Genomic DNA, 56,095 nt, shown 5'->3' with positions numbered 1-56,095 from the left:
CTGTACGTCGCACTCGTGGGCACGAGGAGACGGGCCCGCGGGCGCGGCCTCGCGACCGCCCTCCTCACCGAGGTGCTGACGGCCGCGCGGGAGGCCGGCTACCGGCAGGCGGATCTCGGCGTCGACTCGGCCAGCCCCACCGGCGCGCTCGGGCTGTACGAGCGCGTGGGGTTCTCGTCGGTGCGCACCAACGTCGTCTACGAGCGCCGGCGGTAGGGCGCGTGGCTGCCATGGGTCCTGGCGGTCCCCAGCACGGGGAGGGCCGGCCGCTCGCGCTTGTGACCGGCGTCGGCCGCGAGGTGGGGATCGGGGCCGGGATCGCCCGCGAGCTCGCGCGGCAGGGCTGGGACCTCGCGCTCTCCTTCTGGCGCCCTTACGACGAGCGGATGCCGTGGGGCGTCCAGGAGCACGACGCCGCGCGGCTGGCAGTGCAGCTCCGCGCGCTCGGGGCTGCTGTCGCCACGATCGAGGCGGATCTGGCCGATCCGGCCGTCCCCGCACAACTCCTCGCCGAGGCCGGCGCGCAGCGGCCGGTCCGGGCACTTGTGCTCAGCCACGCGGAGTCGGTGGACTCCGGCCTCCTCGACACCCACCACGTATCCTTTGACCGGCATATTGCGGTCAACGCCCGCGCCTCGTGGCTCCTCCTGAAGGCCTTCGCCGAGCAGTTCCCGCCGGAATGGCGTGGGCTGGGCCGCATCGTAGCGCTGACTTCGGACCATACCGTCGGCAATATGCCGTACGGGGCAAGCAAGGGTGCCCTCGACCGGATCGTCCGGGCGGCAGCGCGCGAGTTAGGGCCGCAGGGGATCTCGGCGAATGTGCTCAATCCCGGTCCCGTGGACACGGGGTGGATGGACGAGGACACTCGGACGGTCCTCACCGCCCGCCAGCCGTCGGGACGGCTCGGGACGCCCGAGGATATCGCGGCCGTGGTGGCCTTCCTCCTGAGCGGTCCGGGCGGATGGATCAACGGGCAGCTGATCCATGCCGATGGCGGGTTCTCCGCGCCCTAAGGGACCCGCGGTCTGAATAGCATTCCTCTACAAGAAATTCATCTCACGGAATGCTTTATCGCACGGAATTCTTTACTGGTGTGCCGGCTTGGAGACCGTGCTCTCCGGCGAAGCCGCGTCTGCTCGGGCCCCTTCCTCCGCGGGCGGCCGGTTGCGCAGGAACGCCGCCAGGACGATTGCAGCGGCCCCTGCCCCGGCCGCCACGAGGAAGGCCGCGCGGAACCCCGCCATCGCTGCCTCTGCCGGAGGAAGCGTAGAGGCAGCGCCGTGTGCCGTTCCCGCCATGACCGCCACGAGCAGCGCCGTCCCCGCTGCCCCGGCAACCTGCTGCAGGGTGCTCAGGATGGCCGATCCGTGGCTGTACAGGTGGGGCGGGAGGGGATTCAGGCCCGAGGTGAACGTGGGGGTGAAGAGGAGCGCGAGGCCCAGGGAGAGCACGATGTGCAGGCCCATCGCGAGCCACACCGAGCTGCCCGCGGTGAGTAACGCCAGCCCGACGAGCACGGCGGTGATCAGCGAGGTTCCGGTGAGGGTCAGGGGCAGCGGACCGACCCGGTCGAACCATCTGCCCACGGTGGGCGCGAGCAGGCCCATCACGAGTCCGCCGGGGAGCAGGAGCAGCCCGGTGCCGAGGGTGTCGAGCCCGCGGAGCTGCTGAAGGTACAGCGGCAGGAGGATCACCACGCCGAACAGTGCCATCATGCCGACCATGAGCAGGGCGGTCGCGATGGTGTACATCGGGTAGGAGAACGCGCGCAGGTCGAGCAGGGGCGAGCCGGAACGCTGCAGCGCGAGCTGCCGCACCACGAACGCCGCCAGCGCGGCCACGCCCACCGTGAGGGGGAGCACCGGGCCGAGACCGCCCGACCCCGCGCCGCCGAGCTGGCTCAGCCCGTAGACGACGCCGCCGAAGGCCGGGACCGAGAGCAGGACCGAGAGGGCATCGAGAGCCGGCCGCCCGCCGTCGGCCGCCCCGCGCAGCTTCGCCGCGCCGAACAGCAGTGCCGCCACGGCAATCGGCAGGACCGTGAGGAACATGAACCGCCAGGAGAGATACTGGAGGATGATCCCCGACAGGGTGGGCCCCACCGCCGGGGCGACCGAGATGACGATGCTCACTGTGCCCATGACCTGGCCTCGGCGGGAGACGGGGATGAGCTTCAGGACGCTCGTCATGAGCAGCGGCATCATGATCGCCGTGCCGGAGGCCTGGACCACGCGGGCCAGGAGCAGGATCGCGAAGCCGGGGGAGAGCGCGGCGAGGAGCGTCCCCGCGCTGAAGAGGCTCATGGCGAGGACGAACACCGAGCGGATCGAGAGCCGCTGCAGGAGATAGCCGGTAGTGGGGATGACCACGGACATGGTGAGCATGAACGCTGTGGAGAGCCACTGGACCGTCGGCGCGTCCACGTGCAGCTCGCCCATGAGGCGCGGGAGGGCCACGTTCATGATCGTCTCGTTGAGGATCACGACGAACGCGGCGACGACGAGCACCGTCACAACGAGTCGGCTCTCGGGCGGGATCTGATGGGCCTCCCGGGGCGCGGCGGGGTTTCCGGCGGCCTGCGGCGAGGGGTGCTCGGATGCGGAAGGCAAGGGGGCTCCTGGGACGGGTGGTTCAGGAAAGCGGATGTCTGGAGTGCAACCGTGACCGGCGTTCGGTGATTCCCGGGGTGCGGTGATTCCCGGAGTGCTGGTCACGGCGGCAGGAACGGCGGCTCCCATCATCCCAGAAGCTCCGCCGACCCACACCCCGGCCTCGTCAGGCGCCGCGGATGCTCCGCGCGCGGTAGCCCGCGAATCCGACGACGAGCAGGGCCGCCGTGATGGCAAGGATCCACCAGACCGGCGCCCAGTCGGCGTCCGCCCCCGTGATCCGCGGAGTCACGTGGAAGGGGCTCGTGTCCAGCAGCCAGTCCGGGGCCTTGAGCAGCGGGCCGAAGATCGTCAGGACGAGCCAATACACCACCAGGAGCCACGCGATCCAGCGCTGCGTGGGAAGCATGCCCACGAACGCGAGCCCGACGGCGGCCGCGAGCCACAGGGCCGGGATGCCGACGAGGGCCTGGCGCACCACGTCACCCGCGGAGACCTGCGCTCCGGTGGAGGCCGCCGTGACGCCGAGCACCGTGCCGCCCACCGCCATCGTCAGGGCCGGGGCGACGAGCGCGGCCGCAGCCGCAGGGGCGAAGTAGCCCTGGCGCGAGATGCCCGCGGAGAGCACCCACTCCGCATGCCCTTCGTCCTCCTCCGCGGCGAAGCGCGCCGCGATCTGGACGCCGAAGGCGCCGGCGCCCAGGGCGAGCATGAGCAGGAGCAGGGAGACGAACGTCATGGTGAGGTCCGCCTCGGTGGTGGACCGCACGGCCAGCATCTGCCGGATGAACGTGTTGTGCTCGTAGAAGTCGCGCATCGTGCCGGTCACGAGGCCGAAGACCACGCCGAGGAAGGCGAACGCGGCGATCCAGGTGAGGGCCGGTGCACGGTTGAGCACTGCGGTGTGCCGCCAGATCCCGGCTCGCCACCGGGCGGGGCCGGCACGCTCGCCGATGAGGCCGCCGCCGTAGTCGCGGAGCCGGGAGAGCAGGCACGCCGCTGCCGCGGTGGCCAGCCCCGCGGCGCACAGCAGGACGAGGGGGGAGAGGCTGCGCTCCGCCGCGGGGCGGACGAGCTCTGCCCACCCCATGGGATTGGTCCAGAGCATCCAGTCCCCACCCGTGACGGTGTCCGCGACGCCGCGCAGGACGTAGCTGACCACGAGCACCCCGGTCGCGAGAGTGTTGGCCGTGCGGGCGTAGGAGCCGATCTGGGACGTCACGGCCGCGACTCCGCCGAACGCGATCCCCATGCCCCCGATCTCGGCGCCGAGTGCGAAGCCTTCGGCGGCCTGCGCGCCCGCGGCGGTGAGCGTCGCGCCGATCACGAGGGCCACCGCCGCTGAGGCCGCCCACGCGAGGAGGACGGCGGCGGCCAGCCGTGCGTACGGCCCCACCGCACCGGAATCGATGAGCTCGGCCTGCCCCGAGTCCTCCGCGGCCCGCGCGTGCCGCGTGACCGCGAAGGCGGCCATGAGCGCTGCGAAGAACATCCCGAAGATCTGGAACCGCCATGTGGTGAACCCGAAGGCGTTGTCGAGGTGGTGGGCCGGGCCCACCAGGAGCATGAACGCCGGGTTGGTGCTGAGGGTCTGCTCGAGGGCGAGGGCCTCCTGCGGCGTTGCGAACACGGTCGAGTAGCTGCTGTAGGCCGCGTACGGGAACAACGAGATGATGAGGATCCAGGGTGCGAGCTTGAACCTGTCCACCCGCAGGGCCAGCAGGAACAGGCGTCCCGTGCCCTCGAACCCGGTCACGGCCCCTCCTGGGGCGAGCCCCGGCGGTGGCGGGCATGCGTGCGGGGGCGCGCGACGTCGTCGTCCGCTGCATCCCCGCCAGGGTGCTCCTGGGGCGCGGCGCGGTCGTCGTAGTGCTGGAGGAAGAGGTCCTCGAGGCTGGGCGGCGTCACGGTCAGAGCGCGCACGCGGTGGGCTGCGAGGGCGTTCATCGCGGCTGCGAGGCCCTCCGCGTCGACGCTGAACTGGACCCGGTGGTCCTCGATCCGCAGGTCTGCCACGCCGGGGATTCCGGTCAGGGCGGCGCCGTCCTCGAGCGTCGCGGAGACGTTGGTGCGGGCGTGGAGGCGCATCTGCTCGAGCGTCCCGGTCTCGACGATCCTGCCCTGGCGGATGATGCTGATCCTGTCCGCGAGGGCCTCGACCTCGGCCAGGATGTGGCTCGAGAGCAGCACGCTGCGGCCTTCGGCCTTCTCGCGCCGGATCTCCTCGCGGAACAGCGCCTCCATGAGCGGGTCCAGGCCCGCCGTGGGCTCGTCGAGGATGAGCAGCTCGGCGCGGGAGGCGAGTGACGCGACGATCGCGACCTTCTGGCGGTTGCCCTTCGAATAGGCGCGGCCGCGCTTGGTCGGATCGAGCTCGAACGTGTCGATCAGCTCCGCCCGGCGGCCCTCGTCGAGTCCGCCGCGGAGCCGCCCCATGAGGTCGATCGCCTGGCCGCCGCTCAGGTTCGGCCACAGGCTCACGTCCCCGGGCACGTAGGCCACGCGACGGTGCAACGCGACGACGTCGCGCCACGGGTTCCCGCCCAGCAGCTCGACGTGCCCGGCGTCGGCCCGCAGGAGGCCGAGGAGGATGCGCAGGGTCGTGGACTTGCCGGCACCGTTCGGCCCCAGGAACCCGAGGACCTCGCCGTCACGGACCTCGAGGTCGAGCCCGTCGAGGGCGCGGACGCGGCCGAAGGTCTTCACGAGGCCAGTGATGCTCACCGGGGTGCCCATGGTGAGATCGTAGGCCGGGGCGCCGTCGCCCGGGAGGGGAGCACGCGCCGTCGTGCGGTGTGCGCTCAGGCGAGGTCGTAGACCACGATCGTGGTGCCGGGCTCGAGCCGAGCGCCGGTGGAGCGGTAGGCGCCGAGCGCGGCCTCGTTGTCGTGGTCCGTTCCCGTCCACATCCCGTAGCAGCCCAGCTCCCTCGCGATCTCGGCGAGGGCGTTGATGAGGTGGCTGGCGACGCCCCGGCGGCGCCAGTCCTCGGCGACGGCGAGCTCGTAGAGGAACATCTCGGTGCCCTTGTCCGGGTGGGTCGTCTCGACGCCGCTCACGAACCCGACCGCGCGCCCCTGCGGGTCCTCGGCGAGGAGAAGGTGGTGGCCGGGCTTGGCGAGGAACTCCCGGGCCCCGGCCTCGGTCACGGAGCGGTCGAACAGGTCCGAGGCGGCAACGAGGCGGTCCGCATCTGCGGGCCCGAGACGGCGGAGTGTGATGTTCGGCGCGCTGTCGGCATCCACGGGCCGAGCCTACGCCGATCGCCGCGCGAGGTGAACGCGAGGCGAACCGACCACCAACGGGGTCTTGCTAGACTCGCAGAGCTGAGCCACCCCACAGGCTCGCCACCCCACCATGACAGTCCGGAACGGACGCGGAGTCCTCTGCGTGTCCGGAACCGGCGTGCGCCCGAAAAGAGGAGACCCCCACCCTCATGACCGCCTTGGCCGAGCCCGACTACTACGACGACTCCGACTACCGCTCCGAGCTCGATGCGAAGTACGAGGAGGGCTTCGGCTACAGCCCGCAGGTTGACGACGACGAGGACGACGACTTCGACGACCTCTTCGCCGGGCTCTTCGACGACGAGGACGACGACTTCGACGCGGTCAAGCCCAAGGCGGCGCCGAAGAAGGCGGCTGCGAAGGCACGCGTCGGAACCGGGAAGGCCCCCGTGGCGTCCACCGTGAAGCGGCTGCCCACGGCATCCGAGGTCGTGGTGAAGCACGTGGCTCCCCGGATGCCCGTCGGGGCTGTTCCTGAAACGGCGCCCGCTGCCTCTCCCGCGGAGCTGCCCCAGACGCACGACGCCGCACCGGCGCCTAGCGCTGAGCTCGCGCCGGAGCCGGTGGTCGCCACCGAGGGTGGCCCTGGTGCTGGGGCCGGTGAGGACGGCGACCGGGAGGACCGCGTGGCCGAGGCGCGGGCCGCCGTCGAGCGGACTCGGGCCGCTGCCGCGGAGGCGGGGGAGCGGGCGAAGCGCGCGGTGTCCGAGGCTGTGGCGAAGGCCGCGGCTGCCAAGGCGGCCGCAGCCGAGGCGTCCGCCGCCGAGCAGGCCGCACAGGAGGCGCTGGCAGCGTCCGCCGAGGCCGAGGAGGCCGCTCGGCGCGCTGCGGCCGGGCTCGAGATTGCGGCGGCGGAGGCCGCGGCAACGGTGCCTGTTGAAGTGGTTTCGGTCGCGTCGGAGGCCCCCGCGGCGCTCGAGGCTCCGGCGCCGCAGGCGATCTCGGCCGATCCGAACTTCGCCCCGCACATCGCCCCCGTGAACCAGCACGTCGAGTTCCTGCGCAAGCTGCGCCCGGGCTTCGAGGTGCCCTACGTGGACCCGATGCACTCGGTGGAGGAGGCCAGGATCGTGAGCCTCTTCTCCAACACCGGCGAGGCGAGCCCGCGAGGCTACGTCTGGGCCGGTGACGATGCGGCCGCGACCCGCCTCCTCGGCCTGCAGTACCAGCTGGGCCTGCGCCCCGAGTGGACCATGCCGTGGAACGCATATCCCTGGTTCACCCCGGGTGAGGCCAATGGCAAGCTCACCCCCGAGCAGCTGCACGCGGGCCTCAAGCCGCTGCTGACGTTCCTCAAGACCGTGCCGCGCGTCTCCGCGATCGTGGCCCACGGCACCGAGGCGAACCGCCTCGCGCAGATGCTCCTCAAGACGGACAACCCGCTCATCTGGCGCCGCGGCCTCAAGGTCTACAAGGCGCGCTCGCTGCACGGCCGCGCGTTCGCCGGCTCCAAGGAGCGCCAGACCGAGTGGCTCATCGACATGGGCCGCGCCTATGCCGACGCCATGGCCCGGGCGGGCCTCAAGAGCGGGCGGTAGCGGAAAGCACCCCAACGCACGGAGGCGGACGACGGCGGCCGAGTGGCCGGCGTCGTCCGCCTCGCTGCGTCTGGGCTACGTCAGGGTCTACTTGCTGCGCGGCTTGCGGAGGTGCGCCACGGGATCGGCGTCGAGGGCGACGGCCCTCTTGGCCTTCTTGGCCGCACGCTGCTCCTTGAGGCTCTTGGACGGCTTCTTGTGGTTCTCGGGCTGGTGAGGCTGCTTGTCAGGCATGTCTGAGCTCCTTTGGTCATCCCCCCGGTGCACATGACGATACGCCGGTAAGATGCTGGGCACCATGCCCCCTTCCAACGGACCTGCTTCGGCTCCCTCGGCTGTCCGCATCGACTCCTGGCTCTGGGCGGTGCGCGCTTTCAAGACCCGCTCCGCCGCGACGGCCGCATGCCGTGCCGGGCATATACGGCTGAACGGCGAGCCGGTCAAGGCTTCACAGACCGTCGTGCCCGGGGACAGGATCCGCGTCCGGCAGTCCGGGTTCGAGCGGATCCTCGAGGTCCACGTGCTCATCGTCAAGCGCGTCGGTGCCGAGGTGGCGTCCAAGTGCTACACCGACCACACGCCCGAGCGGCCCCCCGCGCCGTTCCTCGGCCTGCCGCAGCGGGACCGAGGCGCCGGGCGGCCCACGAAGAAGGACCGGCGGGAGATGGAGCGGCTGCGCGGGGAGGGGCGGGGCGCGTGATCGGGACGATCGTTTCTGAGACACATCGAGGGGTCCCGGGCTTCCGCGGTGTGAATCGGAGCGCTATGTGGTGCGTTCTTCGCAGCGACAAGTGGCCGAAGGGTGCGCCCGGTTGAGGATCCTTTACCGGACGGGAAGCAGCTGCCTTCGCCCGCCAGATCACCGATACTGCGCGCCGGGGATGAGCGGATCAGGCGAGCGCCGCCAGGACTGCCGCCCCTTCCGCGAGCAGAGGCTCGCGGTCCGCAGCCTGGGGAACCACGCGCTGGACGTCGTCGAGCAGCGTCTCGACGTAGCGCCGGACGACGGCGCGGTGGGCCTCGCCGCCGAACCCACCGACGTCGCGGCACACCCGCAGAAGGGCACGGACCACGCGCGGCTCGTTCGCCCCGTACCGGCGCACCTGGCCCAACGCAAGCTCCACGAGGTAGTCGAAGTCGCGCGCGGGAACGTACAGACGCACCCTCCCCTGTCCGTCCTCCACAGCTCGGGGCCCGTGCTGCCGGACGGCGGAAGCAGCCAGGATGGAGGCCAGATGGTCCACCGCCTGGTTCGCCGTGTAGGGGTCGTTCACGGCGGGGGAGAGCGCCTTGGACGCGACATCGGCGAGCTGGCGGATGCCGAAGGCGACATCCTGTTCCAGGGTGCGCTCGTACCCGACCCTGACGGTCTGGAGGATCACCCGGCGCAGCTCCGCCAGAGACCGCGGAGCAAGTGGAGGCCGCCCGCCGTCGTCCGTGTTCCACACCCAGGCGAGCGGCGTCCCCGCTACGACGTGCCGCCCCACGATCGGCACGATCAGTGCGCTCATGCCCAGAGCTTCCAGCGCCTCAACGAAGGGCCTTACGTGGATCGCCTGGACGTACCCGGACCTCGTGGCTGGCAGGGCGATCGCCCCGTCGGGCGGCGACGGCAGGCGCACCTGCGGGTCTCCCTCGACGAAGGAGTGCTCAAGCACTCTCAGCGTCGCCTTCTCGACGCCCTTCATCACCTGGTCGATCTGGATGGAGTGTGCGAGATGGTGCACGAAGAAGACCAGCATGACCATGCTCACGAACAGGAGGAGCAACGCGCCGCTGACGGCGAGCCGAGGATAGGTCTCGGTGCGCTGGCCGCTGGCGATGCCGACCGTGTACAGCCCCGCCGTGCTGTAGGCGAAGGTCGCGACGAAGATGCTCAGGGTCAGCTGATTGGGGATGTCCCGCAGGAAGTTCCTCAACAGCCGCGGGCTGAACTGCGTCGACGCGAGCTGGAGGGCCACCACCGTCAGGCCGAGGACCAGCGCGATGACGGTGACCATCGTGCTGGCGATGCTGACGAGGAGGTTGCGCGCGTCGTCGGCGGTGCCCTCGAACAGGAGGAAGGCGAGCGGCGACGCAGGATCGACGAGGACGGAGGACAGCCCAGCACCGACGATGAGCGCGAGGACGACCGCCGCCGTCGGCATCGCCCAGAGCGCACTGGCCAAGTATTCCCGCACCGCCTCGCGCCTCACAGACGCCACTGTCGGACCGCCACGCGGCATCGGTCAAGACAAGAAGCAGCCGATGCGTCAGAGGCGCCCAGTCAGGAGGCGCCCAGTCAGGAGGCGCCCAGTCAGGAGGCGCGGGCCCGGCGTTCGCTCAGGAGTTCTTTGCTGCGCAGCAGTCGGAGTGCTGTCACCAGGAGCAAGCCGCCGAGGACGTTGAAAAGGGCCGTGTAGGCGAACCACCCCAGCCAGGCACCGTAGCCGAACGACGCTCCTGCGTGGAGGGCGCCGAAGATCAGCAGGGAATCGAGCACCGAGTGGAACAGCGGCAGTCCCGAGAGCAGGAAGCCACCCGCAACGGCGGCGACGATCTTGGCCGGAACCGATTCGGTGCCCTGCTGCATGCGCGTCATCAGCGTGATCGTGCTGCCCCCCAGGATGGCCAGGCAGAAGGACTGGAGCGTGGGAGGGGCCTCGGCGAAGTGCCGGGCGGACTCGATGACCGTGGGAGCCCAATCGGGAAAGGCCTGCATGACCAACCACATGAAGCACCACCCGCCGACGAGGTTCGCCAGGAGTGTGCCCAGCCAGAGCCTGAGGAGCTGCCCGAACCGTGCCTGGCGCGCGGCCACCGCAGCGATCGGCACCAGGAATCCCTCGGTGAACAGCTCGCTCTTGGCCAGCAGGAGGGCGATGAACCCGCTCCCGAAGGCCAGCCCGGCCAGCAGCCTGTTTCCGGTCGAGTGCTCGACGGCGAGGTAGGCCATGACCCCGAGCCCGACTTCGAGGCCCCCGAAGAAGCCGGTGATGAGCACGGTGCGCCACGTTCGGTGCAGGCGCTGCGCTCCTTCGGTCACGATCCGGTCGAAGGACTCCTCGATCTCCTCCTCGACGGGACCCTCGTTGCTGCCCAGCTCCCGCCGCCGGTCCTCATCGCTCATGCAGTGTCCTCCCGTCGGGGCGCTGTGCGCATGGCTGCATTCGATGCCTGGCTGTGTTCCATGGTCCACCCGTTACCCCAACCAGCCGGTCAGCCTCGCCCGGCGGCGGCAAGCGACTACCTGCCGAGGAGGATCGAGACCGTCGTGGCCGCGGCCATGGCGAGCAGAGCCGCGGTCACCGTCGCCATGGTCCACGCAGGCGGAGCTTCACTGGCGGCGCGCAGGCTGCGGGTGCGGTGGAGGACGCAGTATGCGATGACGACGGTGGCCGCTGCAGCGACGCCAGCGGCCACGCCCAGGGTGAGGGCATTGCCCTCGATCCTGCCCTCATGCCTCGACAGCGATCGGCTCCACGAACGCCAGATCAGCAGGTCTGAGACGAGGAGGGCGAGCAGTGTCCTGCCCCAGGACAGGGAGGTGCGTTCGGGCTGCAGCCCGGGGTCGCGGGCCCGGTCGGCGCCGGATGGGGTCGGCGTCATCGGGCCAGGAGGATGAGGACCGCGAAGACGAGGGCGGCGAGGGCCACGACGGTTGTCATTGCCACGAGCAGCCACGCGTGCGGGAGCTCGCGCTGGTGGCGCATGGCCTGCTCCTGCAGCGACCAGCGGCGATAGGCCTCGAGGGCCAGGAGGGCGCCAATCGCGGCGAGCACCAGGCAGAGGACGACGCGGACCGGGGCGGGCGCGATGTCAGGGGTGAGCTGGTCAATGGCAATGGAGCCGGCAAGGATCGCCATCGACGTCCGGATCCACGCGAGGAACGTGCGCTCGTTGGCCATCGAGAACCGGTAGTCGGGCATCTCGCCCTCGCGCCGCCATTGCGGCTCCCTGAGCTTCACAGGCTGCGGCCCTGCCTCGGACCCTGTCCATCTGCCGAAATCGTTTCGCCCGGGTGCGCCTCGTCGTCGTGATTCATGCTCGTGCCTTCGCCTTTGGTCGGGTCTGTTTCAGGCTACTTCACCGGGAGCGAGAACCGGCCGGGCGGAGCGCTGGTCGCTCCGCCCGGCCGCCCGCCGATGCACCGGCCTCACTGTCAGTCGATGACGCGGCCCTTGTCCTCGGTCGCTCCGCCCGGCCGCCCGGCGAGGGCGAGGATGCCTGCCCAGAAGAGCGCAATGAGCCAGATCCCGCCGCCGGCGAGGCTGCGAATGCAGTGGCCTCGCGGAGGGGATCGACCCCTCAGGCGGGTCCCGGAACGTGAGCAGAATCTCCACAGATTTTGTCAACAAAACTCGGAAGGAACTATTCTCGCCGTGACACGCCGCACGCCCCTGCGCCTGACGCGGTGCCGAGACCGTGCCCTCCAGAAAGAAGCCCAGCAGTGAACCAATCCAACGCCGTGGGGCGCCTCAACAGGCTCCCCATCTCGCGTTTCCACAAGATCACCTTGGTCGCGGTGTCCTTCGCGTACTTCTTCGAGTTCGCCGACGTCAACACCTTCGCGACGACCGCCCCGAAGCTCATCAAGCTGTGGGGCATGACGGTGAACCAGATCGCGTACGTCACATCGCTGTCCTTCGTCGGGATGTTCATCGGCTCCATCGTCGCGAGCTGGATTGCTGACCGGTGGGGGCGCAAGAACGCCCTGACCCTCACCACCGTCTGGTTCGGCGTCTTCTCCCTGGCGTCCGTGTTCTCGTGGGACCTCGTCTCGCTCGGGGCTTTCCGGGTGCTCACCTCCGCCGGCCTCTCGGCGATGACCGTAGTCGCCGTGATCTACGTCAGCGAGATCTTCCCGGCGGCGGTCCGCGGGAAGTACCAGGCGTACGCGATCGTGATCGGGATCTGCGGCACGCCGGCCACGAACCTCATTGCCAGCCTCGTTGTTCCGCTCTCCGATTGGTCGTGGCGGCTCGTGTACCTGTGGGGTGCGCTGGGCCTCCTCTTCGTCTTCTTCATCCGACACCTGAAGGAGTCTCCGCGCTGGTACGAGAGCAAGGGCCAGCCCGAGCGGGCCGACGAGGTGCTGCGTGAGATCGAGGCGCTGGTATCTGCCGAGAAGGGCCCGCTTCCCGAACCAGTCGCCGTGGTCCAGACCTCGACACCGGGCAAGGCCAGCCTCAGGATGCTCCTGCAGAAGAAGTACCTCTTCCCGACGCTGCTGCTCTCCCTCATGTGGGTCACGCAGACCATCGGCTTCTTCGGCTACTCGAGCTGGGCCCCATCGCTACTGACCAAGCAGGGCTTCACGGTGGAGAGCTCCGTCTTCTACGTCGCGCTGACCACGGTCGGCGCGCCGCTCGGGTCCTTCCTGGCCGCCCTCGTAGCCGATCGGTTTGAGCGCAAGTGGTCGCTGGTTGTCTTCGGGACGGCCATTGCGGTCAGCGGCCTGCTCTACGGCCTGACCTTCAACCCGATCATGATTGTGGCGTTCGGGTTCCTCGTGAACATGTTCGAACGCGGCTACACGGCAGTGGCCTATGCGTATTCACCGGAGCTCTTCGACACGCAGGCCCGGTCCTTGGGCACCGGCATCTCCTACGGGCTGGGCCGCCTGTCGAACGCCGTGGGACCGCTGATCATCGCTGCCCTCTACAACGGCACCGGATACCAGAGCGTCTTCATCTTCATCGCTGCCACCTGGATGGTGGGTGCCATCGCGCTGGCACTCTTCGGCCCGAAGACCAGGGGGAAGGCCCTCCTCGGCGCGACGCCTTCGGAGCCCGCAGCGCGGACCTAACGGCGCGTCGACTGCCGCCACCGCGCCGGGGCGCGGCAGGCCACCATCTCGCTCGGTAGGGCACCGGCAAGATCGAGCCCGCACGGTAGTCCGCTGATCAACGAGGCAGGGGCGCAGGGAGTACACCCAGCGCCCCTGTCGCGTTGGCGTTGCTCGGCTGCGGCTACGGGCCGCCCATGAGATTGCATGTGTAGGTGGCTCGGTTCGCCGCGATGACGATCCAGGTCACAGTGCCGCTTGGTGCGTCCGGCCCAGCCGCGTAAATGTCAGCTCCCCCGGCGGTTCTTCCCCGTTTCGCCAATCCCTCGAGGGAACGGGTGATTGGTGTCGGGTTGGACCCGCATTGGTAATCACGATGGGAGAACTGCACTTTTGACGGCACCGCCTTCGGCCAAAGCGCCCAGTCAGAGGTCATCTGATGGACGTTCCAAGCCTGAATCCCCACAACAGCGAGCGCGACGACGATGACGGCGGCTAGCACCGCGCCTGCAACCCGCTTCCCCCGCTTCATGCCGCAACTATCGCACGATCGCTCGTCTGGCCATTCGACCTGGGCTGCGGGATCACTCGCTTCCCCGGGTGGCGGCGGTTACGGATCGGGGAAAGCGCCGGGGCCGATGACAGTTCCCTGAATAGCTGTCCTCGTGTTCATTCGCGAAGCGACCCCGGATGATCTGCCAGCGGTTGAAGCCCTGTGCGACGCGAGCGATCGCCCGCGATGGACCGCGGCGATGCTCGTCTCATCGAAGGACAGCGTTGTCCTTGCCGCGGTCTCGGACGACCAAGTCGTCGGCATAGCCAAGACCCACTTCTACGAGGAACCCGTCGGAGCCGCACCGGCGGGCCACTATCTGGGCGGCATTACTGGTGCGCCGGAGAGCCGAAGGCTCGGAATCGGGTCTGCGCTCACACGAGCAAGGCTTGAGTGGATCTGGACCCAGTCGTCCACTGCCTACTACTTCGCGAACGAGCACAACATCGCCTCGATCCAGATGCACGAGGCCTTGGGGTTCCAGCCCAAGGGCCGAGCCAAGGAAATCCGCGGGGTGAGGGAAGACAACGGACGAGCAGAGCTGATCCTCTTCGAAGCGTCCACCGCCCCCGACCTCAAGGGGCCGGACATCACGGCTGCGGACGGGGAGACGGTCGTCCGCCTCTGAGTGATCTCGATCACCGGCGTTTCGACTTGATGTGGTCCTACCAAATGGTAGCTTCCCGTGTGTCGGCCAACGGAGCCCAGACGGCGGGACGTGCCGACGCGACCCCTGAGGAAGACGATGTCGAGCACACCGAAGACCGGCCCCCGCGGCGCCACCGCGGCCGAGGCCCCGCGGAAGACCCTGATCCAGCGCTTCACCGACCTCTGCGTCCGCTACGTGGAGCGGTTCATGCCGGATCCGTTCCTCTTCGCGGTGATCCTCACTCTGGTCGTGGTCGTCATGATCGTGCTGTGGGTTCCCCATGCCTCACCGCAGGGAATCCTCGAGGGCTGGTACCAGGGCGTGTGGGGCACCAACAACATCTTCACCTTTGCTCTGCAGATGGTGCTGATCCTCGTGAGCGGCTACACGCTCGCTGAGGCGCCAGCCGTGAAGAAGGGCCTGAACTGGCTTGCCTCAAAGCCACGGAACCAGATCGAGGGCGCCCTGATGTGCTTCGGCGCCGCCGCGGTGGCGAACATCCTCAACTGGGGCCTCGGCCTCGTGGTGGGCGCGCTGCTCGGCCGCCGGATCTTCGCCCGGCTCTCCAACGCGAACTTCGGGTACATGATCGCCGCGGGCTACATGGGCTACATGCTCTGGACCAACGGCTTCTCCAGCTCGATCGCCCTCGCCAATACCGACCCGACGAGCAAGCTCAACGTCATCTACACCGCGACCCACCAGCTTGTGCCGCTCGAACTCACCATCCTCCAGCCGTACAGCTGGGTCACGGTGATCGTGCTCATCGTGGCGCTGGCGCTGCTGGTGTGGAAGATGGCACCGCACGAGGCCGACGCTGTGGACCGGGAGGCGCTTCTCGGCGCCGACGTCCTCGAGGCGGGAGCGTCGTCGGCGGGGACGCTGCAGGCCGGACCGACGGCAGGGGCACGCCGCTCCTTCGCCGAGCGGCTCGAGGGGCTCTGGATCCTCAACGTCCTGCTCTTCCTGGCCGGTGCCGCCTACTTCGTCATCAGCGGCTTCAACCTGAACATCTCCTCGATGGTGATGCTCTTCACGATCCTCGCGGCCCTCCTGCATGGCACGCCGATCCGGTTCATCCGCGCCTTCACCGACGCGGCCAAGACGTGCGGCCCGCTGCTGCTGCAGTACCCGCTCTACGGCGGCATCGTGGGACTGCTCGCCTACGCCCCGGACGCGCACACCAAGCCCCTGCAGGCCGTCATCTCCGCATCCATCGTGGCGGGCGCCACGAGTGCCACGCTCCCATTCCTGAACTTCCTGGGATCCATCATCATCTCCCTCTTCGTGCCCTCGGGTGGCGGCCACTGGGGTGTCCAGGGCCCGATCGCGGTCGAAGCAGCGCGCCAGCTGGGCGAGAGCTCACCGGCGTATCTGGGCAAGGTCTCCATGTCCGTCGCCGCGGGAGAGGCGGTGGCGAACATGATCCAGCCGTTCTGGCTGCTGCCGGTGCTCGCCATCGCCAAGCTGAGCGTCCGGAAGGTCATGGGGTACACCGTGGCAGCGTTCCTCGTGGGCTTCGTGATCTTCAGCATCACGATGCTGATCATGCCCCATGTCTGAGCGGCCGCGCCGTCGGACCCTGGCCCGTGGGTCCGTGGCCGAGGCTGCGGAGGCGTGCCTTGCGGCGATCAGGGAGCGGGAGCCTGGGCTCAGGGCCTTCGCACACCTGGACGACGACGCGGTTCGCCGGGCGGCACGGCAGCTGGACGCGGCCCCGGCGGAGGGCCTCCCACTCCGCGGGGTGCCGATCGGCGTCAAGGACCTCATCGACACCGCGGACGCCCCCACCGAGTACGGCTCTCCCGTCTACCGGGGGCACCGCCCGTCGTCGGACGCCGCCGTGGTGCGCGCGCTGCGCGCGGCGGGCGCGCTGCTGGTCGGCAAGACCGTCACCACGGAGTTCGCCCTCTTCCAGGCGGGCCCCACCCGCAACCCGCTCGACCCTCTCAGGACCCCAGGCGGCTCCTCGAGCGGCTCCGCGGCGGCTGTCGCCGCCGGCCTGCTTCCCGTGGCCCTCGGCACCCAGACCGCCGGGTCGATCACCCGACCGGCCTCCTTCTGCGGAATCGTCGGGTTCAAGCCGACGTTCGGCACCCTCGACCGGGAGGGCGTGCTCCCCGTCAGCGGGACGCTGGACACGGTGGGGCTGCTCGCACGGGACGTGGAACATGCCGTCGAGGTGTTCCGCGTGCTGCGCGGCGATCCCCGGCGCGAGCCGGAGGCCCCGCCACCACCCCTGCAGAACCCCAGGCTGGGCTTTGTCCGCCCGCCCGAGTGGCTGCAGGCCGAGCAGTACACGCGCGACGGCATCGAGCGGCTCAAGCAGCGCCTCCGGTACCGCGGGATCGATGCCGTCGACGTCGAGCTTCCCGAGAGCTTCGCCGGTCTGGCCGCCGCCCAGAACACCGTGATGGAATACGAGGCCGCCAGGAACCTCGGCCCGCGGTGCGAGGGGCACGGGGAACTCGTCAGTGCGCGGCTGGTAGCGCTCCTGCGGCGCGGCGCCTCGATCCCCGAGCCCGACTACCGCGACGCGCTGGACCTCGCCTCCGGCTGCCGGCGCGAGCTCGATGGGCTCTTCTCGGGGGTTGACGCGCTGGCAGTGCCGGCGGTCCTGGGGGAAGCGCCGCCAGCCACAGAGGGTACCGGAGACCCGATCTTCTGCAGGGCATGGACGCTGCTGGGGTGCCCCACCGTGTCTCTGCCGCTGCTGACCGGGCCGTCGGGGCTCCCGGTCGGGGTCCAGCTGGTCGGTCGGCTCCACGACGACGATCGCCTGCTGGCGGTCGCCGCCCACCTCATGCAAGGGGCGCGGCCCGCCACGCTGATGCGCGAGTGAGCCCTCCGTCTGGAAGACTCGAAGCATGACGTTGACTCCGCGCATGATCGCCGGCACGAACGTGGGACCCGTCGGCTTCGGCTGGATGAACCTCAGCCACGCCTACGGGCCGCTCCCCTCCCGCGAGGACGCCGCGAGGCTCCTCCTCCACGCCCTCGATGCTGGGGTCATGCACTTCGACACCGCCACAATCTACGGCGCCACCGCCAACGAGACGCTGCTCGGTGAAACCCTCTCGGGCCGCAGGGAGGAATTGTTCCTGGCGTCGAAGGGCGGCATGGTGTCCGAGGACGGCCAACGCGTGATCGACGGCCGGCCGCAGTCGCTCCGCGCCCACGTGGACGCCTCCCTGGAGCGTCTGCGCACCGACCACATCGACCTCTACTACCTCCACCGCTGGGACCGCAGCGTGCCCATCGAGGAGTCTGTCGGGGCACTCGGCGCCATGGTCCGCGAGGGCAAGATCGGCGCCGTCGGCCTCTCCGAGATCGGGACGGAGACGCTGCGCCGGGCGCACGCCGAGTACCCCATCGCCGCGCTCCAGAACGAGTACTCGCCGTGGACCCGCAACCCCGAGCTGGGCACGCTCGAGGCGTGCTTGGAGCTCGGCATCGCGTTCGTGGCCTTCAGCCCCGTGGGCCGCGGCGCGTTCGGCGGCGTCCTCCGGGACCCGTCCACGCTCCCGGAGTGGGACTTCCGGCACACGGTTCCCCGCTTCGACCCGGACCACTGGCCCGCCAACCTCGCGCTGCTTGACCGCTTCGCGGCCCTCGCACACCATGTCGGCTGCACCCCTGCGCAGCTCGCGATCTCCTGGGTGCTCTCGCGGGGCGAGCACGTGATCGCCCTTCCCGGCACCCGCAGTCCAGCGCATCTGGACGAGGACCTCGCCGCCGGATGGCTCGAGCTGCCGCCGAGCGTCTTCCGGCAGGTCGACGAGCTCGTCAACGAGCGGACCGTGTCCGGGGGCCGCTACTCGCCGGCCGGGCAGGCCGATGTGGACACGGAGCAGTTCGGCGTCTGAGCGTTCCTGACGATCCAGGGAAGTTCTCCACATAGGGTCCTTCGCCGGATGTGGGCGCCCGACGGCGGTGCCTAGGCTGGCGTTGTCGGCTCACCTCGGGCCGCGCTCGGTGAGGGGACGGTGGGGGGCGCCATGAAACTGCTCTCGAGACTGCTGGTGGCGGTGGCCCTCGGCGCAGCAATTCTCATGTCGATGCTCGCTGGCCTCGACGCGCCCGCAGCGCTCGCGGACCCGCCCACATCCGTGGTGGTCGAGGACACCGCGGGTGCACTGTATCGGCCGCAGCTGGATCCTGCGCTCGCGAGGATCTCGTTCTACGAGCCCACCAAGGTCGCGGTCTTCACCCGCGCGGGAAAGCCCGGTGACAACCTCAACGAGGCCGTGCTGCAGTTCGCCCGGGCCAGCCATCCCGAATGGATCAGTGCAGACGGCCAGAAGTGGGCCGACGGGCTGTTCATCTTCGCGCTCGATACGACCGGCCGCCAGGTCGGGACCTACTTCGGTGAGGACCGCAAGGTGGGCCTCGACGAGCAGAAGGCCATCCAGGACGACACGAAGGACCTGTTCCGTGCCGCGCAGTGGACGGACGGGACAATCGCCGGGGTTAAATCGGCGGCCTCCCGGATCGGCCGCCCGTGGTATCTCTCGCCCGGTGCGCTCATCGGCGCCGGCGCCGCGGGAGTCCTGGCCCTCGGGGCTGCCGGCACGTGGATCGGGGTCCGGGCTTGGCGGCGCAGGAAGTTCGCCGAGGCCATGGAGGCGGGCGACTCCTCGTACGCGTCCGTGACGCTCAAGCTCGAGGAGACGGAGCTCAACGCCTCCACCATCCCTGAGTCCTCCTCCTACGGCGGCCTGATCCTCGAGCGCTGGCACAGCTTCAGGGCGCAGCACCGAGAGGCCACCCGGCTCAGGGACCGGCTTACGGCCATGGGCCCCAGGGAGCGGTCCCGCCGCGCGAGCCTCAAGGACGCGAGGCACTACGAGGAGATTGCCCAGACCCTCGACGGGCTCGACGACGCGATTGCCGACGCCAACTCGATCCTCAACCTCGGCTCGCGCTGGCACGCTGCATGGAGCCGGCAGACGGGTGAGCTCACTGAGCAGCTCGACGGCATCGATGACATGCTGGCGGCCGAGCGGACCGAGGGGAGGCCGGAGACGGCCCAGGCGCTGCGGGCTGGAGCCGCCATGGCCCGTGACCGGCTTGAGCGCCTCGGCGCCGCACTTCAGGACGGGACCGTTACACCCGAGGAGGCGCTGGACGGGCTCAAGGCCGAGCGGGAGCGCCTGGGCCAGCTCCTCGACCGCCATGCCGTCGCCGTCATCGACGAGCACGCGAAGAACCAGAGGGAACGCGACCTCATGCGCAAGAAGCTCGACGCCTCGACCGCGTCCTGGCGCGCTAGGCACCGCACCCAGGGGAGCATCCTCGACGTCGCGTACCCGGGACTGCCGGTGATCAGCATCGTCAACTTCAACAGCGGGATCTCGGCCGGATACTCGGCCGTCGATTCCGCGCGCTCGTCCTCCAGCACCGGGTATGGCGGAAGCGGCGGCAGCTTCTCAGGCTCAGGCAGCTCGTCGGGCTTCTGAAGCCAGACGGCCCGCCTACGCGCCCTGGAACCTCAGGATCCTCGCGATGGCTTCCTCGACGGCAGCCTGGCCGGCGGCGAAGGAGAGCCGGACGGCCCGGCCGCCGTGGACGGAGTCGAAGTCCGTTCCGGGCACGAGTGCGACCCCCTCAGACTCCAGCAGCTGGCGGGCGTATTCGCGCGAGTCGCCGAAGCGGGCCAGCTGGTCCCCGAGCTCGGCATACAGGTAGAAGGCGCCGTCGGCCGGGGCGGCCGGGCCCCAGCCCAGCGAGGGGAGGGCGTCGAGGAGGGTCTGCCGCGTGCGCGCGTAGTCCGCGACCCACGCGTCGGCCTGGGCGTAGGACTCCGGCGAGAATGCCTCGACGGCCGCGAGCTGGGACGGCGCTGGCGGGCAGAGCGCCACGTTCCCGGCCAGAGCATCCACGGGTCCCACGAGCTCCTCCGGCAGCAGCGCCCATCCGAGACGCCAGCCGGTCATGCCCCAGTACTTCGAGAAGCTCGAGATCACCACGGCCTCGCGGCTCACCTCCCAAGCGCAGACGCCCATCGAGGCGGCGCGCTCCAGCCCCGGGCCGTAGGTGATGCCGTGGTAGATCTCGTCGCTGATCAGGCGCGCGCCGTTCGCCGCGCACCAGTCCGCGATCGCGGCCAGCTCCTCCCGGCTCACCATGGTCCCGGTCGGGTTGGCGGGCGAGGCGAGAACCACCCCGGCAAGCGGACCGCGCTCGGACGCTGCGGCGTCGAGCATCGCGGGGGTGGGCTGGTAGCGAGTGTCCGGGCCGGCGTCGAGCTCCACCACGTCGCAGCCCAGTGCGGTGAGGATGTTCCGGTACGCGGGGTAGCCCGGGCGCGCGAGTGCCACGCGGTCGCCGACCTCGAACGCGGCCAGGAACGAGAGGACGAAGGCGCCCGAGGAGCCTGTCGTCACGGCGACACGGCCGGGATCGACGCCGAGTCCGTACCAGCGGCGATAGTGGTCCGCGATCGCACCGCGCAGTTCCGCAGTGCCGAGGGCCGGCGTGTACGTGAGGGCGCGCCCGGAGGCGTGGATCTCGGCCGCCCGCGCCGAGACCGCGGCGGGCGCGCCACCCGAGGGCTCGCCCGCGCACAGGCTCACCACGTCGCGTCCCTGGGCCCTGAGCGCGTCGACCCGCGCCAGGATGTCCATGACCGCGAACGGCGGCACCTGGGAGCGGGACGACGGCGCGAGATGTGGGCTCATAGGCCCCAGCTTGTCACAGGGGCGGGCCCGCGGGTGGACGGCACCGGGCCGGTACACACCGGATCAGGCGAGGCTGAGGAACATCTTCTCGAGCTCGGCGACGTCGCCGCCGCGCTCGGGGTTCGTCAGGCACTGCTCCAGGTTGGTGGCGATGATGGCGAACCCTGCGCGGTCCACGGCACTCGAGACGGCTGAAAGCTGGGTGATGATGGACTTGCAGTCCTGCCCTTCCTCGAGCATCCGGATCACAGCGTTGAGCTGGCCCTGGGCGCGCTTGAGGCGGTTCACGGCGGACTTCATCGATTCGGGTTCGACGTTCATGGCGTCTTCTTTCTCTACGCAGGGTTCCCACAGGGGCTTTCCATTCTACCCCTCCGGGTATTTTGACATACCCCATGGGGTATTGCATACTCGAAGTGAGCCCCAGAATCCGAACCTTCCAGGAGCCACCCATGATCGAGACCACCACGTCCCAGACCGCTGCAGCCGTCGACACCGCCCAGATCGTCGATGTCCGCGAGGACTTCGAAGTGGCCGAGGGCATGATGCCCGGCGCGCGCCACATCCCCATGGGCCAGATCGCGGACCGCCTCGGCGAGCTCGACAAGAGCCGTCCTGTCCACGTGGTATGCCGGTCGGGCAACCGCAGCGGCCGCGTGGCGGAGGCGCTCGAGTCGCTCGGCTTCGAGGTCTACAGCATGGCCGGCGGCATGATGCAGTGGCAGGCCGAGGGCCGCCCCACGGTGAGTCCTGCCTGACACGCCGTGAGCCATAGTTTTCCTGACGGGCGTTAGGTAAACTGTCCTAAACCCCGCGGGGTATCGAGTCATGGTGGGATCCCCCCTTCCCACCATGGCCCGCTACTCGGCGGGGTTTTGCTGTCATGCCCTGTTTCCGCACGGTAGCGTGGGCCCCATGCAGCACGTTGCCCTCGTCACCGGCGCGTCGAGCGGAATCGGCGCGGCCACAGTGCGCGCGTTCCTCGCCGCGGGCTTCACCGTCTACGCCGCAGCGCGCCGGGTCGAACGGATGGACGGCCTCGCGCACGACGGCGCCCGCCTCCTGGCGCTCGACGTCACGGACGACGCGTCGCTCACCGACGGGGTCCGGAAGGTCCTGGCCGAGGCCGGGCGCATCGACGTCCTGGTGAACAACGCCGGCTATGGCTCGTACGGCTCGCTCGAAGAGGTGCCGCTCGAGGAGGGCCGGCGCCAGTTCGAGGTCAACGTGTTCGGCCTCGCCCGCCTCACCCAGCTCGTCCTGCCCGGCATGCGGGAGCGCCGCTCGGGGACGATCGTCAACGTCTCCTCCATGGGCGGCCAGTTCTACGAGCCGCTCGGCTCCTGGTACCACGCCACCAAATTCGCCGTCGAGGGCCTCTCCGACTCGCTGCGCATCGAGCTGCGCCCCTTCGGAGTGCGGGTGATCGTGGTCCAGCCGGGCTCGATCAGGACCGAGTGGAGCGGGATCGCCCGGGAATCGCTGCTCGCAGTCTCCGGGAGCGGGCCCTACGCGAAGAACGCACGCCGCGTGGCCGGCGTGATGAAGACTGCCGACCGCCCCGGGCTCGGGTCGCCACCCGAGGCGGTCGCGGACGTGATCGTCGAGGCGGTCCAGTCGTCCCGGCCCGCCCCGCGCTATAGGGTCGGCGCCGGTGCGAAGCCGCTGCTTGCGCTGCGGAAGGTCCTCCCGGACCGCGCGTTCGACCTCATCGTCCGCGCTGTGTACCGCCATTAGGCGTCCCCGGGGTGCCCGACGCGACGAAGGCATACGACGCGAACGAACGCACCTGACACGAACAAGCGCACCTGACACGAACAAACCCACCTGACGCGAACAAGCGCAGCGGAGACGAACAGAGGGGAGTCCCGTGGAGGAGCTCGATGGCCAGTACGCCGAGGTGGAGGGCCGCGGCGCCGTGGCCTTCATCCGGTCCTATCCCGTCGGGGTCGATGCGGCCTGGGCGGCTGTGAGCACCCCGGAGGGGCTCGACGGATGGTTCCCCTCCGCCGTCGCTCTTGACCACGGCGCGGGAAGCGTGACCTTCAGCGGCGATCCGAATGCGGGCGCCGAGACCAGCAGTGGGCGGATCGTCGACTGGGAGCCGCCGCGCCGGTGGGCCTTCGAGTGGGGCGGCGACCTCATCGAGTTCCTCGTGGAGGGCTCTGAGACGCAGGTCGAGCTCACCCTGAGGAACTGGCTCGCGGACAACGCAGCCGCGGCTCGGAATGCCGCCGGCTGGCACGTGTGCCTGGGCGAGCTCGCCACGCGGTTCGGGGGAGGGGAACCTGCCGGGCCCCACGCCGCTCCGGGCCCCGAAGGTCCGTTGGACTGGGCGTCGCTCTACAAGGGCTACGTCGAGGCGGGGCTGCCGAGCGGGGCGCCGATCCCCGGCCGCGACGGCTGATCCCGCCGCCGCGTGCCCTAGGCCCCGGGCGAGCCAGGCCCCGGGCGAGCCAGGCCCCGGGCGACCCAGTCCCCGGGCGACCTCAGTTCCCCGAGGACGACTGGGCCGGTCCCTGAGTCTTCTTCGGTTTGCCCTTGCCCTTGGTGGGCTCCGGAGTGGGCGAGGAGGTGGCCGGTGCGTCCTGGCTCGGTTCGGCGTCCGGCGTCGGCAGCGCCGTCGGGCTGGGCCGGGATGACGACTCGAGGGACTCGAGGTCCTTGCGGACGGCAGCGATGGCATCGAGGACCTGTGACGAGCGTTCGGCGCTGATCTTCGCGTTCCCCGAGGCGGTCCGGGCCTCCCGCTCGAGCGAGTCGAGCTGTGACAGGGCCTCCGCGTAGTGGCCCGAGGCCGCGTCCTGGCGCAGCTGCTGCGTCGCGGCGGCGAGGCGCGAGGACACGTCGGGGCTGACGGCCGGCGGGGCGGCTGAACACCCAGCCATGAGTGCAGCGGCGGCCCCGAGGGCAGCGGCCGTCCGGAGGAAGCGGGCCCTCATGGGCGCACGCTCCTCTCAAGCTGGTCCAGATGGGCGCCGAGTGGGCCGGGCACCGCGGGCGAGGCGGGCAGGGACGGCAGGTCCTGCTGCGGCGCGGGGGCCGTGGCGCGCAGCGCAAGCGGCACGATCACCAGCAAGGCCGACACGGCGAGCACCACGGCGGCTGCCCAGACCAGGCCGCGGCCACGTCGCCGCGCCCCGCGCGGTCCCCGCATCGGCTGCCACGACCTGCCCATTCCCGGCGCCTCGTCCGCCCGACCTCCCCGGGCCCGCTCGCGGCTCTCGGCGGCGCCGAGCACGGTGGTGGCGGCAGCGGGAGCTGTCTCAGTCTGCTGGGTCGGCGGCGCTGTGAGGGACGAGGCCAGGACGCGGGTCGTGGAGGTCGGCGCCGCGGCCTCCAGGGCCTCGGTTGCCTTCTCGTCTCCCGTCGCTGCCTCGCCGCGCAGGATGCGGGCCACCTCGGCGGCGTCCGGACGGACGCTGGCGTCCTGCGCCGTCATGCGAGTCAGGAGCGTCACCCAGAAGCTGCCCAGAGTGTCGGGGATGCGCGGTGAACGCATGAGGCGCGCCACGGCGGCCTCGACGGCCCCGCCGGTGAACTCCATGGCGCCCTTGAGGGCCTCGAGGAGCACGAGGCCGAGGGAGTAGATGTCAGAGGCGGGGCCGAGCTTCTCGCCGCGCGCCTGTTCCGGGCTGAGGTAGTTGGCGGTGCCGATCGTCGTGTTGGTCTGCGTGAGCCGCGAGGCATCCGTCAGGCGGGCGATCCCGAAGTCGGTGAGCTTCGCAGGTGCCCGGCGCCGCGTTGTCGCGTGCGGCACGAGGATATTCGCCGGCTTGATGTCGCGGTGCACGATCCCGAGCGCGTGGACGTAGGAGAGGGCACCGGCGAGGTCGGCACCGAGTTGGCGCACGTCGTCGGGCGCAAGCGGTCCGGCCGCGAGCCGCTGGCGCAGATCGGTGCCCTCCACGAACTCCATGACGAGGTACGCGACCTGGGCCGCGCCGTCGGCGTCGGTCTCGGTGCGGGCGTCGTAGAGCCTCACGAGGCTCGGGTGGTTGAGGCGCGCGAGCACCTGCATCTCGCTGCGCCGGCGCTCCTCGTGGCGCGGATCCGGGGCGTGGGCACGGAAGGTCTTGATCGCCACGTCGCGCCCGAGGACCTCGTCCCGGGCCCGGTGCACGGTGGCCATTGCGCCGCTTCCGGCGAGCTCCAGGAGCCGGTACCTGCCGCCGATGAGGACAGGCTCCAGCTCGGTGTCGCTATCGGCCACGTCCTGCCTTCCCTCGCCCGCGGTCAACCCGTCAAGCCTAGTGGACTTCCATGGCCGCCCGCTCCCTCGTCCACCCACGCAGAAGGCCCGGCGGCGTCATGTGACGCGCCGCCGGACCTCTCCCGCCTGAGCGGCTGCTCACGGCCTAGCCGTGGATGACCTGGGGCTGGCCGAGTGCCTTGAGGCCCTCGACGCCGAACTCGAGGCCGTAGCCGGACTGCTTGGCGCCGCCGAAGGGTGCCATCGGGTTCACCGCGCCGTGGTTGTTGATCCACACCGTGCCGGCCTCGAGGCGTGCGGCCACCTCCCGTGCACCGGCCTGATCCGCGGACCAGACGGACGCACCGAGGCCGACCTCGACCCCGTTGGCCATCTCCACGGCCTCGTCCACGGTGGAGTACCGGATGATCGGCAGGGCCGGACCGAACTGCTCCTCGGCCACGAGCGGATTGGCGTTGTCGATGTCCGCCACGAGGGTCGTGGGGTAGAAGTAGCCGGGCTGCGCCTCGTCCGGGTCCCCGCCGAGGAGGACGCGCGCGCCGGAGTCCTTCGCGGACTGGACCAGGTCCCTGACGATCTCGTACTGGGCCTTGTTCTGCAGGGGGCCGAGGACGTTCTCCTCCTCGAGGCCCACGCCCATCGGGACGTTCTTCGCGTACTCCGTGAGGGCATCGCAGACCGCGTGGTAGATGTCCTCGTGGACGTAGAGCCGCTTGAGGGCCGCGCAGGTCTGGCCGGTGTTGATGAAGGCACCCCAGAACAGGCCCTCGGCGATCGCGGCCGGGTCGACGTCGGGCAGCACGATGCCGGCGTCGTTTCCGCCGAGCTCGAGGGTGAGCCGCTTCACGGTGTCCGCGGAGGAGCGGATGATGGCCTTGCCGGTGGCGGTGGAGCCGGTGAACATGACCTTGGCGATGCGGGGGTGCGAGGACAGGGCCGCACCCACCTCGCGGCCGCCGGAGACGGCGGCCAGGACGCCCTCGGGGAGCGCGGAGTTGAGGACGCGTACGAGCGCGAGCACCGACAGCGGCGTGTACTCGCTCGGCTTGACCACCACGGTGTTGCCCATCCGCAGGGCCGGTGCGACCTGCCAGACCGCGATCATCATGGGCCAGTTCCACGGGCCGATCGCGCCCACGACGCCGAGCGGCCGGTACTGCAGCACGGCCGTCGAGCCGTCCGCCTCGGCCACCGTCTCGGGCTCGAGCACCGTGGCCGCCGTGGCCCGCAGCCACGCCGAGCAGGCGCCCACCTCGAAGCGCGCGTTGGGCCCGTTCAGCGGCTTGCCCTGCTCGCGGGACAGGATTCTGGCCAGTTCCTCGGCATGGGCGTCCACCGCGTCTGCGGCTGCCAGGAGCGCCCTCGAGCGGGCCTCGTGCCCCAGCGCAGCCCACGCAGGCTGGGCGGCCTTCGCCGCCTGCACCGCGGCCTCGAGGTCGGCCACAGTGTGCTCCGGCGCGGTTCCCACGACCGAGCCGGTGGCAGGGTCCAGGATCTCCCGGCCCGGCTGGCCCTGGGCCGGTGCAATCGAATCGAGCAGCGTGTCGGCGGTCTGCAGCGTCTCCATGAGGTCCTCCTCGTCGAGTCCAAGGTGTCCCACCCAGCATCCGGCCGGACCCGCGCGGGCTGCTTGACCGGGGGCGCCCAGCACTTGACGCTCGGTGCACACTCGGCGTCCGGCGTACGCTGTTCGGGTGTCCGAGTTCCGCCACCTGAGCGTCCCTGTGGCCCCCGCGCCCCGCGGACAGGGGAACCGGGCGTGACCGAGACCTCCGAGCGCGAGGAGCGGCACGGCGTCGTGCGCCCGGCGCGCCCACGCCCGGGCCCGCACCGCGCGTGGCTCGTGGCTGGCGTGACGCTGCTGGCGCTCGTGGCCGCCGCCGCGTTCCGCTCCACGACCGGTGCGCTGTTCGAGCCGCTCGAGGCCGAGTTCGGCTGGACCCGCGCCGAGACGTCTGGCGCAGTGACCGCGAACCTCGTCATCTACGGGCTGGTGGCGCCGTTCGCCGCGGTGCTGATGGAGCGGTTCACGCTGCGCAAGGTGGTCGCGGCGGCGCTCCTGCTCGTCGCCGCCGGCAGTGGCGCGACCACCGTCATGACCGCTGCATGGCAGCTGTGGGTGCTGTGGGGCGTGTTCATCGGCGTGGGCACGGGCATGCTCGCTCTCGTGTTCGGCGCGGTGGTGGCCAACCGCTGGTTTGCCGCCCGGCGCGGCCTGGTCATGGGCTTCTTCTCCGCCGCGAATGCGTGCGGGCAGCTCATCTTCCTGCCCGTCGTAGTGCACCTCGCAGCCCACGAGGGGTGGCGCACCGCAGCGCTCCTCGTCGCCGTGTTCGCGCTCGCGATCGTGCCGCTGCTCGCGTGGCCGTTCGCCAACTCCCCGGCGGAGGTCGGGGTCGCGCCGTTCGGGGCGTCGGCACCCACAGTGCTGACGCACGACGGCGCTGGCTCGCCTCAGCGCGAGGACGCGCCCGGCGTCGTGCGCCGGAACGCGGCGGCGGAGGCGCTCGCCGTGCTGCGCGGGTCCCTGCGCTCGCGGGCGTTCTGGATCCTGCTGTTCACGTTCTGGGTGTGCGGCTGGAGCACCAACGGGCTCATGCAGACCCACTTCATCCCCGCCGCCCACGACCACGGCATGCCCGCCACGACCGCCTCCGGGCTGCTTGCGCTCATTGGCGTGTTCGACGTGATCGGCACGGTTGCGTCGGGGTGGCTCACGGACCGGGTTCGGCCGTGGATCCTCCTCGTGGCGTACTACGCGCTGCGGGGGGCGTCCCTGCTGACCGTCAATGCGCTGCTCGGGCCCGAGGTGGAGCCGCCGCTGTGGGTGTTCATCGTGTTCTACGGGCTCGACTGGGTGGCGACCGTGCCGCCCACCGTCGCGCTGTGCCGCGAGCACTTCGGGGCCGCGAAGAGCTCCGTGGTGTTCGGCTGGGTGTTCGCCTCCCACATGGTCGGCGCAGGGGTCGGGGCGTTCCTCGCCGGATGGGGGCGCGAGGCCACTGGCTCCTACCTGCCGGCCTGGATGTCCGCCGCCGTGCTGTGCTTCGCCGCCGCCGCGAGCCTCTTCTTCCTGCCTCCTCGGACTACCCGGCCGTCCGCAGCCCGCGCAGCCGGCGCAGGTGCCTCGCAGTCTGGTGCTCGCCGCCGCCCTCGTGGGCGTTGAAGGGCCACTCGGTGATGTCCTTCGCCGGAGTGGCCCCCGCGGGCGCGTCCTCGCCGTAGTTGTTGAAGGCCGCGTAGACGGTCGAGGGCGGGCACACATTGTCCCGCAGCGCGACCGAGAAGGAGGCGGGCGCCGTCGCCCATCGGCCCAGAAGCGAGACGTCGAAGTAGTCGAGGGTGCGCAGCGCCGTGCCCGCGAGCTCCCGGTGCCGCACGAGGAAGCGCTCGATCTCGGGGTACGGTCCCGCCGTGGCCACCTCGAGGGCCCGGCGGAAGTCCGAGAGGAAGTTGACGTCAGGCAGGCATGCGACGATGCCCCCGATTCCGGCGCGGGCGGCGAGGGAGGCCGCCGCGATCGCGAGGCCGCCGCCCTGTGAGACGCCGTGCACCACGATGCGGGAGGCGTCGACGACGTCGACGGACCGGGCGGCCTCGACGGCGCGTAGCGCGTCGATGAAGAGACGGCGGTAGTAGTAGTCGGCCGGGTCGTGGATGCCGCGCGTCGTGAGGCCGGGGAACGCGTTGCCTCCGGCGCTCGGGTGCGGGTCGGGGGTGTCGCCGGAGAGCCCTCCGTACCCCTGCCCGCGCGTGTCCATGATGAGCATCGCCCACCCGGCCTGCGCCCACAGCGTGTCCTGGTGCGGGAGACCGCGGCCGCCCGAGTAGCCGATGTACTGCACGACGGCGGGCAGCGGCTTCCGGGCTGCCTCGCCTCGCGCGCTGGCTGGCAGGTGCAGCCACCCCTTGATGCGCGCCCCGCCGAACCCGGTGAACGCGACGTCGAACGTGTCCACGAGCTCGAGCCCCGTCTCCACCGGCTCGAGCACGACGTCGAGCGGCAGCTGCCGCGCGTCGTCGAGCGTCGCGTCCCAGAAGGCGCCGAAATCGGCGGGCGGCGTGGCCGAGCCGCGGTAGGTGCGGAGCGTGTCGAGGGGGAAGTCGAGCGTGGGCATCAGCGGATCCTCGGGAGGCGGAACGGGCTGCCAGCGAGCCTACGCGACGGAGGTGGGATGTGCGATGTCTTTCCGCCGCTTGCGCTGCCCGGCGTCTCACGCCCCGAACGCGAGCAGCGCGGCGAGGCTGACCATGAGCACGGCGACGAACGCGTCCAGCACCCGCCACGCCGCGGGCCGGGCGAAGAATCCGCTCAGCGCCCGTGCCCCGTAGCCGAGCAGCGGGAACCATAGCGCGCTCGCCGTCGCGGCACCGACACCGAACGTCCAGCGGCCCTCGCCCTGGGCGTTTGCGAGCGAGCCGAGGAGCACGAGGGTGTCGAGGTAGACGTGCGGGTTGAGCCACGTCAGCGCGAGTGTCGTGCCCAGCGCGGCCCACAGTGTCCCGTTGGCCCCGCTCTCGGCTGCGCGCAGCGAGCCGGGCCGCAGTGCGCGCTTGGCCGCGAAGAACCCGTACGCGGCGAGGAAGGCCACCCCGATCCACCGGATCACGCGCAGCAGCACCGGCGCGCCCTGCACCACCGCCCCGATCCCGGCCACGCCCGCGAAGATCAGCACGGCGTCGCTCGCCATGCAGACGAGCACGACGGGGAGGACCCACTCTCGCCGGATCCCCTGCCGGAGCACGAAGGCGTTCTGAGCGCCGATGGCGACGATGAGACCGAGGCTCGCGCCGAGGCCGGCGAAGTAGGAGGGGATCACCCTTTCGACGGTACGGAACCAAAATATGAAGAGCAACTAACGATTCCTCAACCTCCATTAGCATTGCTTCATGGATTTGGAGCAGCTGCGCGCGCTGGCCGCCGTCGTGGACCAGGAGACCTTCGAGGCCGCCGCCGATGAGCTGCGCATCACGCCCTCGGCCGTGAGCCAGCGGATCAAGGCGCTCGAGCGCTCCGTGGGCAGCGTGCTGGTCCGGCGCCTCAAGCCAGTGGTGCCCACCCCGGCGGGGGAGCGGCTCCTGCGCTCGGCGCGCCAGCTGCTCCTCCTCGCCGACGAGGCCCTCCTCGCCCTCCGCTCGGACCAGGCGCACGACGGCGGCGGGCGGGCTTCCAGCGGCGCCGAGCGACTGCGGGTGCCGATCGTGGCCAACGCAGACTCCATCGCGACGTGGCTGCCGCCCGCGCTCCGCGAGATCGCGCTGGGAGGACGCGTCGCCGTCGAGCTCCTCCGCGACGACGAGCACGCCACCGCCGATCTGCTGCGCTCCGGGGACGCGGTCGGGGCGATCACCGCCGACCCGCGCCCAGTGCAGGGCTGCCGCGTGCAGCGGCTCGGGACGATGGTCTACCGGGCCAAGGGGTCCGAGGAGTTCATCCGGCGCTGGTTTCCCGACGGCCCGACACCGGATGCCCTCGCCGCCGCTCCCGTCATGCAGTACGACCGCAAGGACAGCCACCAGCTCGCGCTCCTGGCCCGGGTGGCGCCGGAGGCGGTACCGCCGCAGCACTTCATCCCCGACTCCGTGCAGTACGTCGAGGCGGTGCGGGCCGGCCTCGGGTGGGGCATGGTCCCGGACCAGCAGGACCCTGAGGGCTCCCTCGTGGAGCTCGACCCGGCGTGGAGCGAGGACCTCGAGCTGTACTGGCAGTCGTGGACGCTCGACTCGCCCGGCCTCGACGAGGTGAGTGCCGCCGTCGTGCGCGCCGCGGCCGTGCTCCGGGAGGCGCGCCGGCCGCTGGAGTAGATTCGGGGCAGGCCCGAGCGCAGGAGGATCCCGCATGACGTACGAAGCCGCCGATGACCGCTATGACCGCATGGAGTACCGCTTCACCGGCCGGAGCGGGCTCAAGCTGCCCGCGCTCTCGCTGGGAATGTGGCAGAACTTCGGCACGGATCGGCCGGAGGTGACCCAGCGTGCCATCCTCCAGCGCGCGTTCGACCGCGGAGTGACCCACTTCGACCTCGCGAACAACTACGGTCCCCCGTACGGACGGGCCGAGGAGAACATGGGCCGCTACCTGCGCGAGGACTTCGCCGCGTACCGGGACGAGCTCATCATCTCCACCAAGGCCGGATGGGACATGTGGCCCGGCCCGTATGGGCAGGGCGGAGGCTCGCGCAAGTACGTGCTCGCAAGCCTCGACCAGTCGCTCAGCCGGCTCGGCCTTGACTACGTGGACATCTTCTACAGCCACCGCTTCGACCCGGAGACCCCCGTCGAGGAGACCATGATGGCGCTCGACACCGCGGTCCGCTCCGGGCGCGCGCTGTACGTGGGCATCTCCTCATACTCGGCGGCGAAGACCCGCGAGGCGGCAGAGATCGCCCGGGATCTGGGCACGCCGCTGCTCATCCACCAGCCGTCCTACTCGATGCTCAACCGCTGGATCGAGGAGGATCTCCTCGACGAGCTGGCCGCGCAGGGCATGGGCTGCATCGTCTTCACCGCGCTCGCCCAGGGCGTGCTCACCGACCGCTATCTGGAGGGAGTCCCCGAGGATTCGCGGGCGGCGCGATCCGGCTCGACGATCCAGGCCAACCACCTGGACGAGCAGACCCTCAGCCACGTGCGCCACCTCAACGAGATCGCGGCCGGGCGCGGCCAGAAGCTCGCGCAGCTCGCCCTGCAGTGGGCCCTGCGCGATCCCCGCGTCACCTCGGCCGTCATCGGTGCCTCCTCGGTGGAGCAGCTGGACACCAACCTCGACGCGCTCGACGGGCCGCCGCTGACCCAGGAGGAGCTCAACGCGATCGACCAGCACGCGGTCGACTCCGGCGTGAACCTCTGGGCTAAGCAGACCGAAGAGTAGCGTCCGAGCCCCTCATCCGCGCGGCCACCACGATCCCGGAGGCCGCGGTGATGCCGGCGACCACGCCGACGGCGGCGGGGATCCCGTAGGCGTCGGCGATCAGGCCGGAGAGCAGGGCGCCGACGGCGAACCCGCCGTCGCGCCAGAGCCGGTAGACGCCGACCGAGCGCGCGCGCCACGAGGGGTGAGCGACGTCGCCGATCGCCGCGAGGAGGGTCGGGTAGACCATCGCCGTGCCCGCTCCCAGCAGGATCACCCCCGCGAGCCAAGGGCCGAAGCCGGCCGTGGCTGCGATGAGGCCCAGTGCCGCCGCCTGGATGAGCATGCCTCCGGCGATCAGCGGCTTGCGGCCGTACCTGTCGGAGAGGGCCCCCGTGACGAGCTGCCCGGCACCCCACACCGCGGGGTACACGGCCGCCAGGATGCCGATCCTGTCGAGGCTGAGCCCCGCGGCCGCGAACAGGACGGGGAAGAGCCCCCAGGCCAGCCCGTCGTTGAGGTTGTTCACCATACCCGCCTGGCTGACCGCGGACAGCGAGCGGTCCTTGAAGCTCGTGAGCATGAACACCTCGCGATCGCCCAGGCCGGCGTGTGTCCCAGGCGCTGAGGGAACGTGCGCGGCGGCCTCGGTCCTGGCGTGGTGGTGGGACTCGCGCACGGCGAGCACGGAGAGGCCGAGGCCGATCGCGATGAAGGCGGCGCCGAGGAGGAACGGGCCGGGACGCAGGCCGTAGGCGGAGGCGATGTAGCCGGTAGCCAGGGCCGTTCCGGCCACGCCGAGGTAGCCTGCGGCCTCGTTCAGGCCCATGGCCAGGCCCCTGCGGCGGGGCCCCACGAGGTCCATCTTCATCACCACGGTGGTGGACCATGTGAGGCCCTGGCTGATGCCCAGGATCACGTTGGCCAGCACGATCCACGCCCACGAGTCGGCGAAGATCAGCAGGAGGGGCACGGGCAGCGCCGCGAGCCACCCGACCACGAGGACCGGTTTGCGCCCGTACCGGTCCGAGAACGTCCCGGCCACATAGTTGGCCGCGGCCTTCGCGAGGCCGAACGCCAGGATGTAGGTGAGCGCGGACGTGTACTGGTCGAGGTGGAACACCTGGCCCGCCAGCAGCGGCAGCACGGTCCGCTCCTGGCCGAGGGTCCCGCCCACGAGGGCGTTGACCGCCACGAGGAGCGTGAACTGCGCGGCATTCTGCCGCAGGCCGAGGCTGATGCCTGGCTCTGCCCCCCGCTGCCGGGGAGAAGGCGTGCTGACGGGTCGCATGGCGCTCCTTCGACGTGGACGCACGACGACGGCGGCCCGGGTGCGCCGGGTCCGCCGCCGATCGCTCAGGGTGCGGGTGGTTGGTTCAGGGTGCGGGTGGTTGGGCCGGACCGGCTCAGCGGGCGGCTGCGGCCGACTTCTCGTGGTCGAGCCAGCCCAGGTAGCTGCCGTCGAGCTCCACGACGTCATAGCCGGCGCGGCGCAGGCCGCTGGCCGCCACGGAGTTGCGGACCCCGCTCTGGCAGTAGCTCACGATGGTCCCCTCGGAGGGGAGCTCGTCGAGGTGCCACATGACGCGGCCGCCGCTGAGCTGGTACGAGCCGGGGATGTGGCCGGCGGTGTGCTCGGTGCGGTTGCGGACGTCCAGCACCATGGCGGCGTCGAAGTCTGCCAGCTCGGAGGGCTGGATGAGCTTCGGGGTGACCATGGGGAGCCCGTCGAGGCTCGTCACGTAGCCGGCGACGTTGTCGATGCCGACGCGGACGAGGTGGTCCCACATGTCCTGCGCCTGCTCCTGGCCCTCGGCCAGCAGCACGAGCGGGTTGGTGTCCGTCTCGGGGTTCACGACCCACGCGCCGAAGCTCGCGACGGACTTGCCCGCGGGGACGTTCAGGGACCGCTCGACGGTGCCCTCGTGGACCTCGGCGTTGGAGCGGGTGTCCACGAACGTGACGACGTCCTTTGCGAGGTCCTCCGCGACGGAGGCCTTGTCCAGCTCGGTCAGCTCGCCGCGCTCGCCCATGATGGCCGGGCCCTGCTTGTTCTGCCGCTTCATGCGGCCGAAGTAGGCGTGGGCGTCCGGCTGGCCGTCGAGGAGCTCGTCGATGAAGCCCTGCTCATCGTTGGCCGCGAGGTAGGGGGCCCACCAGGCGTAGAGGCGCTCGTAGCCGACCGTCGAGGACGGGATCGAGCCGAGAGCCTTGCCGCAGGCGCTTCCGGCGCCGTGCGCGGGGTGCACCTGCACGTAGTCCGGCAGGGTGAGGAACTTGTCCCGCAGGCTGGCGAACAGCTGCTTGGCGCCCTCGAAGCGGGTGTTCACGCCGCCGGCCGCCTCGTCGAGGAGGTCCGGACGCCCCAGATCGCCGGAGAACACGAAGTCGCCGGAGAGCAGGTAGCCGGCCTTGTCGGAGAAGGCCCCGTCGGTGATGAGGAAGGACAGGTGCTCGGGTGTGTGGCCCGGGGTGTGCAGGGCCTCGACCGTGATGTTGCCGAGGGTGATCTTCTCGCCGTCGTGCAGGCGCTCCGCGTCGAAGCCGTACTGCCAGTCCGGGCCCCCCTCACCGGAGACGTACATGGTGGCGCCGGTGGCCGCCGCCAGCTCGCGGGTGCCGGAGAGGTAGTCGGCATGGATGTGGGTCTCGGTGACCGCCGTGATCTTCATGCCGTTCTTGGCGGCGAGGGCCTGGTAGACGGCGATGTCGCGGCGGGGGTCGACGACCAGCGCCTCACCCTTGGCCTGGCAGCCGATCAGGTAGCTGGCCTGGGCGAGGTCTTCATCGTAGATGCGCTCGAGGAGCATGGGTTCCTCCTAGGAGATATGCGGGATGGTGGTGTCTCGTCGGCTGCTGCCCTTGGGTGGGAGCAGGTTGCTTGATGCTTCGATGCTATACCCCCTGGGGTATCGCTCGCAAGTCCGGACGGGCCTTGCGGGGGCTCAGGCAGTCACGGTGCCGACCGTCACCCAGGTGGCGACGGCGAAGATCAGCATGGCGAACGAGATGCGGACGTGATGGTCGCGGAGGCGCCGGGCCAGCCGGGCGGCAAGGATCGAGCCGACGATCGCGGGGACCGCGAAGGCCAGGACCGGGGCCCAATCGATGGTGTATCCGGCCGCGTGGGCGCTGAAGCCGGCCGCGGAGTTGATGACGATGATCGCCAGCGAGGTTCCGACGGCCTCCTTCATGCGCAGGCCGAGGAGGATCGTCAGTGCGGGGGTGATGAGGAACCCACCGCCGACGCCGAGCAGCCCCGTCAGGAATCCGACGAGCAGTCCGACCGCGACCGCCTTCGGGGCGCAGGAGCGGAAGGCCCTCGTGGGGCCGGTGCTGCACGAGCCCTCGCTCTCCTTGGTGCGCACGAGCATCCGGACCCCCGCGATGACCATGATGGCCGCGAAGGCCAGCATGAGCATGTTGGGGTCCAGAAGCCTGCCCACGGCCGCGCCGGCCCACGCGGCCGGGATCCCGGCCGCGCCGACCAGCGCCACGACGGGCCAGCTGATGCCCTCCCTGAATCGGGGCAGCAGGGCCGCCAACGAGGACAGTCCGACGACGAGCAGGGAGGTGGGAATGGCCTCGGCGGGGCTCATGCCGACGCCGTACACGAGGGCGGGGACAGCGATGATGGAGCCACCGCCCCCGACGACGCCGAGCACGATCCCGACGATGAGCCCCAGCGCGAGGGCGGGAATCATGCCGCGGTGGCCTTCCCGTTGTTGAGGGCCTGGTTCGGGAGCTGCATGATCGCGGTCTCCTTGGTCTGCTCAGTGGCGGTCCGGTTCCACGGCATGGCGGAGAGCGCCTTGCCCATGGCACACGTATTGGTGGCCGCGGAGACGGCGAGGCCGCCGCCGATGGCTCCGGCGAGCATGCGGACCTTGGGGGAGACGAACCGGCCGCCGGCCAGGCCCAGCACCACGAGGGAGCCGGCCGCGAGGCGGACCTGGCGCTCCAGGTCCCACCGGCTCTTGCCCCGGACCACCTCGCCGCCGGCGGCGGCGAATCCCGGCGCTCCGCCGGTGAGGACGTAGGCCGCCTCGAGGCCTACGGTGGCGAGGCGCTGGCGCGCCTGCTCGGCGCGGACGCCGGAGTGGCAGACCAGGACGACGCGGCTGCTGAGGCGCCCGGCCAGCTCTTCCGCGTGTTCCGAGAGCAGCGGCAGGGGCACGTTGTAGGAGCCGCGGATGTGCATGGACTCGAACTCGGCGGCCGATCGGACGTCGATCACGACGAGGTCCTCGTGCTTCTGGAACCAGTCGCGCAGGGTCTCAGGGGACAGGGACGTCACGGTCGGCGACGGGCTCTGGGCTGAGGTCTTGGGGGGAATCATGGGATCCTCTCCTGGGCGTTCAAATACCCCAGCGAGTATTCCAGATACCCCTATGGGTACCTAATCGACGCCTTCCCGCGCGAGGCGCGAGGGCCACCAGAGCCGGCGCCCGACGTCGTACCCCAGAGCCGGGACCAGCAGCGACCGCACCACGACCGTGTCGAGCAGCACGCCGAACGCGACGATGAAGGCGATCTGGACGAGGAAGAGGATGGGGATCACCGCCAGGGCTGCGAACGTCGCGGCCAGGACGATCCCGGCGGAGGTGATCACGCCACCCGTCAGGGCGAGCCCACGGAGGATGCCCGGCCGCGTGCCGTGCACCATCGTCTCCTCCCGGACCCGGGTCATGAGGAAGATGTTGTAGTCCACCCCGAGCGCCACGAGGAACACGAAGCCGAACAGCGGCACCGCCGCGTCCGCCCCCGGGAACCCGAGCAGATGGTTGAACACCAGTGCGGACACCCCGAGGGCGGCAGCGTAGGAGAGCACCACCGAGGCGATGAGGATCAGCGGAGCCACGAGCGAGCGCAGCAGCAGGATCAGCACCACGAGGATCACGCCGAGGACGAGCGGGATGATCCTGCGGAGGTCTGCCTGCGCGGTGACGCTCGTGTCCAGGGCGATCGCCGTGACGCCTCCCACGAGTGCCTGAGGGTCGACGTCGGGCAACGAGCCGCGCAGTGTCCTCACCGTCTGCTCGGCCTCCGCGGAGTCGGGCTGGTGGTTCAGCACGGCGTTGATGAGCACGCGGCCCTCGCGGACGACGGGTGCAGCCGGCTGGGCGCCAGGTGCACCGGTGGTGGCCCCCGTGTAGACAGCAGCGGATCCGACCCCTGCGGTCCCCTGGACCTGGGCGAGGACGGCCCCTGCTTTCTCCTGGGACGCCACGACCACGGCGGGACTGCCGGACCCTGCGTCGAAGTGCCGCGCGAGGGCATCCTGGCCGGACACGGAGTCCGTCTCGGTGAGCACGAGCTGCGTCTGCTCGACCCCATTCGCCCTCAGCTGCGGCAGGCCGGCCGCGCACGCCGCGAGGAGCACGAGTGCCGTGATCCAGGTGGCGCGCGGGCGGCGGGCGATGAGCGTGCCCACGCGGCGCCACAGCCCGCGCACGCTCTCGAGTCCCCGCACACTGCCCGCCGAGTCCGGCGCCCAAGCGCTCGGTGCGGTGTGCCGCGCGGGTGAGTGGCCGGCGTCGTGCGCGGGGCGCAGGGGCCAGAACGCGGTGCGCCCGAACAGCACCAACAGTGCCGGCAGGAACGTGAGCGCGGAGAGGAGCGAGAACCCGATCCCCACGGCCGCGATCGGGCCGAGGCTCCGGTTGGAGTTCAGGTCGGAGAACAGGAGGCAGAGGAGCGCGAGGATCACAGTGGCCCCCGAGGCGAGGATCGGCTCGAAAGCCGCCCGCAGCGCCCTGCGCATGGCCGCCCAGCGGGAATCGACCTCGTGGAGCGCCTCCCGGAACCGTGCGACGAGGAGGAGCGCGTAGTCGGTCGCGGCGCCGATCACGAGGATCGAGAGGATGCCCTGGCTCTGGCCGTTGAGGGTGATCCAGCCCGCCCGGGCGAGCCAGTAGATCGCGAGGACGGCCCCGCAGAGCGCGGCGACAGCCGAGAACAGCACGACGAACGGCAGCACGACGGAGCGGTACACGAGGACGAGGATCACGAACACCGCACCGACGGCCACGAGGAGCAGGATGCCGTCGATTCCGCCGAAGGCCGAGGCGAGGTCCGCGGTCAGCCCGGCCGGACCTGTCACGTACGCTCGCAGGCCCTCCGGCAGTCCGTCCAGGGCGCCGCGCAGGTCCCCGACCACGGCGCGGAGCTGGCCGCTGTCCGCGATCGGGACGATGAACTCGGCTGCCTGGCCGTCCGACGACGGGATCGGACCGGCCACGCTTGACCGGGCGCCGGCCGGCGCGGGAGCCACGCCCTCCACGGCGGCGAGCTTGGATGCCAGAGGCGCGATCGCGGCGAGATCATCCTTGGAGAGCGCGGCGTCCTTCTCCACGACCACAATCGCGGGGATCGCCTTCGTCGAGGTGAACTTCTCCTGCCATGCCCGGACCTCCGTCGATTCGGCGTTCGCGGGGAGGAAGGTCGCCTGGTCGTTGCTCGAGACGGAGGAGAGCTTTCCGAAGGTGGGGCCACCGATGCCCGCGACGCCGACCCAGACGATGACGAGGAGCAGCGGAGCCACCCAGCGGAGGCGGGTCAGCAGGGCCATCAGAGCTGACCTTCCGCGTGGTGGTCGTCGCGGGGCGGTGAGGTCGCGGCGGCTGACTCGGCGGCCGCCGCAATCCTCGACGCCATCCCGCGGAAGATCGCCCCGTGGAAGGGAAGGACGGAGAGCCAGTACAGACGGCCGGCCAGTCCGTGCGGAACGAACACGGCCCGCTGAGTGTAGGTGCTGCCCTGGCCCTCGGGCTCGACCTTCATCTCGAGCCACGCCCGCCCGGGCACACGCATCTCGGCGCGCAGGCGGAGGAGATGCCCCCTCTCGAGCGCCTCCACACGCCACCAGTCGAGCGCCTCGCCCAGCTGCAGCTGCCGCGGATGGCGCCTCCCTCGCCGCAGGCCCACACCTCCCGCGAGCTTGTCGATCCATCCCCGCACCGCCCAGGCGAGTGGGAACGAGTACCACCCGTTCTCGCCGCCTATCCCCTCGACCACATCCCAGAGCCGCTCGGGCGGCGCGCTCGAGCTCTCCGTCCTCAGGTCCGAGTACACGGTCCCGCCAGACCACCCGGGATCGCTCGGGAGCAGGTCGCTGGGGGCATCGAGGGGGGACGAGCCGGCCCACGTGGTCTCGACCTCGCCCCGTGCGATCTTCCCGAGGGCGAGCTCCACGGACTTCGTGTAGCTGGTGGGGCCGCCGGGAGGCGGCGGAATGAACCTGTCGATCTCGCTTTCGCGGACCACGCAGTCGTTCTGCAGGGACTCGACGAGCGGGATCGCGAGCGAACGCGGGATGGGGGTCACGAGGTTCACCCACTGGGCGGCGAGCCACGGCGTGAGCACTGGAAGCGGCAGGACCACGGGCTTCCGCAGCCCTGCAACCCGCGCGTAACCCTGCATCATCTCGGCGTACGTGAGCACGTCCGGGCCGCCGATGTCGAAGGTCCGGTTGACGCTGGCCGGCAGATCCGCGGCCGCCTCGAGGTAGTAGAGGGCGTCGCGGACGGCAATCGGCTGGACCCGGTTGAGGACCCAGCGCGGCGCCGGCATGACCGGAAGGACATCCGTGAGGTGCCGGACCATCTCGAAGCTCGCGGATCCCGAACCGATCACGAGGCCAGCCTGCAGGACGGCCGTGGGCACGCCCGAGGCCATCAGGATCCGGCCGACGGCGGCGCGCGAGGCGAGGTGCCTGCTCAGCGCGGTGCCCGGATTGAGTCCGCTGAGATAGACAATCCGCTCCGCGCCCGCCCTGCTTGCCGCGCGGCCGAGCGTCTCGGCGCAGATGCGCTCGCGGTCCGGGAAGTCATCGCCCGCATGGGTGCCCATCGAGTGCACGAGGTAGTACACGACGCTGGCCTCCCTGCACAGCGCGGCCGCGGTCTGGGCATCCTCGAGGCTGCCGGTGACCACCTCCACGTCCCCGCCCCACGGGACATCACGGAGCTTGGACGCATCCCTCGTCAGGACGCGGACTCTGTTCCCCGCGGCCAGGAGACGGGGTACGAGCCGGCCGCCGATGTAGCCGGTGGCACCCGTGACGGCGATGAGCCGGCTCATGCGTGCGCCTCCCGCGAACCGCGCCGCAAGGGGCTGCGCCGTCCGGACCGGAGCCGGACGGTCAGTCCCGACGCGAGGACGACGGCGGCCGCGGCCGCTGCCGCAAGCCCCACCTCGGGCATCGTGAGCGGGCCCGCCAGTCGGGCCGTCGCGATCCAGCCGAGACCCCAGGCCATGGCGAGCAGGGGCGCCCAGCGCCGGGTCGCGGCGAGGGCGACGCCGATGCCTGCCGCCACGGCGAGCACCACGATCGCCGCCGTCCCGGCGGCGAGCCCGGCGGGCAGCGACGGCGATGCGTCCCCGGGACGGGCGCCCAGCAGGAACCCGAGCAGGGCCGCGGCGTTCGCGACGGTGGCCACGCAGATCCAGCCGAGGTACAGGCCGAACGTGCCGTCCGAGAGGATCCGTTCAGCCCGCGAGGCTGCCGGCATGCTCAGGTGCAGGGCGAACAGGCGGCACAGGACGGCCAGGAGCACGAGCATGACGCCCATGGTGGCCGGCAGGGCCAGGCTCGGCTCTGCTACCTGCGCGGCCCAGAGCCAGCCCGCGTTCAGGAGCATCGAGGCAGCGGCCCAGGGGCGCACGGCGCGCTGGCGCCCGCTCCCACGGGCAGCGGGGAAGAGCTGCCAGACCGCATATCCCAGAATGCCCGCGTAGACCACACTCCAGATCGAGAAGGCGGGTGCTGCGGGTGAGACCGGGGTCGCGGTGGCGGAGAGGTAGCCGCCGGCGGCATCCTGGACCGCCGTGCCCCCGAAGGCGCCGCTGCCGAACGTGGCGAGGACGAGTGCCGCGACGGCCGACGCCGCTGTGAGCGCCGCGGGGACGAGCTGATGCCGATGTCCTGTGCTGCCGGGGTGTTCCATCGCTGCCTCCGGTGGGTGAAGATCAAGGGGATTGGGGCTTGGGGGAATCGAAGCTGGCGGGGTCGAAGCTGGCGGGTCTTTACTTCCGGACCAATCTCGACGATCATATTTCTCGATTAACGAGATATCAAGCAGCCGAGATCACCAGGAGGTCCGTATGCGAACCGCGACGAGAATCGACGAGGCTCCTGTCCTTCCGGACCTGAAGTGGGAGGACGTGGGCGAGCTGGTGGACGAGGCCCTGGCGCAGTGGGTTGCCTCGTCGCGGCGCGCCGCCTCGACGGAGAGCGCCGTGCGTCTCTGGGACCGGCTGGAAAGCGGGCTCGAGGGCGGGAAGCGTGTGCGCCCGCAGCTCGTCTTCCACGCGTACCGGGCCTTCGGCGGGACCGACGCCGTCGCATGCGCCACGCTGGGCGCTGCTGTCGAGCTGCTCCACGGGGCCCTGGTGGTGCACGACGACGTGATCGACCGGGACTTCGTCCGCCGCGGGCGCCCCAACGTCGCAGGCCTTTACAGGGATGATGCCGCGGGCCTCGGACTGCCGCCCGAGGAGGCGAGCCATCGGGGCGCGTCGGTGGCCGTGATCGGAGGGGACCTGCTGCTCGCCGGGGCCTTCCGGCTCTGCGACCGGTCCACCCGCGATGCCGGCGTCCGGGAGCGCCTCTCCGAGGTCCTGCACACTGCCGTGGAAGAGGCGGCGGCGGGCGAGCTCGACGATGTGCTGATGGCGCATGACCCGAAGCGCAGCATCGATGACGTGCTCGCCATGGAGCGCCTCAAGACGGCGACCTACTCCTTCGCGGCGCCGCTCCGGCTCGGCGCAATCCTGGCTGGCGCACCGGACCCCCGCGCGGCGGACGTGGCACGCGTGGGCCTCCTGGTCGGCACGGCCTACCAGGTGATCGACGATGTCCTGGGAACGTTCGGGGACGAGCAGCAGACGGGGAAGCCTGTCACCTCGGACCTCCGCGAGGGGAAGCTCACCGTCCTCACCGCCTACGCGAGCCGCCATCCCGAGGTGGCCCGGCATCTTGCCGAGGGCGCGGCGGAGGCAAGTGCCGGCGTCGACCGCGTCCGCGAGATCCTCCGTGAGGTGGGCGCGGACGCCCACGCCCTCACACTGGCACACTCGCTTGCGACCGAAGCGCTCGACGAGGCGCGCCGCTGCGATCTCCCGCCCGCCCTGCGGTCCGAGCTCACCCGGATCTGCAACCACGTCCTGCACCGGGAACACTGATATGCGCGCCAAGACCCTGACATCCCTCGGCCTCTACTCCGAGGCCGCCGACGCCGGCGCGGCCGTCGTCATCCGCCGCTACTCCACCTCTTTCGGCCTCGCATGCAGGCTCCTCGACGCGCCCATGCGCCGCGACATCGAGAACGTCTATGCGCTCGTGCGCGTCGCGGACGAGGCGGTGGATGGAGCCGCCGCCGAGGCAGGCCTGCCCGTGGCCGCGGTCCTGGCCCAGCTCGACCGGCTCGAGGACGAGACCAGCACTGCCCTCTCGATGGGCTACAGCACCAACCCGGTGGTCCACGCCTTCGCGCAGACGGCACGGCGGGCAGGCATCGGCGAGGACCTGACCGCGCCCTTCTTCGCCTCCATGCGCCGCGACTGCGACCCGCACGGCCACTCTGTTGCCTCCCTCGGGGACTACATCTACGGCTCCGCCGAGGTCGTGGGCCTGATGTGCCTCCGGGTCTTCCTCACGGGCCTGAGCGTCCTGCCCGCGGAGCGCCTGCGGCTCGAACAGTCGGCCCGGCGTCTGGGGGCCGCGTTCCAGAAGGTCAACTTCCTGCGCGACCTCGGCCAGGACGGCGAGGAACTGGGGCGCGCCTACTTCCCGGGCGTCGACCCGGCGCGCCTGACCGAGGCGCAGAAGGCGGCGCTCCTGGCGGATCTCAGGGACGACCTCGACGCGGCCTTGCCGGGGCTGCGGACCCTTCCGGCGCGTCCCCGCCGGGCCGTCGCCCTCGCCCACGCCCTCTTCTCCGAGCTGGCCGACCGGATCGAGGCCTGCCCGGCTGACGTCCTCGTCACCACCCGCGTTCGGGTGCCGGGCACGGTGAAGCTGCGGCTCGCCGTGGCGGCGCTTGCTGGGATCGGCCCGGCCTTCGCGCACGACGACGCCGGGCAGGCTGCGCGCTCCGAGGGGAGGGCGGCGTGAACCGCCCCCAGCCGAGAGCACGCAAGGCCCCGCTCCGCACGCTCCCGGGACGCCCCCGGCAGCCGCGCGCGGTGACCGTGATCGGCGGAGGCATCTCGGGACTCGCCACAGCAGGCCTGCTCGCGCGGGACGGACACGCCGTCCAGCTCCTCGAGCAGAACGACGCTCTGGGAGGCCGCGCGGGCCGCTGGGAGGCCGAAGGGTTCCGCTTCGACACAGGCCCGTCCTGGTATCTCATGCCCGAGGTGATCGACCACTGGTTCCGCCTCATGGGCAGCAGTGCCGCCGACGAGCTGCGCCTGACGCGTCTCGACCCGGGGTACCGGGTCTTCTTCGAGGGGCACGGGCAGCCCGTCGACGTTCCCGCGGGGCGGGAGGGCGCGATCGCGCTCTTCGACTCGCTGAGCCAGGGTTCGGGCGAGGCGCTCGCCCGGTACCTGGATGATGCCGAGGACGCCTACAGCGTGGCCCTCGGCCGGTTCCTCTACGACGACTTCTCCTCCCTGCGCGGCCTCGTGCACCCGGAAGTCCTGCGCCGTGTTCCGCGACTGGCCGCCATGCTCGGGCAGTCCCTGCACGGGCGCATCGCCCAGCGCTTCCCCGATCAGCGGGAGCAGCAGATCCTCGGCTATCCCGCCGTCTTCCTCGGCACCACGCCCTACCAGGCGCCAGCGCTCTACCAGCTCATGAGCCACCTCGACCTCGCGCAGGGTGTGCTCTACCCCGAGGGGGGCTTCGCCGCCCTCGTGGACGCCATGGAGCGGCTCGCACGGGAGGCCGGAGTGCAGATCCGCACGGGGGCCCGGGTCACCCGCATCGTGACGGGCCCCTCGCGCGGAGGACACCGGGTCGAGGGCGTCGTCTGGACCGACAGTGGGGGCCGGGAGCACCGCCATGGCGCCTCGATCGTCGTCGGCGCGGCGGACCTGAACCACCTCGAGACCCAGATCCTGCCCGAGGAGCTCAGGACGCATCCCGAGCAGGCGTGGAAACGCCGCGACCCGGGCCCTGGTGCAGTCCTCGCCTGCCTGGGCGTCCGCGGCCCGCTCCCGCAGCTGGCCCACCACAGTCTCTTCTTCACCCGCGACTGGCCCGACACGTTCGGACGCATCAGCCGCGGCGAGGCCCCGGCAGAATCCACCTCCATCTACGTCTCCCGGACGAGCGCGACCGACCCGGGAGTGGCCCCCGAGGGCTCGGAGAGCCTCTTCGTGCTCGTTCCGACGGCTGCGGCTCCGGAATGGGGCCGTGGAGGAATTGACGGCGCGGGCGCGCCGGCCGTCGAGGCTATCGCCGACGCAGCGGTGCGCCAGATCGCGGCCTGGGCCGGCATCCCCGACCTCGCCGACCGCATCGTGGTGCGCCGCACGTTCGGTCCGGCAGACTTCGCCCACGAGTTCAACGCGTGGCGCGGGGGAGCCCTCGGCCTCGCCCACACGCTGTCCCAGTCCGCGTTCTTCCGGCCCGGCAACGCGAGCCGCAGGGTGGACGGCCTGCTCTACGCCGGTGCCTCCGTCCGGCCCGGGATCGGGATCCCGATGTGCCTCATCAGTGCCGAGCTCATCCTCAAGCGCGTGCGCGGTGTGCGTTCCCCCGGCCCCGTCGGGCCGGCGCTCGTGCCGCCGGGTGCAGAGGACGCCGTCGTGGCAAGGGACGCGGCGCCGGAGCGCGAGGGGGTCACGTGGCCTATCTGATCGCCCTGCTGGCCGCCACCGCGGGCACCCTCGTGCTCGACGCACGCATGCACCTGGCCTTCTGGCGCGCCCCACGCGCCACCGCCCTCACCCTGGCTGCCGGCCTCGTCTTCTTCCTCGCGTGGGACGTCGCCGCGATCGCCGCCGGCGTCTTCCGCCACGGCCATTCGCCGTTTATGACGGGGCTCATGCTGGGCCCGGAGCTCCCGCTCGAGGAGCCGGTGTTCCTCGCCTTCTTCTCGTACACCGCCATCGTCCTCTACTCGGGCGCGGAGCGTGCCGTGGCGGCCGTCGCTGCCCGCAGGAGCACAGGGGGCACTCCATGACCTACGCCCTCATCGACGCGGTCTTCCTCGCGGCGGCCGCCGTCCTCGCCTTCCTGCTGCGTCTCGGGCGGCAGCCCTTCGCCGCTCCTGCCCCGGGCCTCAGGGACACGCCGCTGCGTCACGGGGTCTGGGTGCCGGCGATCGTCGCCGGCGCTGCCCTGCTCGCTCTCACGGCGGTCTTCGACAACGCCATGATCGCCGCCGGCCTCTTCGGGTACTCGCCCGAGACGCTGCTCGGCCCGGCCGTGGGTCTCGCCCCCCTGGAGGACTTCGCCTACCCCCTCGCCGCGGCCATCCTGCTGCCCGTCCTGTGGCGCAGGCTCTCCCGCGCGGGAAGACGGCAGCCCGGGGAAGCGGCAGTGCCGGCCCAACGGCACCCCGACCGCCGCGTCCCCAGCCGGAGCAGCCGCGGGACCCTCACCGCCGGGGACGAGCGGTGAGCGCCGCGCAGGTCCCGTCGAGGGCCGCCGCGCGACCCCCTCTGGGGCGGGCACTCCTGATCTCGTCGCGCCCGCTCTCGTGGGTCAACACCGCCTACCCGTTCGCGGCGGCGTACCTGCTGGCCGGGGGAGGCGTGGACTGGCGCCTCATCGTCGGCACCCTCTTCTTCCTCGTGCCCTACAACCTGGCGATGTACGGGACGAACGACGTGTTCGACTACGCTTCGGATCTCCTGAACCCGCGCAAGGGCGGAGCCGAGGGCGCCGTGCTTCCGCCATCGCTGCACCGCCCGGCCCTCCAGTGGGCCTGGGCGAGCTGCGTCCCCTTCGCGGTGGCCCTCGTCGCCGGGGGGACGCCGCTGAGCTGGGGCGTCCTCGCGGTCTCGCTGTTCGCGGTGGCGGCCTACAGCGTTCCGCGGCTGCGCTTCAAGGAACGGCCCGTGCTGGACTCGATCACCTCGAGTACTCACTTCGTCTCCCCGGCGGCGTACGGCCTCGCGCTCGCCGGAGGGATCCCTGCGCCCCCTGCCCTGGCGGTCCTCGCAGCGTTCTTCCTCTGGGGCATGGCAAGCCACGCGTTCGGCGCCGTGCAGGACATCGGGCCGGACCGCGAGGCCGGCATCGGCTCGATCGCCACGCTCTTCGGTGCACGCGCCACCGTCCGCCTCGCCGTGATGCTGTATCTCGCGGCCGGCGCGCTCCTGCTCGTCCTCGTACCCATTTCCGAGGGACCGGCCCGGTTCGCGGGCCTGCTCGCGCTTCCGTACGCAGCCAGTGCGGCCCCCTTCTGGTCCGTCACGGACCGGAGCGCCGAGCAGACCCGGGCGGGCTGGCGCCGCTTCCTCTGGCTCAACTACGTCACCGGATTCCTGGTGACGCTCCTGCTCATCTCCGTCTGGATGCACCTATGACCTCCGCTCAGACCCCCACCTCCGCCACTGCTGCCGGACAGCGGCCGACCGCACTCGTATGGTTCCGCGACGACCTCCGGGTCCGCGACCATCCCGCACTCCGCGCTGCCCTTGCCCACGGCCCCACCGTGGCCCTGTATGTCCTGGATGAGGAGTCGCCCGGGATCCGCCCGCTCGGCGGTGCGGCCCGGTGGTGGCTCCACCACGCGCTCGCGGACCTCGCAGCCTCGTTGGAGCGCCTCGGTGTTCCGCTCGTGCTGCGCAGGGGCGCCGCGGCCGCCATCGTCCCGGACGTCGCCGCGCAGTGGCGTGCCGACTACGTCGTCTGGAACCGCCGCTACGGAGGTCCCGAGCGGCGGGCGGACACCGCCGTGAAGTCGCTCGTGCGCAGGGCGGGGAGGCAGGCGGAGAGCTTCCAGGCCTCGCTGCTTCACGAGCCCTGGGACGTCACCACCCAGCAGGGCGGCCCGTACAAGGTCTTCACACCCTTCTGGAAGGAGCTCTCCGCCCGGGACCACAGGCATCCCCTGCCCGCCCCCCGCCGGCAGCGTGAGGCCCCCGAGCCGGCCGCGCCGGGAGACAGCCTTGAGGACTGGGGCCTGACGCCCCGCGGCCCGGACTGGTCCGGTCCCCTCGCCGAGGCATGGACCCCGGGGGAGGAGGCCGGCCTCGCACTCCTCAAGGACTTCCTCGGGCCCGACACCGCGGGGACGGCGGTCGCCGAGTACCCCGAGGCCCGCGATCTCCCCGGCCGGCCCGGGACGAGCCGCCTCTCGCCCTACCTCCGCTGGGGCCACGTGAGCCCGTTCCAGGTCTGGCACGCGGTGGCGGACCGCCGCCGGGCCGCACCCGAGGGGAGCGCGGTGTTCGCCTCGGAGCTGGGCTGGCGGGAGTTCGCGTGGCACACGCTGTTCCATCACGCCGACCTCGCCTCGGTGAACCTCCGCCGCGAGTTCGATGCCTATCCCTGGTGGCTCCCGTCCGGTGGTCGCAGCCGTGTGAAGCACGACGCCGGGCGCGGCCGTCCGCGCGAGGCCTCACCCGCCGTCGTGCGCGGCGACGCCGAAGCCAACCGCCTGCTCGAGGCGTGGCGGCGCGGACGGACGGGGTTCCCGCTCGTCGATGCGGGGCAGCGTGAGCTGTGGGCCACGGGGTGGATGCACAACCGGGTCCGCATGGTCTCGGCAAGCCTGCTCGTGAAGAATCTCGGCATCCACTGGCGCCTCGGCGAACGGTGGTTCTGGGACACGCTCGTGGACGCGGACACGGCGAGCAACCCCTTCAACTGGCAGTGGGTGGCCGGCTCCGGTGCGGATGCGGCGCCGTTCTTCCGCATCTTCAACCCCGTCACCCAGGAGAAGAAGTTCGACCCGGACGGCTCCTATGTGCGCGCATGGGTCCCCGAGTACGGCACCGACGCGTACCCCCAGCCGTGCGTCGACCTGGCGGAATCCAGGGCCGATGCCCTCGAGGCGTACCGTGAGCTCGGCCGCGGGTCCACAGGACGATCGGCCTAGAATGCCCAGGATGCAACGCAAGACCCACCCGACTGCCAAGAACCCGGCTCTCGTTGGGCCCGCGGACGTCGCGTGGAGCCATGACGGGGTCCGGTTCGACCCGGCTGCCGAGGCGCCCGAGGGCCGGGACGAGCTGCGCGGCGAACCGGGCTTCCAGCTCCTCTTCCTCCTGCAGCGGTTCACCAACGAGGCCGACCGCTATGCCGAGACCGTGCGCCGACGGCACGGCATGGCCCGCAACGACATCCACGCCATCAACGCGGTCGTGGAGGCCGAGCGGGCCGGTACGGTCACCACCCCCGGGGCGCTCCGCGAGCGGCTCGTCCTCAGTTCCGCCGCCATGACCTCGGTCATCGACCGGCTCGAGGCCTCCGGACACCTCGAGCGTAGGCACTCCCGGGAGGACCGCCGGCAGATCGAGCTCAGCTCCACGCCCAGCGCGCGGGAGACCGGCCGCGAGATGTTCGACCCCATGGTCCGCCACATGCTGCCGATCCTCGCCGACTACACCCCGGAGCAGCTCGAGCTCGTCGCGGGGCTCATGCAGCGGCTGAGCGACGCCATCGTCGAGGCCAGGGCCGAGGTGGGCCGGCCCGAGACGGCTCCCTCCCCGCCGTCCGGCCGCGGGACAACCGACGAGTAGCCCCGGCACGCATGCGTGAACTCGTGGTCCTCGGCACGGCCTCGCAGGTGCCCACGCGGACCCGCAACCAGAACGGGTACCTCCTGCTCTGGGACGGCGAGGGGATCCTGTTCGACCCGGGCGAGGGAACCCAGCGGCAGATGATCCATGCCGGCGTGGCCGCCACCCGGGTGAGCCGGATCTGCCTGACCCATGTCCACGGCGACCACTGCTACGGCCTCCCGGGCGTCCTCTCCCGCATGGCCCTGGACCGGGTCGAGCATCCCGTGCACCTGCACTATCCCGCCTCGGGGGAGCCGATGGTCCGGGCCCTCGTGGCCATCTCCACGCCGGGTGTGGATCTGCGCCTGCATCCGCACGGTGCCGCGGGACCCGTCGCGGAGGACCTCGAGGTGCGGCCGCTGCGCCACCGGATCGACGCATTCGGCTACCGCCTCACCGAGCCGGACGGACGGAGCCTCGTTCCCGAGCTGCTGGCCGCGGCGGGCATCTCCGGCCCCGAGGTGGGCAGGCTCCAGCGGGAGGGCCGCCTCGGCCGGGTGTCCCTCGAGGATGTGAGCGTGCCGCGCCCGGGCCAGCGCTTCGCGTTCGTGATGGACACGGCGGTGTGCGACGGCGCCGAGGCGCTCGCCGAGCGCGCGGACCTGCTCGTGGCGGAGTCCACCTTTGCCGACGACGACGCCGCCCTCGCCGAGCAGTACCTCCATCTCACGGCGGGCCAGGCGGGTGCGATCGCCGGGGACGCGGGCGCGGGGAGCCTCGTGATCACCCACTTCTCGGCCCGCTATCCTGACGTGGCCGGGCTGGAAGCGGAGGCGCAGCGGCGGGCGCGGAGCGCCGTCGTGCGCGCGGCGAATGACGGCGACCGCTTCCGTCTCCCCAAGCGGCGAGGCCTGAGGCTGCCCGCCCCAGCTTGACCTCAACCGTTGTTGAGGTCTTAGCGTGACTGGTATGACGTCCTCGCCGGCGGGCCCGCCCCGCACTCCCACCGCACTCGCGGAGTCCGCGCTCTTCCGGGCCGCGTTCCGCGACCACCCCTCGGGCGTCTCGATCGTCACGGCGGCAAGCCCCGAGGGGCCGGTCGGACTTACGGCCTCGTCGGTCGCGTCCGTCGCCGCGGACCCGCCGACGCTCGCGTTCTCCGTCTCCGGCGGCCGCTCCGCCGTGCACATCGCCGAGGCGCTGACCGTGGTGGTGCACCTCGTCGACGCCGACCAGATCGGGCTCGTCCGCATGTTCGCCACCCCAGGTTCGGAGCGGTTCACGTCAGCGATGGACTGGGAGACACTGCTCACCGGCGAGCCGTGGCTGCGTGCGGCACCGTGGGCGCTGCGCTGCTCGATCGATCACCGCATGCCGGTGGGCCCGTCGGTGATGCTGGCCGGCACGGTGCTGGAGATCCTCACGCCCGACGCCGCGCAGTCGCCGCGCGCGCCCGGCGCACCGCTCGTCTACCACGACAGGGCGTTCCACGCCCTGGGCGAGCATTCCCGCATCCTCTGATTCCCAGGGCGACAGGCAGGCCGGAGGGTCAGGCCCCATGAGGGTCAGGCGGGAGGGTCGGGTCCCGGCGCCCGTCAGTCGCCGAGCGCGGCGAGGAGCCGCGTGACTGAGCCGCCGAGGTTCCACTCCGTGGAGAGGCGTTCGAGCTCGAGGCGGGAGTGGGCGTCGGGCGCGCTGAGCCTCGCCCCCGCCTCGGCGAGGCTCGGCACCTCGAGATCCCGCGCCACGTTCACCACGGCCGGCGCGGCGGCGAGGTATTCGGCGGCCGCGGCCAGCTTGGCGCGGACGGCTCTCGTGGGGCCGCCGTCGGGCGAGGCTGCGGCCTCGAGGAGGCCCTCGAGGGTTCCGTACTCGGCGAGCAGCGTCGCCGCCGACTTCTCGCCGATTCCCGCAACCCCCGGCAGGCCGTCGGAGGCGTCTCCGCGCAGCGTCGCGTAGTCCGCGTACTGCTCCGGGAGGACCCGGTACTTGGCCACCACGACCGAGTCGGTCACGATCTCGAGGTTCTTCATGCCGCGGGCGGTATAGATGACGCGCACGCCCCGGGCATCGCTGACCAGCTGGAACAGGTCCCGGTCCCCGGTCACCACGTCCACGGGCAGGTCCGCGTGGCTCGCGTAGGTGCCGATGACGTCGTCGGCCTCGTGGTCCGCCACCCCCACGGTCGCGATCCCCGCGAGGGCGAGCACCTGCCGGATGAGCGGCACCTGCGCCACGAGCCCCGGCGGGACAGCCTCGACGTCCGGACCGCCGGCCACGCGCCGTTCGACCCGGTGGGCCTTGTAGCTCGGCAGAAGCTCAACGCGCCACTGCGGGCGCCAGTTGTCGTCCCAGCAGGCGATCAGGTGCGTCGGCCGGAAGTCCTTTGTGAGGCGCGCGATCATGTCCAGAAGGCCCCGCACCGCGTTCACCGGGGTGCCGTCTGCACGGCGGATGGTCTCCGGCAGGCCATGGAAGGCGCGGAAGTACAGAGACGCGGTGTCCAGCAGCATGAGGCGGTCCGGCATGGCCCCATCCTCACACGCCGGGGCGGGAGGGAGCGATGACCCGACCTGCGGGCAATGCGTTCGGCCCACAGCGGCTCAAGCGGCCGCCTACCCGCCCAGCCGGCGACCGATCTCGCTGCTCGCAAACTTGTCCAGCAGTTCGCGGGGGGCCGGGAAGACCTCGACGGCACCGGCGTCCTCGAGTTCGGCCGCGCTGTATCCGCCGGAGGCGAGCCCCACGGTCGGTATCCCGATCGCTGAGGCCGCGTCGACGTCCCACACGGCGTCGCCCACGAACACGACCTCGGACGCGTCGAGGCCGCCCGCCTCGAGGGCCGCGATCAGGATGTCCGGTGCCGGCTTCGACTCCTTCGCGTCCGCTGAGCTCGTCGCGGCATCGATCGCCTTGTCCGCTCCGATCACCGCACGCAGCACCTCGAGGTCCTGCTGCCGTGCCGAGGAGGCCAGCACCACGGTGAGCCCGGCGGACTTGCACTGCCTGAGGAGGGCCCGCGCGCCGTCGAACGCCCGCAGATGCGGCCAGAACGTCGAGAACACCGCGGCGTGCGTGTCGAGGATCTCCTGGTCCTCGGACGCGTCGCGCTCGGGCCCGAGCAGGTGCTCGACGATCTTCTGGCCGCCCATCCCCACGCGGCGGTGGATTTCGTTCATCCGCACGTCGTGCCCGAACCGGCGGAAGCCGTGCCACCACGCGAGGGTGTGGAAGTAGGTGGAGTCGACGAGCGTGCCGTCCACATCGAACAGCACGCCCCGCAGGCGCGCCACCTACTGCGCCCGGTCCGCGAGGCCCTCGACCCCGCTGGCCTGGGCGCAGTGGGCGCAGCAGAAGATGCCCTGGCCCGACTCGACGCCGTGGCCGAGGATCCTGCACCCGCAGTGCCCGCAGGTAGGCGCGAAGGCGTGGATGGCGCACTCGAAGCTGTCGAACGTGCCCGACTTCTCGCCCTGGATGAGCCGGAAGGTCTTGTCGTAGTGGTTCCCGCACACGTCACACGTAGCCATGGCCCACTGGTACCCCTCGGGGCTGCGGCTCAATCAGGGCGCGCGGGAGCCGTGGCCTCTCTGGCTAGGCTGGGCGCATGGGCTGGCACATCGGCACGTCGGGCTGGAGCTACGACCACTGGGAGCATGCCCTCTACCCGCCGGGCACCCGGCCGTGGGACCGCCTGGGCATCTACGCGATCACCTTCTCCACTGCTGAGCTCAACGCGAGCTTCTACCGCTGGCCGCGGCCGACGGCGTTTGCCAGCTGGCGCCGTCGGCTCCCCGAGGGCTTCCTCCTCTCAGTGAAGGCCCCCCGCGGGCTCACCCATGCGAAGCGCCTCTACGCGCCCGAGGCGTGGGCGGAGCGGATCGCGGCCTCCTGGCACGAGCTCGGGGCGCGGCGGGCCGTGCTGCTTGTCCAGCTCTCGCCCCGCCACGCGCGCGACGACGCGCGGCTCGACTGGTTCCTCGGCCGCCTGCCGCCGTGGATGCGCACGGCGGTGGAGTTCCGCCATCCCAGCTGGCACGACCCTGCGGTGTTCGACATCCTCCGGCGCCACGGGTCCGCCTACTGCGTCATGAGCGGGGCGGATCTGCCGTGCATCCTCGAGGCGACCGCCCCGCATGTCTACGTGCGCCTGCACGGCCCGGACCACCACCACCTGTACGGGGGCTCGTACTCCGACGCGGACCTCGGCTGGTGGGCCGGGCGTATCGGGGAGTGGGAGGCAGCGGGCCACGAGGTCTTCGCCTACTTCAACAACGACGGCGGCGGGAACGCCGTGCGCAATGCCCTCACCCTGCGCGGGATGCTGGGGTGACGGCGGGTCCGGTCGTGGCGTTCGCCGGTCACCGGTCCGTGCGGGGCGGATCGATGAGCGCGAGCCCGAGTTCGGGGTGGCTCGTCTTGCGGAGCACGGCTGGCGTCTCGCGGATGACGACCTCCAGAGTGGGCCAGATCTCGCCGCTGAGGAGGTGGCCGCCGCGAGTGGTTCCGTCCGGCAGGCCGAGGACCACGTGGGCGTGCACCTGCGGCCCGTCGTCCGCGGCCGCAATATCGCCGACCAGGGAGAGCAGTTCGCACTGCTGGTCGACGGGAATGCGCCGGTAGTCCTTCGCGTCCCGGTCGAACCAGCCGACCGTGGCGCGCCTGAAGGCGCCGACACCGGTGATCTGGGCGGCGGTGAGCTGGTTGCCCTTGGCGAACTCGCTCAGCACGCCGAAGGCGTCCTCGCCGGGCTCGCCGACGAGGACGAAGACAGCGCCACCGTCGGACGGAAGTCGGGTCGTCTTCACAGTCGTCTCCTCACCGGACGGTCCCTTTCAGGACAGCATGGGGGGATGGCGGGGTCAAGCGCGGGTGGCGGGCAAGGGCGGGTGGCGGGGTCAAGGAAATCGGACCGGGTACTCAGGCGGCGCGCAGGTGCCGGTGCGCGCGCACGAGCTCGACGAGGGCCGATTCGGCTGCCCTGGTCCGCGCGAGCCGCTGATGCTCGGACGGGACCGCTATCCAGTAGGTCCGCTCCATGGTCTTCTCCTCGAGGATGCGGACCAGCCGGCCGTCCTCCGACGCGATGAAGTCCGGCAGTACCGCAATGCCCAGCCCCGCGATGGCTGCCATCCACTGGCCGGTCACGTTGTTGGTCTGCACGGCCGGGCGCACGCCCGGAAGTGCCTCGTCGAGGAACCGCAGGGCCGGGATGTCGAGCAGGGCATCCACGTAGCCGATCATAGGGTGGCTGGCGAGGTCGGCGAGCCCCGCCGGCCGTCCGCGTCGGGAGAGGTAGTCGGGGCTCGCGTAGAAGCTCAGCCCGTACCGCGCGAGGGGCCTGGACCGCACTCCTCTCGTCGTGGGTTCCTCGAGCGCAATGCCGATGTCGAACTCCCGGGTCGCGAGCAGGCTCAGGCGTGTCTCCGTGACGACCTCGACTGTCAGGTCGGGGTAGTCCGTCCGGAGGGGGCCGAGCCCGGGCGAGAGCACGAACGCTCCGAAGCCGTCCGGAGCAGCGATCCTCAAGGTGCCCGAGAGCCGCCCGCGGGCCGAGCCCAGCTCCTCCGATGCCGCAAGGAGGGACGACTCGATGGCCTCGGCGTGGACGAGGAGCGCCTGCCCCGCTTCGGTGAGCTCCCACCCTCCGGGGGTGCGGTCGAACAGGCGCGTGCCGGCGGCCCTCTCGAGCTGGCTCACTCTCCTGCCCACAGTGGTGTGCTCGACGCCGAGCGCCCTGGCCGCGGCAACGAGCCTTCCGGTGCGCGCGACTTCGAGGAAGAAGCGGAGATCGTCTGCCTGGATCACGAACGCCACCCTACGGCGCGCCGTGCACGGATGCACACGGCTGGGCTGAAATCCTCCTTGCCCTCGGTGGTTGCTGCACACACACTGGGAAGCGTGCCGGTGCGGTCAAGAGTGCCGGGCCTCGAGGACGAGCCGGAGGAATCGCGATGACGTTCGACATCACTCTGCCCAGAATCATGAAGGTGGGCGCGGAGGCGGTCCGTGAGCTCGGCGCCCTGGTGCGCGACCTGGGGGCGCAGCGGCCCCTCGTGGTGACGGATCCGTTCATGGAGTCCTCGGGCACGGTCGACGCCGCGCTGGAGGCACTTCGCGGGGCCGGGCTCGACGTCGGGCTGTACGCCGAGTGCGTCCCGGATCCCACCACCGACTCCCTGGAAGCCGGTCTGGCAGCCGTGAAGGACCACGGCGCGGACCTCCTCGTCGGATTCGGCGGCGGAAGCTCGATCGACACCGCGAAGGCCCTCGGCTTCCTCTCCCTCAACGAGGGCCCGATGCGCGAGTACAAGGCGCCCCGGAACAACACGGGCCCGGCCCTTCCCGTCGTCGCGGTCCCGACGACGGCCGGCACCGGCTCCGAGGCGACGCAGTTCACGATCATCAGCGACTCGGGGACCGACGAGAAGATGCTCTGCACGGGGCCCTCGTTCCTGCCGATCGCCGCGGTCGTCGACTACGAGCTGACCCTCTCCATGCCGGCCCGGCTGAGCGCCGATACCGGGGTGGATGCCCTCACCCACGCGATCGAGGCCTACGTGAGCCGCCGGGCGAACCCCTTCTCGGACGGCTTCGCGCTCTCGGCCATGTCCGCTATCGGGGCGAACCTCCGCGAGGTGTACAAGGACGGGGGGAACCGGGCCGCCCGCGAGGCGATGATGCTGGCGGCGACCCAGGCCGGCATTGCCTTCTCCAACTCGAGCGTGGCCCTCGTGCACGGCATGAGCCGGCCCATCGGAGCCCACTTCCACATCGCCCACGGCCTCGCCAACGCGATGCTCTTCCCCGCCGTGACGGAGTTCTCCATTGCCGGAGCCGAGTCCCGCTACGCCGATTGCGCCCGCGCGCTCGGGGTCGCCACCCGCGAGCACGACGACGCGACGGCGGCCCAGGCGCTCGTTGACGAGCTCAAGGCACTCGCCCGGGACCTCGAGGTGCCGACACCCAAGTCCCGTGGCATCAGCGCCGAGGACTGGGAGCGGCTCACCCCCCTCATGGCAGAGCAGGCCCTCGCCTCCGGATCCCCCGGGAACAACCCCATCGTGCCGATCGCGGCCGAGATCGAGGCCCTCTACGCCCAGGTCTACGGCTGAGGCCGCCCTACCCTTCCGGCACCTGTCGCCACCCCCTGCAGACCGGCCCACGCCGGCACGACCGACCACTGATCCACCAGGAGTTCATGAGATGACTGTCAAGACCATTCCGCATTACCTCAACGGCGAGGAGACCAACGGCGTCGGGGAGCGGACGCAGCCGGTGTTCAATCCGGCCACCGGCGAGCAGACGGGCGAGCTG

56 protein-coding genes (1 of these 56 cut by a window edge) are annotated in these 56,095 nt (G+C 71.2%); 28 read left to right on the top strand and 28 right to left on the bottom strand.

What is annotated here, in order from left to right:
• Together IE231_RS12915 and IE231_RS12910 are read left to right on the top strand one after the other, a co-directional pair.
• A protein-coding gene (locus IE231_RS12915) for a GNAT family N-acetyltransferase (protein ID WP_189694385.1) crosses the window boundary here: on the top strand, positions 1-216 show its 3' portion. 735 nt of this gene lie to the left of the window's left edge; 216 of the gene's 951 nt are visible here — the last part of the coding sequence; its start codon lies off the left edge, out of view; it ends in the stop codon at positions 214-216.
• A 14-nt stretch (positions 217-230) separates the two neighbouring features.
• Complete coding sequence (locus IE231_RS12910) at positions 231-1,016, top strand: SDR family oxidoreductase (protein WP_189694456.1); 786 nt, start codon at positions 231-233, stop codon at positions 1,014-1,016.
• A 72-nt stretch (positions 1,017-1,088) separates the two neighbouring features.
• Here IE231_RS12910 and IE231_RS12905 read toward each other — a convergent pair whose 3' ends face one another.
• From IE231_RS12905 to IE231_RS12890, 4 genes are all read right to left on the bottom strand, one after another.
• Entirely contained in the window at positions 1,089-2,612 is a 1,524-nt protein-coding gene (locus tag IE231_RS12905) for a DHA2 family efflux MFS transporter permease subunit (protein ID WP_229866899.1), read from the bottom strand.
• A 166-nt stretch (positions 2,613-2,778) separates the two neighbouring features.
• Positions 2,779-4,368 (bottom strand): ABC transporter permease, encoded by a 1,590-nt coding sequence (locus IE231_RS12900; protein ID WP_189694384.1) that lies wholly within the window; start codon positions 4,366-4,368, stop codon positions 2,779-2,781.
• Positions 4,365-5,348 (bottom strand): ABC transporter ATP-binding protein, encoded by a 984-nt coding sequence (locus IE231_RS12895; RefSeq protein ID WP_189694383.1) that lies wholly within the window; start codon positions 5,346-5,348, stop codon positions 4,365-4,367. The genes IE231_RS12900 and IE231_RS12895 overlap by 4 nt, the downstream gene beginning before the upstream one ends.
• 65 nt (positions 5,349-5,413) lie before the next feature.
• A complete protein-coding gene (locus tag IE231_RS12890; RefSeq protein ID WP_201896964.1) occupies positions 5,414-5,857 on the bottom strand; it encodes a GNAT family N-acetyltransferase in 444 nt (147 codons plus the stop codon).
• Between the two features lie 1,085 nt (positions 5,858-6,942).
• On the opposite strand from IE231_RS12890, the gene IE231_RS12885 reads away from it, so the two are divergent.
• Positions 6,943-7,437, top strand: a complete 495-nt coding sequence (locus IE231_RS12885; protein WP_229866940.1) for a uracil-DNA glycosylase family protein — start codon at positions 6,943-6,945, stop codon at positions 7,435-7,437.
• A gap of 87 nt (positions 7,438-7,524) precedes the next feature.
• On the opposite strand, the gene IE231_RS12880 is transcribed toward IE231_RS12885, so the two are convergent.
• Entirely contained in the window at positions 7,525-7,671 is a 147-nt protein-coding gene (locus IE231_RS12880) for a hypothetical protein (protein WP_189694382.1), read from the bottom strand.
• 64 nt (positions 7,672-7,735) lie between these two features.
• Here IE231_RS12880 and IE231_RS12875 point away from each other — a divergent pair, with 64 nt between their 5' ends.
• On the top strand, positions 7,736-8,137 hold the full coding sequence (locus tag IE231_RS12875; protein ID WP_189694381.1) for an Hsp15 family ribosome-associated heat shock protein: 402 nt from the start codon (positions 7,736-7,738) through the stop codon (positions 8,135-8,137).
• Positions 8,138-8,327: 190 nt separating this feature from the next.
• Here IE231_RS12875 and IE231_RS12870 read toward each other — a convergent pair whose 3' ends face one another.
• The 4 genes from IE231_RS12870 to IE231_RS12855 form a co-directional block, all read right to left on the bottom strand.
• Positions 8,328-9,632 (bottom strand): DUF2254 domain-containing protein, encoded by a 1,305-nt coding sequence (locus tag IE231_RS12870; RefSeq protein WP_189694380.1) that lies wholly within the window; start codon positions 9,630-9,632, stop codon positions 8,328-8,330.
• 101 nt (positions 9,633-9,733) lie between these two features.
• A complete protein-coding gene (locus IE231_RS12865) occupies positions 9,734-10,546 on the bottom strand; it encodes a formate/nitrite transporter family protein (RefSeq protein ID WP_189694379.1) in 813 nt (270 codons plus the stop codon).
• Between the two features lie 116 nt (positions 10,547-10,662).
• Positions 10,663-11,025, bottom strand: a complete 363-nt coding sequence (locus tag IE231_RS12860; RefSeq protein WP_189694378.1) for a DUF202 domain-containing protein — start codon at positions 11,023-11,025, stop codon at positions 10,663-10,665.
• Entirely contained in the window at positions 11,022-11,384 is a 363-nt protein-coding gene (locus IE231_RS12855; RefSeq protein ID WP_229866886.1) for a YidH family protein, read from the bottom strand. Before IE231_RS12855 ends, IE231_RS12860 begins: the two co-directional genes overlap by 4 nt.
• Before the next feature lie 482 nt (positions 11,385-11,866).
• Here IE231_RS12855 and IE231_RS12850 point away from each other — a divergent pair, with 482 nt between their 5' ends.
• The 6 genes from IE231_RS12850 (at position 11,867) to IE231_RS12825 (ending at position 19,865) form a co-directional block, all read left to right on the top strand.
• Positions 11,867-13,225: an MFS transporter gene (locus IE231_RS12850; protein ID WP_189694377.1), complete on the top strand. Its 1,359-nt coding sequence runs from the start codon at positions 11,867-11,869 to the stop codon at positions 13,223-13,225.
• A gap of 731 nt (positions 13,226-13,956) precedes the next feature.
• A complete protein-coding gene (locus tag IE231_RS12845; protein ID WP_189694376.1) occupies positions 13,957-14,385 on the top strand; it encodes a GNAT family N-acetyltransferase in 429 nt (142 codons plus the stop codon).
• Between the two features lie 117 nt (positions 14,386-14,502).
• Positions 14,503-15,969, top strand: coding sequence for a TIGR00366 family protein (locus IE231_RS12840; RefSeq protein WP_189694375.1), 1,467 nt, complete (start codon positions 14,503-14,505; stop codon positions 15,967-15,969).
• Complete coding sequence (locus tag IE231_RS12835) at positions 15,962-17,248, top strand: amidase (protein ID WP_189694374.1); 1,287 nt, start codon at positions 15,962-15,964, stop codon at positions 17,246-17,248. Before IE231_RS12840 ends, IE231_RS12835 begins: the two co-directional genes overlap by 8 nt.
• Positions 17,249-17,273: 25 nt before the next feature.
• Positions 17,274-18,272: an aldo/keto reductase gene (locus IE231_RS12830; RefSeq protein ID WP_189694373.1), complete on the top strand. Its 999-nt coding sequence runs from the start codon at positions 17,274-17,276 to the stop codon at positions 18,270-18,272.
• Between the two features lie 132 nt (positions 18,273-18,404).
• Positions 18,405-19,865, top strand: a complete 1,461-nt coding sequence (locus IE231_RS12825) for a DUF5129 domain-containing protein (RefSeq protein WP_189694372.1) — start codon at positions 18,405-18,407, stop codon at positions 19,863-19,865.
• 15 nt (positions 19,866-19,880) lie between these two features.
• Here IE231_RS12825 and IE231_RS12820 read toward each other — a convergent pair whose 3' ends face one another.
• Together IE231_RS12820 and IE231_RS12815 are read right to left on the bottom strand one after the other, a co-directional pair.
• Positions 19,881-21,086 (bottom strand): aminotransferase class I/II-fold pyridoxal phosphate-dependent enzyme, encoded by a 1,206-nt coding sequence (locus tag IE231_RS12820; RefSeq protein ID WP_189694371.1) that lies wholly within the window; start codon positions 21,084-21,086, stop codon positions 19,881-19,883.
• 63 nt (positions 21,087-21,149) lie between these two features.
• Entirely contained in the window at positions 21,150-21,407 is a 258-nt protein-coding gene (locus tag IE231_RS12815) for a metal-sensitive transcriptional regulator (protein WP_189694370.1), read from the bottom strand.
• Between the two features lie 131 nt (positions 21,408-21,538).
• Here IE231_RS12815 and IE231_RS12810 point away from each other — a divergent pair, with 131 nt between their 5' ends.
• The 3 genes from IE231_RS12810 to IE231_RS12800 all read left to right on the top strand — a co-directional run bounded on the left by IE231_RS12810 (position 21,539) and on the right by IE231_RS12800 (position 23,493).
• Entirely contained in the window at positions 21,539-21,844 is a 306-nt protein-coding gene (locus tag IE231_RS12810; RefSeq protein WP_189694369.1) for a rhodanese-like domain-containing protein, read from the top strand.
• A gap of 157 nt (positions 21,845-22,001) precedes the next feature.
• Positions 22,002-22,823, top strand: coding sequence for an oxidoreductase (locus tag IE231_RS12805; RefSeq protein WP_189694368.1), 822 nt, complete (start codon positions 22,002-22,004; stop codon positions 22,821-22,823).
• Positions 22,824-22,956: 133 nt separating this feature from the next.
• The gene (locus IE231_RS12800) at positions 22,957-23,493 is read left to right on the top strand and encodes an SRPBCC domain-containing protein (RefSeq protein ID WP_189694367.1); all 537 of its coding nucleotides are present in this window, start codon (positions 22,957-22,959) and stop codon (positions 23,491-23,493) included.
• A gap of 82 nt (positions 23,494-23,575) precedes the next feature.
• On the opposite strand, the gene IE231_RS12795 is transcribed toward IE231_RS12800, so the two are convergent.
• From IE231_RS12795 to IE231_RS12785, 3 genes are all read right to left on the bottom strand, one after another.
• Positions 23,576-24,028, bottom strand: coding sequence for a hypothetical protein (locus tag IE231_RS12795; protein ID WP_189694366.1), 453 nt, complete (start codon positions 24,026-24,028; stop codon positions 23,576-23,578).
• On the bottom strand, positions 24,025-25,299 hold the full coding sequence (locus IE231_RS12790; RefSeq protein ID WP_189694365.1) for a serine/threonine-protein kinase: 1,275 nt from the start codon (positions 25,297-25,299) through the stop codon (positions 24,025-24,027). The genes IE231_RS12795 and IE231_RS12790 overlap by 4 nt, the downstream gene beginning before the upstream one ends.
• Positions 25,300-25,444: 145 nt before the next feature.
• Complete coding sequence (locus IE231_RS12785) at positions 25,445-26,857, bottom strand: aldehyde dehydrogenase family protein (protein WP_189694451.1); 1,413 nt, start codon at positions 26,855-26,857, stop codon at positions 25,445-25,447.
• A gap of 201 nt (positions 26,858-27,058) precedes the next feature.
• Between IE231_RS12785 and IE231_RS12780 the strand changes: the two genes are divergently transcribed.
• Complete coding sequence (locus IE231_RS12780) at positions 27,059-28,465, top strand: MFS transporter (protein WP_229866884.1); 1,407 nt, start codon at positions 27,059-27,061, stop codon at positions 28,463-28,465.
• Here IE231_RS12780 and IE231_RS12775 read toward each other — a convergent pair.
• Complete coding sequence (locus IE231_RS12775; RefSeq protein ID WP_189694364.1) at positions 28,386-29,417, bottom strand: acetylxylan esterase; 1,032 nt, start codon at positions 29,415-29,417, stop codon at positions 28,386-28,388. The two genes, IE231_RS12780 and IE231_RS12775, sit on opposite strands and share 80 nt — an antisense overlap.
• 96 nt (positions 29,418-29,513) lie before the next feature.
• A complete protein-coding gene (locus tag IE231_RS12770) occupies positions 29,514-30,119 on the bottom strand; it encodes a LysE/ArgO family amino acid transporter (RefSeq protein WP_189694363.1) in 606 nt (201 codons plus the stop codon).
• A gap of 70 nt (positions 30,120-30,189) precedes the next feature.
• Here IE231_RS12770 and IE231_RS12765 point away from each other — a divergent pair, with 70 nt between their 5' ends.
• On the top strand, positions 30,190-31,104 hold the full coding sequence (locus IE231_RS12765) for an ArgP/LysG family DNA-binding transcriptional regulator (RefSeq protein WP_189694362.1): 915 nt from the start codon (positions 30,190-30,192) through the stop codon (positions 31,102-31,104).
• A 34-nt stretch (positions 31,105-31,138) separates the two neighbouring features.
• On the top strand, positions 31,139-32,170 hold the full coding sequence (mgrA, locus tag IE231_RS12760) for an L-glyceraldehyde 3-phosphate reductase (protein ID WP_189694361.1): 1,032 nt from the start codon (positions 31,139-31,141) through the stop codon (positions 32,168-32,170).
• On the opposite strand, the gene IE231_RS12755 is transcribed toward mgrA, so the two are convergent.
• The 7 genes from IE231_RS12755 to IE231_RS12725 all read right to left on the bottom strand — a co-directional run bounded on the left by IE231_RS12755 (position 32,151) and on the right by IE231_RS12725 (position 41,097).
• Positions 32,151-33,440 carry an MFS transporter gene (locus IE231_RS12755; protein WP_189694360.1) on the bottom strand — a complete coding sequence of 430 codons (1,290 nt, stop codon included), beginning with the start codon at positions 33,438-33,440 and terminating at the stop codon, positions 32,151-32,153. The two genes, mgrA and IE231_RS12755, sit on opposite strands and share 20 nt — an antisense overlap.
• Before the next feature lie 115 nt (positions 33,441-33,555).
• Positions 33,556-34,959, bottom strand: coding sequence for an MBL fold metallo-hydrolase (locus IE231_RS12750; protein WP_189694359.1), 1,404 nt, complete (start codon positions 34,957-34,959; stop codon positions 33,556-33,558).
• Positions 34,960-35,094: 135 nt separating this feature from the next.
• Entirely contained in the window at positions 35,095-35,853 is a 759-nt protein-coding gene (locus IE231_RS12745) for a sulfite exporter TauE/SafE family protein (RefSeq protein WP_189694358.1), read from the bottom strand.
• On the bottom strand, positions 35,850-36,488 hold the full coding sequence (locus IE231_RS12740) for a rhodanese-like domain-containing protein (protein WP_189694357.1): 639 nt from the start codon (positions 36,486-36,488) through the stop codon (positions 35,850-35,852). Before IE231_RS12740 ends, IE231_RS12745 begins: the two co-directional genes overlap by 4 nt.
• A 60-nt stretch (positions 36,489-36,548) precedes the next feature.
• The gene (locus IE231_RS12735; RefSeq protein ID WP_189694356.1) at positions 36,549-38,720 is read right to left on the bottom strand and encodes an MMPL family transporter; all 2,172 of its coding nucleotides are present in this window, start codon (positions 38,718-38,720) and stop codon (positions 36,549-36,551) included.
• Positions 38,720-40,231 (bottom strand): SDR family oxidoreductase, encoded by a 1,512-nt coding sequence (locus tag IE231_RS12730; RefSeq protein WP_189694355.1) that lies wholly within the window; start codon positions 40,229-40,231, stop codon positions 38,720-38,722. Before IE231_RS12730 ends, IE231_RS12735 begins: the two co-directional genes overlap by 1 nt.
• Positions 40,228-41,097, bottom strand: a complete 870-nt coding sequence (locus tag IE231_RS12725; protein ID WP_189694354.1) for a TspO-related membrane protein — start codon at positions 41,095-41,097, stop codon at positions 40,228-40,230. Before IE231_RS12725 ends, IE231_RS12730 begins: the two co-directional genes overlap by 4 nt.
• A 157-nt stretch (positions 41,098-41,254) precedes the next feature.
• Between IE231_RS12725 and IE231_RS12720 the strand changes: the two genes are divergently transcribed.
• From IE231_RS12720 to IE231_RS12675, 10 genes are all read left to right on the top strand, one after another.
• A complete protein-coding gene (locus tag IE231_RS12720; RefSeq protein ID WP_189694353.1) occupies positions 41,255-42,334 on the top strand; it encodes a polyprenyl synthetase family protein in 1,080 nt (359 codons plus the stop codon).
• A 1-nt stretch (position 42,335) separates the two neighbouring features.
• Complete coding sequence (locus tag IE231_RS12715) at positions 42,336-43,265, top strand: phytoene/squalene synthase family protein (RefSeq protein ID WP_189694352.1); 930 nt, start codon at positions 42,336-42,338, stop codon at positions 43,263-43,265.
• Between the two features lie 71 nt (positions 43,266-43,336).
• Positions 43,337-44,959 carry a phytoene desaturase family protein gene (gene crtI, locus IE231_RS12710; protein ID WP_229866938.1) on the top strand — a complete coding sequence of 541 codons (1,623 nt, stop codon included), beginning with the start codon at positions 43,337-43,339 and terminating at the stop codon, positions 44,957-44,959.
• On the top strand, positions 44,947-45,285 hold the full coding sequence (locus IE231_RS12705; protein ID WP_189694350.1) for a lycopene cyclase domain-containing protein: 339 nt from the start codon (positions 44,947-44,949) through the stop codon (positions 45,283-45,285). Before crtI ends, IE231_RS12705 begins: the two co-directional genes overlap by 13 nt.
• On the top strand, positions 45,282-45,725 hold the full coding sequence (locus IE231_RS12700) for a lycopene cyclase domain-containing protein (protein ID WP_189694349.1): 444 nt from the start codon (positions 45,282-45,284) through the stop codon (positions 45,723-45,725). The genes IE231_RS12705 and IE231_RS12700 overlap by 4 nt, the downstream gene beginning before the upstream one ends.
• The gene (locus tag IE231_RS12695; RefSeq protein WP_229866881.1) at positions 45,722-46,636 is read left to right on the top strand and encodes a prenyltransferase; all 915 of its coding nucleotides are present in this window, start codon (positions 45,722-45,724) and stop codon (positions 46,634-46,636) included. The genes IE231_RS12700 and IE231_RS12695 overlap by 4 nt, the downstream gene beginning before the upstream one ends.
• The gene (locus IE231_RS12690) at positions 46,633-48,153 is read left to right on the top strand and encodes a cryptochrome/photolyase family protein (RefSeq protein WP_189694348.1); all 1,521 of its coding nucleotides are present in this window, start codon (positions 46,633-46,635) and stop codon (positions 48,151-48,153) included. Before IE231_RS12695 ends, IE231_RS12690 begins: the two co-directional genes overlap by 4 nt.
• A gap of 10 nt (positions 48,154-48,163) precedes the next feature.
• On the top strand, positions 48,164-48,796 hold the full coding sequence (locus IE231_RS12685) for a MarR family winged helix-turn-helix transcriptional regulator (RefSeq protein ID WP_189694347.1): 633 nt from the start codon (positions 48,164-48,166) through the stop codon (positions 48,794-48,796).
• 11 nt (positions 48,797-48,807) lie between these two features.
• A complete protein-coding gene (locus tag IE231_RS12680) occupies positions 48,808-49,713 on the top strand; it encodes a ribonuclease Z (RefSeq protein ID WP_189694346.1) in 906 nt (301 codons plus the stop codon).
• Positions 49,714-49,747: 34 nt separating this feature from the next.
• Positions 49,748-50,299 (top strand): flavin reductase family protein, encoded by a 552-nt coding sequence (locus IE231_RS12675; RefSeq protein WP_189694345.1) that lies wholly within the window; start codon positions 49,748-49,750, stop codon positions 50,297-50,299.
• 74 nt (positions 50,300-50,373) lie between these two features.
• On the opposite strand, the gene IE231_RS12670 is transcribed toward IE231_RS12675, so the two are convergent.
• From IE231_RS12670 to IE231_RS12660, 3 genes are all read right to left on the bottom strand, one after another.
• Positions 50,374-51,306, bottom strand: a complete 933-nt coding sequence (locus IE231_RS12670) for a 5'-3' exonuclease (protein ID WP_189694344.1) — start codon at positions 51,304-51,306, stop codon at positions 50,374-50,376.
• An 87-nt stretch (positions 51,307-51,393) separates the two neighbouring features.
• Positions 51,394-52,071: an HAD family hydrolase gene (locus IE231_RS12665; protein ID WP_189694343.1), complete on the bottom strand. Its 678-nt coding sequence runs from the start codon at positions 52,069-52,071 to the stop codon at positions 51,394-51,396.
• Complete coding sequence (locus IE231_RS12660) at positions 52,072-52,308, bottom strand: metallothionein (protein ID WP_189694342.1); 237 nt, start codon at positions 52,306-52,308, stop codon at positions 52,072-52,074.
• 77 nt (positions 52,309-52,385) lie between these two features.
• On the opposite strand from IE231_RS12660, the gene IE231_RS12655 reads away from it, so the two are divergent.
• Entirely contained in the window at positions 52,386-53,111 is a 726-nt protein-coding gene (locus IE231_RS12655) for a DUF72 domain-containing protein (protein WP_189694341.1), read from the top strand.
• Positions 53,112-53,139: 28 nt separating this feature from the next.
• Here IE231_RS12655 and IE231_RS12650 read toward each other — a convergent pair whose 3' ends face one another.
• Both IE231_RS12650 and IE231_RS12645 read right to left on the bottom strand, forming a co-directional pair.
• Positions 53,140-53,586 (bottom strand): PPC domain-containing DNA-binding protein, encoded by a 447-nt coding sequence (locus tag IE231_RS12650; RefSeq protein WP_189694340.1) that lies wholly within the window; start codon positions 53,584-53,586, stop codon positions 53,140-53,142.
• A gap of 112 nt (positions 53,587-53,698) precedes the next feature.
• Entirely contained in the window at positions 53,699-54,586 is an 888-nt protein-coding gene (locus tag IE231_RS12645) for a LysR family transcriptional regulator (protein ID WP_189694339.1), read from the bottom strand.
• Positions 54,587-54,732: 146 nt separating this feature from the next.
• Here IE231_RS12645 and IE231_RS12640 point away from each other — a divergent pair, with 146 nt between their 5' ends.
• Positions 54,733-55,893, top strand: coding sequence for an iron-containing alcohol dehydrogenase (locus tag IE231_RS12640; protein ID WP_189694338.1), 1,161 nt, complete (start codon positions 54,733-54,735; stop codon positions 55,891-55,893).
• The last annotated feature ends 202 nt before the right edge of the window (positions 55,894-56,095 follow it).

This window comes from Sinomonas cellulolyticus (assembly GCF_014656475.1).
In the GTDB taxonomy this organism is placed as follows: domain Bacteria; phylum Actinomycetota; class Actinomycetes; order Actinomycetales; family Micrococcaceae; genus Sinomonas; species Sinomonas cellulolyticus.
Note: the sequence above shows the minus strand (reverse complement) of the source record. Positions and strands in the feature narration are given on the sequence as shown.

Bases quoted from the DNA above. Each gene is read 5' to 3' on its own strand.
- IE231_RS12910 (WP_189694456.1), top strand. From the start codon at position 231: ATGGGTCCTGGCGGTCCCCAGCACGGGGAGGGCCGGCCGCTCGCGCTT.
- IE231_RS12895 (WP_189694383.1), bottom strand. From the start codon at position 5,348: ATGGGCACCCCGGTGAGCATCACTGGCCTCGTGAAGACCTTCGGCCGC.
- IE231_RS12885 (WP_229866940.1), top strand. From the start codon at position 6,943: ATGCACTCGGTGGAGGAGGCCAGGATCGTGAGCCTCTTCTCCAACACC.
- IE231_RS12880 (WP_189694382.1), bottom strand. From the start codon at position 7,671: ATGCCTGACAAGCAGCCTCACCAGCCCGAGAACCACAAGAAGCCGTCC.
- IE231_RS12875 (WP_189694381.1), top strand. From the start codon at position 7,736: ATGCCCCCTTCCAACGGACCTGCTTCGGCTCCCTCGGCTGTCCGCATC.
- IE231_RS12865 (WP_189694379.1), bottom strand. From the start codon at position 10,546: ATGAGCGATGAGGACCGGCGGCGGGAGCTGGGCAGCAACGAGGGTCCC.
- IE231_RS12860 (WP_189694378.1), bottom strand. From the start codon at position 11,025: ATGACGCCGACCCCATCCGGCGCCGACCGGGCCCGCGACCCCGGGCTG.
- IE231_RS12845 (WP_189694376.1), top strand. From the start codon at position 13,957: ATGCTCGTCTCATCGAAGGACAGCGTTGTCCTTGCCGCGGTCTCGGAC.
- IE231_RS12840 (WP_189694375.1), top strand. From the start codon at position 14,503: ATGTCGAGCACACCGAAGACCGGCCCCCGCGGCGCCACCGCGGCCGAG.
- IE231_RS12835 (WP_189694374.1), top strand. From the start codon at position 15,962: ATGTCTGAGCGGCCGCGCCGTCGGACCCTGGCCCGTGGGTCCGTGGCC.
- IE231_RS12830 (WP_189694373.1), top strand. From the start codon at position 17,274: ATGACGTTGACTCCGCGCATGATCGCCGGCACGAACGTGGGACCCGTC.
- IE231_RS12825 (WP_189694372.1), top strand. From the start codon at position 18,405: ATGAAACTGCTCTCGAGACTGCTGGTGGCGGTGGCCCTCGGCGCAGCA.
- IE231_RS12820 (WP_189694371.1), bottom strand. From the start codon at position 21,086: ATGAGCCCACATCTCGCGCCGTCGTCCCGCTCCCAGGTGCCGCCGTTC.
- IE231_RS12815 (WP_189694370.1), bottom strand. From the start codon at position 21,407: ATGAACGTCGAACCCGAATCGATGAAGTCCGCCGTGAACCGCCTCAAG.
- IE231_RS12810 (WP_189694369.1), top strand. From the start codon at position 21,539: ATGATCGAGACCACCACGTCCCAGACCGCTGCAGCCGTCGACACCGCC.
- IE231_RS12805 (WP_189694368.1), top strand. From the start codon at position 22,002: ATGCAGCACGTTGCCCTCGTCACCGGCGCGTCGAGCGGAATCGGCGCG.
- IE231_RS12795 (WP_189694366.1), bottom strand. From the start codon at position 24,028: ATGAGGGCCCGCTTCCTCCGGACGGCCGCTGCCCTCGGGGCCGCCGCT.
- IE231_RS12775 (WP_189694364.1), bottom strand. From the start codon at position 29,417: ATGCCCACGCTCGACTTCCCCCTCGACACGCTCCGCACCTACCGCGGC.
- IE231_RS12765 (WP_189694362.1), top strand. From the start codon at position 30,190: ATGGATTTGGAGCAGCTGCGCGCGCTGGCCGCCGTCGTGGACCAGGAG.
- mgrA (WP_189694361.1), top strand. From the start codon at position 31,139: ATGACGTACGAAGCCGCCGATGACCGCTATGACCGCATGGAGTACCGC.
- IE231_RS12755 (WP_189694360.1), bottom strand. From the start codon at position 33,440: ATGCGACCCGTCAGCACGCCTTCTCCCCGGCAGCGGGGGGCAGAGCCA.
- IE231_RS12750 (WP_189694359.1), bottom strand. From the start codon at position 34,959: ATGCTCCTCGAGCGCATCTACGATGAAGACCTCGCCCAGGCCAGCTAC.
- IE231_RS12745 (WP_189694358.1), bottom strand. From the start codon at position 35,853: ATGATTCCCGCCCTCGCGCTGGGGCTCATCGTCGGGATCGTGCTCGGC.
- IE231_RS12740 (WP_189694357.1), bottom strand. From the start codon at position 36,488: ATGATTCCCCCCAAGACCTCAGCCCAGAGCCCGTCGCCGACCGTGACG.
- IE231_RS12735 (WP_189694356.1), bottom strand. From the start codon at position 38,720: ATGGCCCTGCTGACCCGCCTCCGCTGGGTGGCTCCGCTGCTCCTCGTC.
- IE231_RS12730 (WP_189694355.1), bottom strand. From the start codon at position 40,231: ATGAGCCGGCTCATCGCCGTCACGGGTGCCACCGGCTACATCGGCGGC.
- IE231_RS12725 (WP_189694354.1), bottom strand. From the start codon at position 41,097: ATGGAACACCCCGGCAGCACAGGACATCGGCATCAGCTCGTCCCCGCG.
- IE231_RS12720 (WP_189694353.1), top strand. From the start codon at position 41,255: ATGCGAACCGCGACGAGAATCGACGAGGCTCCTGTCCTTCCGGACCTG.
- IE231_RS12715 (WP_189694352.1), top strand. From the start codon at position 42,336: ATGCGCGCCAAGACCCTGACATCCCTCGGCCTCTACTCCGAGGCCGCC.
- IE231_RS12700 (WP_189694349.1), top strand. From the start codon at position 45,282: ATGACCTACGCCCTCATCGACGCGGTCTTCCTCGCGGCGGCCGCCGTC.
- IE231_RS12690 (WP_189694348.1), top strand. From the start codon at position 46,633: ATGACCTCCGCTCAGACCCCCACCTCCGCCACTGCTGCCGGACAGCGG.
- IE231_RS12685 (WP_189694347.1), top strand. From the start codon at position 48,164: ATGCAACGCAAGACCCACCCGACTGCCAAGAACCCGGCTCTCGTTGGG.
- IE231_RS12680 (WP_189694346.1), top strand. From the start codon at position 48,808: ATGCGTGAACTCGTGGTCCTCGGCACGGCCTCGCAGGTGCCCACGCGG.
- IE231_RS12675 (WP_189694345.1), top strand. From the start codon at position 49,748: ATGACGTCCTCGCCGGCGGGCCCGCCCCGCACTCCCACCGCACTCGCG.
- IE231_RS12670 (WP_189694344.1), bottom strand. From the start codon at position 51,306: ATGCCGGACCGCCTCATGCTGCTGGACACCGCGTCTCTGTACTTCCGC.
- IE231_RS12660 (WP_189694342.1), bottom strand. From the start codon at position 52,308: ATGGCTACGTGTGACGTGTGCGGGAACCACTACGACAAGACCTTCCGG.
- IE231_RS12655 (WP_189694341.1), top strand. From the start codon at position 52,386: ATGGGCTGGCACATCGGCACGTCGGGCTGGAGCTACGACCACTGGGAG.
- IE231_RS12640 (WP_189694338.1), top strand. From the start codon at position 54,733: ATGACGTTCGACATCACTCTGCCCAGAATCATGAAGGTGGGCGCGGAG.